We start from the raw sequence: 56,667 nt of genomic DNA, 5'->3' as shown, positions 1-56,667 counted from the left end.
CTGAGGGAGGCGCTTGCCGTGAGTGAGCTGCGGTTCGTCCGCATGGGGTTCGGCGCGGACGCCGTCGATTACCAGGAGGCCTGGGACGAGCAGCGCCGGGTGCACGCGGCGCGCTTCGCCGACGAGGTCCCGGACACGGTGCTCCTCCTGGAACACCCCCCGGTCTACACCGCCGGCCGCCGTACCGAGGACAGCGAGCGTCCGCTGGACGGCACCCCGGTCATCGACGTGGACCGCGGCGGCAAGATCACCTGGCACGGCCCCGGCCAGCTGGTCGGCTACCCGATCCAGAAGCTCCCGCGCCCGGTGGACGTGGTCGCGCACCTGCGCCGGCTGGAGGAGGTCATGATCCGGGTCTGCGCCGAGTTCGGCATCGAGACCTCCCGGGTCGAGGGCCGCGCCGGCGTCTGGGTCCTCGGCGACCCGGTCGAGCAGCGCCCCGCGCTCGGAGGACTCACCCTCGACTTCGACCCGCGCACCACCGACCCCGAGTTCGACCCCCGGCTCAACGGCCCCGAGTACGCCCCCTCCAACGCCGGCCAGCGCCGCGAGGACCGCAAGATCTGCGCCATGGGCATCCGCGTCGCCAAGGGCATCACGATGCACGGCTTCGCCCTGAACGTGAATCCGGACACCTCGAACTTCGACAAGATCATCCCGTGCGGGATCCGCGACGCGGGCGTCACCTCCCTCTCGCACGAGCTCGGCCGCGAGGTCACCCTCGACGAGGTCCTGCCGGTGGCCGAGAAGCACCTGCTGGACGTCCTCGGGAACGCGGACCTGAGGCCGCGGGAGATCGAGAGGGCGAGCGCCTGATCCGCTCGGCCGTCCGGGGGAATGCGCCCTGCGACCGTGAGGTTGATCTCACCGACAGGGCGCAATGAACACGGGCGTACCCTGGTGTACGCCGAAGAATCAAAGCTTAGGGAGCCGGTCGTGTCCGCAGTCGCACCCGACGGACGCAAGATGCTGCGCCTGGAGGTCCGCAACAGCCAGACCCCCATCGAGCGCAAGCCCGAGTGGATCAAGACCCGGGCGAAAATGGGCCCCGAGTACACGAAGATGCAGAACCTCGTGAAGAGCGAGGGCCTGCACACGGTCTGCCAGGAAGCCGGCTGCCCGAACATCTACGAGTGCTGGGAGGACCGCGAGGCGACCTTCCTCATCGGCGGCGACCAGTGCACCCGGCGCTGCGACTTCTGCCAGATCGACACCGGCAAGCCCGAGGCCCTGGACCGCGACGAGCCGCGCCGCGTGGGTGAGTCCGTGGTCACGATGGACCTGAACTACGCCACCATCACCGGCGTCGCCCGCGACGACCTGGAGGACGGCGGCGCCTGGCTGTACGCCGAGACCGTGCGCCAGATCCACGCGCAGACGGCGGAGCGCGAGGGCGGCCGTACGAAGGTCGAGCTGCTGGCCCCCGACTTCAACGCGGTCCCCGAGCAGCTGGCCGAGGTCTTCTCCGCCCGCCCCGAGGTCTTCGCGCACAACGTCGAGACGGTCCCGCGGATCTTCAAGCGGATCCGCCCCGGCTTCCGCTACGAGCGCTCCCTGAAGGTCATCACCGAGGCCCGCGACGTCGGCCTGGTCACCAAGTCCAACCTGATCCTCGGCATGGGCGAGACCCGCGAGGAGGTCAGCGAGGCGCTCAGGCAGCTGCACGAGGCGGGCTGCGAGCTGATCACCATCACCCAGTACCTGCGCCCCTCCGTCCGCCACCACCCGGTCGAGCGCTGGGTGAAGCCGCAGGAGTTCGTGGAGCTGAAGGAGGAGGCCGAGCAGATCGGCTTCTCCGGCGTCATGTCGGGTCCGCTGGTGCGTTCGTCGTACCGCGCCGGGCGGCTGTACCAGATGGCGGTCGAGAAGCGTGGTTCCTACATCGCGTCCCAGGCGGTGTGAGCGCAGCGTGTGAATTCACGCACAAGCACTTACCGGCCAGTAATGGCCGAGTCGACGCGGTCCTGAGCGTCCTCGCTGATGAGGGCGACGTCAGGGCCGCGTCAGCGTTTCAGCGCTCTGTATCAAGGCTTCATTGGCGTTTGACCGGTCGGACACGCCCTGGTAACACCAATCAGTGACTCTGGTATCACGCCTCGTACACCACCCGCTCCGAGGGGGGACCTCGATCATGCAGGCCGCGCCCGTACGCGCCACCGCCATCCCGTCCTTCACCGATGCCCTCCGCGCCGTCGAGTCCCTGCTCATGAGCGGCGGCCAGCGCACCGCCCGGCGTAACGCGTGGACCTCCGTGCTGGAGGACCGACGGCGTGCCAAGGACCGGGTCGAGGCGCAGCGCTTCCTGGAGCAGGCCGCCGACCGCTCCTGATCCCCGCCCCCCGGGCACTGCCGTCGTCCGCACTCCCGGGGACACGTAGACTTCGTGGCATGGCGAGGAAGGAAACCGCGGCGGACGCCGCGAACGCAGGGCGGCTGAAGCAGATCGCTCTCACGTACAAGATGACCCGCAAGGCCGACAAGAAGATCGGTCTTGTACTCGCGGCCGTCGGCATCGGCACCCTCGGTGTCTTCCTCGCGATCGGCTTCTTGCTCGGTCACCCGATCTACCTGGGCATCTTCGGTCTGCTGATCGCTCTGCTGGCGACGGCGATCGTGTTCGGCCGCCGGGCCGAGCGGGCCGCGTTCGGCCAGATGGAGGGCCAGCCGGGCGCCGCGGCCGCCGTGCTGGACAACATCGGCCGGGGCTGGACGACCACTCCGGCGGTGGCGATGAACCGCAGCCAGGACGTGGTGCACCGGGCGGTCGGGAAGGCCGGCATCGTGCTGGTCGCCGAGGGCAACCCGAACCGGGTGAAGAGCCTGCTGGCCGCCGAGAAGAAGAAGATGAACCGCATCGTCGCGGACGTGCCGGTGCACGACGTGATCGTCGGCGGCGGCGAGGGCCAGGTCGAGCTGAAGAAGCTGCGCACGACCATGCTGAAGTTCCCGCGCGTGCTGACCGGCCCCCAGGTGACGGCCACGAACGACCGGCTGCGGGCCATGGGCGACCTGATGAGCAACATGCCGCTGCCCAAGGGGCCCATGCCCAAGGGCATGCGGATGCCCAAGGGTCGCTGACACCCCCTGCCCCGGCCCGGCTGATCAGACGGGCCGGAACTGAGGGCCGTAGGTCCCCGGGGCGCCGGGGATCGGCGTCTCCATCAGCTCCACCGCCGGTTCCTCCATGGCGCGCATGGCGCGTACCGCCGCGCCCAGGCTGCGCCCGTCACCGCCGCCCCACGCCTCGTCGAGCCTGTCCAGCACCGCCGCGTAGGTGGTGTCGAACTGGTCCAGCAGCCGGCCGACCCGGACCGGCGGCCGGTGCCAGCCGCCGGGTGGGACCGGGGCCATGGGGCGTGCGTCGGGGAAGGGCACGGGCGCGCCGGTGAACTGCCAGCCGCGGGCGGTCCTGCGCAGCCGCCGTCCGTGGTAGATCTCCGCGAAGGCGTAGTAGTGCGCCGGGTGGTCGTCCTGGAAGGCGTCGGCCGGCGAGCTCTCGGTGCCCTCGCCCTGCTCCTTGACGATCTCCAGGGCCCGTTCGACGTCGTCGAGGCCGGTGACCGGCTCCAGCACGTCCGAGCCGATGCGGTCCGACAGCTGCCCCTCGGCCGACAGATACGGCTCCGTGCGCCGGAACGCCCTCTGCAGCTCACCGTAGAAGTCGCCGATGGTGGGTGGGCTCGCCGCCGCCCGGGCGAGCGGGGTGTCGGGGGCCTCGATCGCCATCATCACGTCGCGCACGAAGGCCTTGGTGAGGCCCGAGAGGTACACGCGCACTCCGGCGCGCACCCCACCGGGCAGCGGGCAGGGGTAGCGGGGGGCCGCGTCCCTGATCCTCGGCCGCCCGCCCACGGCCACGAGCAGGTTGCAGACGACGCCCAGGTGGTACATCTCGTCGCCGACGATGCGCCGGATCAGCCGCGCGGCCTCGCCGCGGCGGTCCCGGACCGACCACCATCCGCACAGGTACGGCGGGATGGTGGTGAGTTCGAGTTGCACGGCGACCTGCAGGGCCGCCCGCAGCCAGCCGATCCCGCGGTCGCCCTCGGCCACGGCGAGCAGACGCGCCACGGCGCGGTGGCCGGCCGCGGCAGCCGCCTCGTCGGCCGGCCCCGCGGCGGCCGCCCCGTCGGCCGGTTCCGCGGCGGCCGGGGTGGCGGCGAGGGGGGCCGGGGTGGCGGCGAGGGCGGCCGAGGCCAGGAAGCCCCTGCGCCCGACCGGTGTGACCGCCGGACCGTCCGGATGCTCGTTCGTGCCCGTCACGTTGCCTCCGCTCCGCCTTGCCCGCGGCCGCGCACAAGGCTGCCGGGACCTCTCGACAGCTGGCGAAGCTAGCAGCCGGTGCGGCCGTTCCCGGGGCGCCCGGGCGCCGGTGTGGCGCGGACCGGCCCCTGACACGCCGCCGAACGGAGCATCCCGCCGGTAATCGGCTCATGCGCTTCTAGCCTTCCGAATGTGACAAAACGCCATATCCCGTACGTTGTCAGCAGCGCCGTGGTCCTTGGCACGCTCCTCGGCGCCACCCCGGCCTCGGCCGCCCACCCGGTGCACGTCGTGCATCCGGGTGAGTCGATCCAGAAGGCGGTGGACGCCGCGCGGTCCGGCGACACGGTGCTCGTGCAGGCCGGGACGTACCACGAGAGTGTCAAGGTGACCACTTCCGGGATCACGCTGCGCGGCGTGGGCCCGGCCACGGTGCTCGAACCGGCCGCCCCGAAGGCCGCGAGCACGGCGAAGACCGCGAAGACCGCGAGGGCCACGGAGACCGCTCAGGCGCAGAAGAGCTGCGCGGAGCAGGGCAACGGCATCTGCGTGGTCGGCACCAAGACCGAGCCCGTCCGGAACGTCACCCTCGCCGACCTGGCGGTGACCGGTTTCTCCAGGATCGGTGTCGTCGCCGTGGGCGCGGACGGCCTGACCGTGCGCGGAGTGACGGCCGACCGGAACGGCCAGTGGGGCATCGCGGAGGAGCGCTCCACCCGCAGCGTCTACCGGAACGACACCGCCCGGTCCAACGGCGACGCGGGCCTGTTCCTCGCCAACACCATCTCGGCGGAGCAGGGAGCCACCGACACCGGGGGCACCGTCCTCGACCACAACCGCCTGGCGGACAACCGGATCGGCATCACCGTCCGCCGGCTGCGCAACCTCACCGTCAAGCACAACGTCCTCACCGGCAACTGCGCGGGCCTCTTCGTCGTCGGCGACGAGAACAAGCCGAAGGCGGGCGCCCTGACGGTCAGCCACAACCTCATCGAGCAGAACGACAAGTACTGCGCGGCGACCGCGCGGCTGCCCTTCCTGCAGGGCTCCGGCATCATCCTGACCGGCGCCGACGACACCCTGGTGACCCACAACCTGGTCAGCGGCAACTCCGGCGCGTCCCCGCTGTCGGGCGGGATCGTCCTGTTCAAGAGCTTCGTGGGCGCCACGAGCGAGCGGAACCGGATCACGGCCAACTCGCTGGCCGGCAACGGCCCGGCGGACCTCGTCAACCAGGAAGCCACCAAGAGCAGCAACGTCTTCCAGCGCAACCTCTGCCGGGCCTCCAAGCCCGCTGGTCTGTGCTGACCGGACGGCCGTAACCCACCCAGGCAAGGAAGGAAGGCGGCACATGACCGCACCATCCCCCGAGCTCTCGGCTCCCCCCGCGCAGGGGGCACCCCCGTCCCCGCCGCCTTCGATGCGGCTGAGAGAGCTCGTGTTCGGGGCGGCGTGTGCCGCCGCCGTCCGCGCCGCGGCCCGGCTCGGCGTCGCCGACGCGCTCGGGGACGCTCCGACGGCCGTGGAGGACCTCGCGGCCGCGGTGAAGAGCGAGCCGAAGCCGCTGCGCCGGCTGCTGCGCGCCCTGTCCTGCTACGGCGTCTTCACCGAGCATCCGGACGGGACGTTCGGCCACACCGAGATGTCCCGGCTGCTGCGCGAGGACGACCCGCACAGCCTGCGCGACATCTCCCTGTGGTGCACCGAGCCCTGGACGTGGGACGCCTGGCCGAAGCTGGACGAGGCGGTGCGCACCGGCCGGAACGTCGTCGAGGGTCTCTACGGCAAGGAGTTCTTCGTCTACCTGAACGAGGACGCCCCCGAGTCGGCCGATGTGTTCAACCGTGCGATGACCACGTCCAGCGAGCAGTCGGCGCGCGACGTCGCCGCGCTGCTGGACCTGTCCGGCAGCAGGTCGGTGGCGGACCTCGGCGGCGGGCAGGGGCACGTGGTGGCCAGCCTGCTGGACAAGTACCCGGCGATGCAGGGCTGGCTGCTGGACCTGCCCCGGGTGGTGGAGAACGCCCTGCCCCGGCTGCGCGCGGGCGGCGACCTGGCGGAGCGGGCGCGGATCGTGCCGGGCGACATCCGCGAGTCGGTCCCGGTCGAGGCCGACGTCTACGTCATCAAGAACATCCTGGAGTGGGACGACGAGTCCACGGCCAGGCTGCTGCGCAACGTCGTCGAGGCGGGCGGCCCCGGTGCGCGGATCGTGGTCATCGAGAACCTCGTCGACGACACCCCGTCGATGCGCTTCAGCACCGCGATGGACCTGCTGCTGCTCCTGAACGTCGGCGGGGCCAAGCACACCACGAAGAGCATGGTCGGGCGGCTTGAGGCGGCGGGCCTGACCGTCGGCGACATCCGGCCGGTCAACCCCTATCTGCACGCCTTCGACTGCACGGTCCCCGTGTGAGCCGCACCTTCCCGGAGAACACCGGTGCCGGGCCCGCGTCGGACGCGGGCCCGGCACCGGTGTCCGGAAGGGCAGGTCAGGCGCCGGCGTCGCGCTCCCAGAGGTAGAAGCGCTGTGCCATCGCGTCCTTCGGGGACCGCCAGGTCTCCGGGTCGTACGCGCTGACGTACGCCGAAAGCCGCTCGCTGACCTCCTTGAACTCGGGGTGCGAGGCGACCTTGGCGATGGCCGGTCCCGGCTCGCGCTCGGACTCGATGAGGTGCATGTACACATCGCCGAACTGGAAGAGGCTGCGCCGGACGACTCCGACGAGGTGCGGCAGCTCTCCGCGGTCGGACTCCGCGAACACCTTGGCGATGCCGGGGGCGGAACCCGGGGCCATGCGGGCGACGATCAGGGCCTGGTGCACGGTCGTGTCCTCCGTCCGGCTAGTCGGCCAGGGCCGGGGCGGGCCGGTGACCGGCGGCCGCCTTCTCGATCTTGTCGCGGATCAGGGCCATCTGGACCTTGGAGTTCTTGTTGATGTTGTCGGTCATCCAGGCGTCGTCGACGGGGGCGTCCGGCTTCATCGCGAAGTCCTGGGTCCACACCATCCGGGTGCCGGCCGGTACCTCCTCGTACCGCCAGTGGATGTTCATGTGGGCGAAGGGCCCGGTCTCGACCCGGCGGGCCGTGACGGTGAGGCTGTCGCGGTCCGGCTCGCGCTGGGAGACCCAGCTCCAGACGGTGCCGTTGTCGTCCGGGTGCATGGTGAGCCGGAACGTGGTCCTGGCGCCCTCCCGTTCGAGGACCTCCACCGACGCGTACTCGCTGAACAGCTGGGGCCAGCGCTCCAGGTCGTTGGTCATGTCCCAGACCAGGTCCAGCGGGGCGGCGATGGTGATCTCGTTCTGGGTGTGTCCTGCCATCTCAGGCTCCTGCCATCAGAGTGCTGTTGACGAGGTTGAGGAACTGCTGGGGCGTCTTGCAGCGCTCCGCGTCGACCGGCATCGGGGTGCCGTGTGAGTTCTCCAGCTCGCCGACGATGCCGAGCAGGCCCAGCGAGTCGACGCCGAGGACGTCGAAGCCGGTGTCGGGCTTCTCCTGGAGCTGCTCGGGGCTGACGGTGACCCCGGCGGCCTTCTTCATCAGCGCGGCGAGTTCTTCCACGGTGATCTGGGACATGTGTTTTCCTCCTTTGCTGTGCTCACTGCGCGGCGCCGTGCCGCAGCACCAGCGCAGAGTTCGACCCCATGAGTCCGCGGCTGAGCACCAGCGCCGTACGCAGTGCGGCGGGCCGGGCGCGGCCGGTCACGAGGTCGAGGTCATGGCAGACGTCGAAGACGTTCGGCGTCGGCGGGATCAGGCCGTGCTGCATGGCGAGCACGGCCGCCGCGGTGTCCAGCACGGGGGCCGCGCAGTACCCCCGGCCGATTCCGGACTTCGGTGCGGTGACCGGCACCCGGGCGCCGTGCCGGCCGAGGACGTCGGCGATCGCGAGCGCCTCGGCGCGGTCCGCCTCCGGCACCCCGAGGGCGTCGGCGAAGACGACGTCGACCTCCTCGGGGGCGCAGCCGGCCTCCCCCAGGGCCTGCCGGATCGCGTGGGCGAGGCCCTCGCGGGACTCCGCCCAGCGGGAGGCACCGGTGAAGGTGGCCCCGTGCCCGGCGACGACGGCCCGGACGTCGGCGCCGCGGTCCCGCGCCGTGCCCGCCGCCTCCAGCACGAGCATGGCGCCGCCCTCGGCCGGCACGAACCCGCACGCACCCTGGGTGAACGGCCGGTAGGCGCGGGCCGGGTCGGTCTCGCGGCTGAGCTCCTCGTAGCCGAGCTGGCAGACCATCGAGTACGGCGCGAGGGGCGCCTCGGTGGAGCCGGCCACGATCGCGTCGGTGCCGCGCCGCACCGCCCGGGCCGCGTGGGCGAGGGCGTCGAGACCGCCGGCCTCGTCCGAGGCGACGACCGAGCAGGGCCCCTTGAAGCCGCGGCGGATGGAGACCTGGCCGGTGCTCGCGGCGTAGAACCAGGCGATGGACTGGTACGGCCCGACGAACCGGCTGCCCTTGCCCCACAGCTGCTGGAGTTCGCGCTGGCCGAACTCACCGCCGCCGGACCCGGCGGCGGTGACCACGCCGATGGAGTAGGGGGCGTCGGGGGTGCCGGCCTGGCCGAGCCGGGCGTCGTCGAGCGCGAAGTCGGCGGCGGCCATGGCGTAGTGCGTGAACCGGTCGGTCTGGACGAGGAAGCGCTCCTCGATCGTGGCCGCCGGGTCGAAGGCGCGGACCTCACCGGCCACCTTGAGGGGAAGGTGCTCGCAGCCCTCGCGGGTGACCCGGTCGAGGACGCTCAGGCCCTCCTGGGTGGCCTTCCAGAAGGTGTCGGTGCTGGTGCCGTTGGGCGCGACCACCCCGATACCGGTGACGGCCGCCTGCCGATCCTGCGGTTCGCTCATCGTGTCCTCACTCCCTCGGCCGGGTCAGGATCACCGCGGACTGGAAGCCACCGAACCCGCTGCCCACGGACAGCACGCTGGTCAGCCGGCGTTCGCGGGCGACACGCGGGACGTAGTCCAGGTCGCACTCGGGGTCGGGGATCTCGTAGTTGGCGGTCGGGGGTACGACCTGCTTGGCGAGGGCCAGCACGCAGGCGACCAGTTCTATGGCGCCGATCGCCCCGAGGGAGTGCCCCACCATGGACTTGATGGAGCTCATCGGGGTGTCGTAGGCGTGGTGGCCGAGCGCCCGCTTCACGGCCGCCGTCTCGTGGCGGTCGTTCTGCCGGGTGCCGGAGCCGTGCGCGTTGACGTAGTCGATCGCCGTCGGGTCGAGCCGGGCCTGGTCGAGGGCGGTCTTGATGGCCCGCGCCATCTCCAGACCCTCCTTGGTCAGTCCGGTCATGTGGTAGGCGTTGCCGAAGGTGGCGTAGCCGCCGAACTCGCAGTAGACGCGGGCACCGCGGGCCCGGGCGTGCTCCAGTTCCTCCAGGACGAGCACCGCGCCGCCCTCGCCCATGACGAAGCCGTCACGGTTGTTGTCGAAGGGCCGGGAGGCGTGCGCGGGGTCGTCGTTGTTCGGGGAGGTGGCCTTGATCGCGTCGAAGCAGGCCATGGTGATCGGGGAGATCGGCGAGTCCGCGGCCCCCGCGATGCATATGTCGGCCCGGCCCTCCTGGACGGTGTGGAAGGCGTACCCGACGGCGTCGAGTCCGGAGGTGCAGCCGGTGGAGACCGTCTGCACCGGACCCTGTGCGCCGAAACGTTCCGCCACCGCGGAGGCCACGGTGCTCGGCGAGAACGCCCGGTGCAGCTGGGGTTCGGCCTGGTGATGGTCCACGTCCCAGCGCTGCCCGCGGCTGCTCACCAGGACGTAGTCGTGCTCCAGGCGGGTGGTGCCGCCGACGGCGGTACCCAGGGAGACCCCGATCCGCCACGGGTCCTCACGGGCGACGTCGAGTCCGGAGTCCCTGACCGCCTCGTCGCCGGCGACCAGGGCGAACTGTATGTACCGGTCCGCGCGTTCCACCTGCCCGGCGTCCAGACCGTAGGCCGCCGGCTCGAAGTCGCACTCGGCCGCTATCCGCGACCGCAGTCCGGCGGGGTCGAAGAACGTGATGCCGCGCGTCGCGGTACGGCCTTCGGCGAGCAGATCCCAGAACGCCGGCACGCCGATCCCGCCCGGAGCCACGATGCCTATACCGGTGACCGCCACGCGCCGGGTCATGACCGGGCCTGCCCCGCCTCGGCGGCGACGGCCACCGGCTCCGTCTCCTCCGTGTCGACGTGGCCGAGGCTCGGACGCGGGGCCAGCGGGCCCAGGTGGAAGACGATGCGCGCCTCCACCTTGCCGACGTTGCGGAAGCGGTGCCGCATGTTGATGGGGATCATCAGCCCCTGCTCGGGCCGCAGCGGGTGCGGCTCGCCGTCCAGGTCCACCTCCAGCTCGCCGCAGACGACGTACACGAACTCCTCGGAGTACGGGTGGTAGTGCTCAGCGATGCGGTCGCCCGGCTGCACGAGGGCCACGCCCATGAAACCGCTGGTCGAGCCCACCGTGGCCGGGGTGAGCATGGCGCGCAGATCGCCGCCGCGCCGCGTGTTGGGCTCGACCTCGCTGAGGTCCACGATCTTCGGAAGGGGTTTGATCACGACAGTCCTCCGTGGGTGTGATGCGGCCGTGGGTCTCAGGCGTCCGGCGAGCGCCGGTCGGTGACGAGCTGCATCCGGACGGCCGCGCCGTCCAGCAGGGCGGTCAGCGGGGCCGCCGGGGTGAGGTCCACCCGCACGCCGGCACGGTGGTCGACCAGCCGTACGACGACGTCGTCCCGCTGGAAGATCGTGCTGCGCAGGACCGGGCCGCCCGGGTCCTCCGCCGCCGCCTCGTCTCCTTGCGCGAGCAGTTCCGCAAGCTCCATCCCGCGGCCCGGCCGGGCCGGGTAGTACAGCGCGAGCCGCTCGCCCTCGACCAGCTCGTCCGCGGTGACGTGGAACACGGCCGGCAGCGCCGCCCGGGTGAAGAACACCCGCGCGGACTCCTGGTCGTTGAGATCCCGCTCCTGCTCCAGATAGGGGTTGATCGCCTCCTCCACGGCCCGGACCTCCGGCTGCCGGGCGACGTGACGCAGCGCCGCGAGCAGGTCGCCGCGCACCTCGATGGCCCGGACCACCCGGTTGCCGTGCATGAACAGGGAGGTACGGCACAGGCGTGTGGTCTCGTCGACCCGCGCCTGGGGCGAGGCGTAGTCCGCGAGGATCCTCGCGACCTCGGCCTCGCTGCCCGGCTTCACCGTGAAGGTGAGCGCGTGCCGGATCACCCCGTCGCCGATCCGCGGGGAGACCTGCAGCCGGCGCTGGGCCGCGGGGGCGGCCGCCGCCGCGCCACCCGTCTCACGGACGATGTGGAAACGCAGTGACCGGGTGTCCCGGACGCAGCTGTGCAGCGGCTCCACCATGCGGACGTGCTCCTCGCTGTTCACCCAGGCGAGGAACGGCGGGGCACTCTCCCACTCACTGGTGATGAGCCACTGGGAGGGGTTCTCGATCGACTGGCACAGCTGGTCGCTGACGTGGCCGGGCACCGACGCGACCTGGTTGCACAGTTGCTCGTAGGCCTCAAGGAACTGCTGCTGGGCGCCGTCGTGTACGTCCACCAGCAGGACGACCCGGAGGCGGGAGCCGTCGAAGACGGATTGCGAGACCCGTTTCGACACCTGCCGCGCCAGCTGTTCCGAAACCTTTTCCGACGTGGTGGTCATACCGCGCACATCTCCTTCAGGGGAGCAGAGGGTGAACGCCGCCCATGACGCGACGTCAGCGTTCCTTGATCCTGTTCCTGTCCTCCGGAGTGCGCGACTCGTGTGAACCAGGAGGGTGATTGAGCACGCGAAGCCCTCCCGAGAGGGCATGGAAACTCCGAGGTGCCCCACACCCCCGCCCCTGCCTCTGGAGTCGTCGATGCAGCACAAAGCCGATCACCACGTGCCCGTCCTTGTCGTGGGCGGCTCACTGGTGGGCCTGTCCCTGTCCCTGTTCCTGGGCCGTCTCGGCGTGCGGCACATGCTCGTCGAGCGGCACTCCGGGACCTCGGTCCACCCGCGCGGCCGCGGCAACAACGTGCGGACGATGGAGCTGTTCCGGGTGGCCGGCATCGAGCCGGACATCAAGACGGCGGCCGCCCTCCTCGCGGACAACCACGGCATCCTGCAGACCCCGACGCTGGCCGGCGACGCCGGCGAGTGGCTGTTCCGGGAGATCGACCCCGGCGGAGGGCTCGCGCGGTTCAGCCCCACCAGCTGGTGTCTGTGCAGCCAGAACGACCTGGAACCGGTGCTCCTGGACCGGGCCCGCGCCCTCGGCGGCGACCTGCGGTACTTCCACGAGCTGGAGTCCTTCGCCCAGGACTCCGAAGGAGTGACGGGCTACGTCCGGGACCGCGACGGCGACGACCTCTACACCGTCCGCGCGGACTACCTGGTCGCGGCCGACGGCCCGCGCAGCCCCGTCCGGAACCGGCTCGGCATCGGCCAGAGCGGCCCCGGCGACCTCTTCGCCAACGTGAGCGTCACCTTCCGGTCCAAGCTGCTCGCCGACGTCGTCGGCGACCGGCGCTTCATCTGCTGCTACCTCACCGACCCCGAGGCCGACGGCGCGCTGCTGCCCGTCGACAACAAGGAGCGCTGGGTCTTCCACGCCCCCTGGCACCCCGAGCACGGCGAGAGGCTGGAGGAGTTCACCGAGGAGCGGCTCACCCGGCACATCCGCCGTGCCGTCGGCGTCCCCGACCTCGACGTCGAGATCACCGGCAAGGCCTCCTGGCGCGCCGCCGAACGCGTCGCCGAACAGTACCGGGACGACCGGGTCCTGCTCGCCGGTGACTCCGCCCACGAGATGTCCCCGACCGGCGCGTTCGGCTCCAACACCGGCATCCAGGACGCCCACAACCTGGCCTGGAAGCTGGCCGCCGTCCTCGACGGCTGGGCCGGGCCCGGTCTGCTGGACACCTACGACACCGAGCGCCGGCCGGTCGCCCTCGCCACCAGCGCCCGCGCCTCGGCCCGCTCCGTGGAGCACAGCCACCCCGGCTTCGCCCCCACGCCCGGCATCGGCGGCGGCAAGCGCGGCGGCATCCTCAACGTGGTCCTCGGCTACCGCTACCCGCGGGGCGCCGTCGTGGGGGCCGACCCGGAGCAGCCGGTCGTACCCGAAGGGATGCGGCTGACCGGGGAGCCGGGCAGCCGGGCCCCGCACCTGTGGCTGCGCCGGGCGGGCGAGCGGATCTCCACACTCGATCTGTACGAGCGTTCACTGGTGCTGCTCAGCGACGCGTCGACGCCCGCGGGGGCCGCCTGGCGGGCGGCCGGCCGCCGCATCGCCGACACGGACGGGGTACCGCTGGACGCGTACCGCATCGGTACGAGGCCGGAGGCCGACCTGACCTACGACGGCCCCGACGGCGACTGGGCAGCGGCGCACGGTACGACGCCGGAGGGGGCGGTGCTGGTACGCCCGGACGGGTTCGTGGCGTGGCGCTCGGTGGACGCGGCAGCGGCCCCGGAGGCGGAGCTGCGGGAGGCACTGGGGGCGGTGCTGCGGAAAGCGTGAGCCGGAGCTGGGCGGGGGTGGGCCGCTCGCCCCCGCTCGCGGGGTGCCGCTGCGCCCATCCGTGCCGCCCCAGCGGCACGACCGCCCGCAGCTGCGGCGGTGTGGTTTCGCGGGCAAGCGCACTGCGGCTCCCTTGGGGGCGGGGAACCGCGCGACCAGCCACGACGGGCTCACACCCGGCTGACGGCGGGCCGGCCCGGGCTCAGACCCGGACCTCGACCGTCTTCGCGAGGCGATCGTGCAGACCCCTGCCGTCCCGGTCCCAGATCAGCGCGGGAACCGCGAGGCACAGCAGGACCGTGCGCAGGACGGCTCGCAGCGGGTTGACCGTGCCGGTCTCCAGCGCCACCACCCGGATGCCGAAGAGCCGCTTGCCCGGGGTGAAGCCGATCGTGCCGACGGTCAGCACGCTCATGACGCAGAAGACACCCAGCGCCCAGTTGCTCGTAGCGGGGCTGTAGCCATCCGTGACCAGGCCGTATGCGATCAGGACGCTCAGCCCCCAGTCCACGGCCAGCGCGCCGAGCCGTCGGCCGGGCCGGGCGATCGAGTTCGGCCCGTCCGCGGGCAGACCGAGCTGCTCGCCCCGGTGGCCGAAGTCGGCACCGGCCTCTTCCATGGCCGCGCGGGGCCCGGAGAGCCACGATCCGAGTGCTTGCCTGTTGTCCACGCGACCACGGTACTGCGCCCGAAATGACCGGGGTACGGCGGGGTGTCCCGGGGCTAGGGTGGACCCGTGGCCGGTTAACTTCTGCGAAACAAACGGGTCACGCCCGAGAAATCACCCGTCCCTAGGGTCGAGACCAGCGTGTGCCACCGCACTGGCCGCACGAACGATCTACCACCCCGGCGAGGACGGTCGGGAGTAGGAGGAGCTGGATGTTCCAGAACGCCGACGAGGCCAAGAAGTTCATCGCGGACGAGGACGTCAAGTTCATCGACGTCCGCTTCTGCGACCTGCCGGGCGTCATGCAGCACTTCACGGTGCCCGTTGAGGCGTTCGACCCGGACGAGGAGCTGGCCTTCGACGGATCGTCGATCCGTGGTTTCCAGGCCATCCACGAGTCCGACATGGCTCTGCGTGCCGACCTGTCCACCGCGCGTGTCGACGCGTTCCGCCGGGACAAGACCCTCAACATCAACTTCTTCATCCACGACCCGATCACGGGCGAGCAGTACTCCCGTGACCCGCGCAACGTGGCGAAGAAGGCCGAGGCCTACCTCGCTTCGACCGGTATCGCGGACACCGCGTACTTCGGCCCCGAGGCCGAGTTCTACGTCTTCGACTCCGTGCGCTTCGCGACCAGCGCGAACGAGTCCTTCTACCACATCGACTCCGAGGCGGGCGCCTGGAACACCGGTGCGGTGGAGAACAACCGCGGTTACAAGGTCCGCTACAAGGGCGGCTACTTCCCGGTGGCCCCGGTCGACCACTTCGCCGACCTGCGCGCCGAGATCTCCCTGGAGCTGGAGCGGTCCGGCCTCAAGGTCGAGCGCCAGCACCACGAGGTCGGCACCGCCGGCCAGGCGGAGATCAACTACAAGTTCAACACCCTGCTGGCCGCCGCCGACGACCTGCAGCTCTTCAAGTACATCGTGAAGAACGTGGCCTGGCGCAACGGCAAGACCGCGACCTTCATGCCGAAGCCGATCTTCGGTGACAACGGCTCGGGCATGCACGTGCACCAGTCGCTGTGGAGCAACGGCGACCCGCTGTTCTACGACGAGGCCGGTTACGCGGGCCTGTCGGACACCGCCCGCTACTACATCGGCGGCATCCTCAAGCACGCCCCGTCGCTGCTCGCCTTCACCAACCCGACGGTGAACTCCTACCACCGCCTGGTGCCGGGCTTCGAGGCCCCGATCAACCTGGTGTACTCGCAGCGCAACCGCTCCGCCGCGATGCGTATCCCGATCACCGGCTCGAACCCGAAGGCCAAGCGCGTCGAGTTCCGCGCCCCGGACTCCTCCGGCAACCCGTACCTGGCCTTCTCCGCCCTGCTCCTCGCGGGTCTGGACGGCATCAAGAACAAGATCGAGCCGGCCGAGCCGATCGACAAGGACCTGTACGAGCTGGCTCCCGAGGAGCACGCGAACGTCGCCCAGGTCCCGACCTCCCTGCCGGCCGTCCTCGACTCGCTGGAGGCCGACCACGAGTTCCTCCTGCAGGGCGACGTGTTCACGCCGGACCTGATCGAGACCTGGATCGACTTCAAGCGCACCAACGAGATCGCGCCGCTGCAGCTGCGTCCGCACCCGCACGAGTTCGAGCTGTACTTCGACGTGTGACCGGACCGCCCCGCGCGGACCGGTGAGGGCCGGCACCCGGAGACTCTCCGGGTGCCGGCCCTCACCCATGTCCGAGGGGTCCGCCTCCGTCAGGGCACCACGACCACCACGACCGGTGTGTTGTTGAAGCCGTTGCCGTAGAAGCCGTTGCCGTAGAAGCCGTTGTTGAAGAAGCCGTTGCCGTAGCCGTAGCAGTTGCCCCACCAGCCGCCGTAGTAGCAGCCACGGTTGGTGGAGATCTGGTTCGGGGCGGCTGCCGACGCGGTGCCGGCGGTGCCGATCGCCACTCCGCTCGCCATCAGGACGCCGATGGCGGACGCTGCGGCGAGACGCCTCGCACGATGTGCATTCATGGATCCACCTTCCTTCCACCCCTCGTGCGGCTTTCCGGGCACGAGTCGGATGGCCGCGACCTCGGAGTGAAGAGTCCGGCGCGGTCGTAGGTGCCGCACGGGCCAGGGGGAGGCGGGGCAGACGATGGTGGGCACCCCGCGGTGCGGCTCTCAGGTAAATGCTAGCCGTCGGATGACCACCCAGCATCCTGGGCAACCTTTGCCGCTTCCCATGCTTCCTACTCTCGGGGGATCATCCCCCTGGCTCTGTCCGACGAGAGAGGTTGAACGGGGATGACGGAAAACGACGACTGGGAGCGGGAGTTCGATCACCGCTGGGCGAATTCCGCCGAGCACAAGGAGCCCTCGGCCCGGGCCCGGATGCTGGCCGCCCGCTGGAGGGAGAACCCGCCGGACCCGGCCCCCTTCCGGGCCGACCCCGGCCCGGCGCCGCGCCGGGCGTCGTGGGCCTCGACGGCGGTGGTCCTCGGCAGCGTGATCGTGGTCATGGTGCTGATAGGGCTGATGCAGTTCGGCTCGTCGTACTAGCCGTACCCGCCGGTACGTTTTGCTGCTCCTAGGGCCGTTCGGAACCACTTCATGGGAATCGGCAGGTGCACACTGGACAGCGGGACGAGTGCCTGACTGCGGGGTGATGCAAGATGCAGAGCCGCTTCCGGAGCGATCGACGGCTGACCGTGCGCATGGGTCTCACGCTGTTCCTGCTCGGGCTGCTGTACGTGGGCTTCGTGGCCGCGCTGATCGCGCTGCTGAAGTCCTGGGTGCTGGTCGTCCTGGTGGTCGGGGCGATGTTCGTGGCGCAGTTCTGGTTCTCCGACCGGATCGCCATGTTCGCGATGCACGGGCGGGTCGTGGAGCGCGAGGAGTATCCCGAGCTGCACGCGGTGGTCGACCGGCTGTGCGCGATCGCGGACATGCCCAAGCCGGTGGTCGCCGTGTCCGACATGGACATGCCGAACGCGTTCGCGACCGGCCGGAACCCCGACCACGCGGTGGTCTGCGTGACCACCGGGCTGCTGCGGCGGCTGGAGCCGGCGGAGCTGGAGGGCGTGCTGGCGCACGAGCTGTCGCACGTGGCGCACAAGGACGTCGCCGTGATCACGGTGGCGTCCTTCCTCGGTGTGCTGGCGGGCCTGATCGTACGGTTCGCCTTCTACTCGCAGGTCTTCGGCGGGGGCCGCCGGGACCAGAACACCGCCGCCGTCCTCGCCGGCGTACTGGGCGTGTCCGCGGCGGTGTACGCGATCAGCTACCTGCTGATCCGGGCGCTGTCCCGGTACCGGGAGCTGGCGGCCGACCGGGCGGCGGCGCATCTGACCGGGCGGCCCTCGGCGCTGGCGTCGGCGCTCACCAAGGTCTCCGGGGACATCGCCCGGATCCCGACCAAGGACCTGCGCACCGCCCAGGCCTTCAACGCCTTCTACTTCACCCCGGCGACCGGCAAGGAACCGGGCATCGAGCGGTTCTTCTCCACGCACCCCACCCTGGAGCAGCGGCTCGAACAGCTGGGCCGCATCTCCGCGGAGCTGGGTGAGGCCGCCACCCCGGGGAAGGCGGGCTGAGCGTTGGGGCTGCTGGACATCCTGCTGGGCCGTACGAAGCCGGTCGCGCCCGATCTCGACCAGCTCTTCGCGCTGCCCTCAGCGGCCGTGACCCTGCAGGCCGCGGCCGGTTTCACCGCGACGGGGACCGGGGCGGTGTGTTTCGCCACGGTGGAGGGCGCGGCCTTCGAGCAGACCCACCGGGAGGTGCAGGCGCTGCTGGACGCGGACACCGACCGCGAGGGAGGTCCGCCGGTGGAGCTGCGGCGGGACGACTACGGCTACTCCTGGCTGGTCTCGCGGCGCTCGCCCGAGCAGCTGCCGGAGCTGGTCACCGACCTGCACGCGGTGAACAGCGCGATGGAGGTCAACGGTTTCGGCCCCCAGCTGCTGTGCTCGCTGGCGGGCTTCACGGACGACGCGGGCCGCGCGCTGGCGCTGGTCTACCTCTACAAGCGGGGCACGTTCTACCCCTTCGCCCCGCTGCCCGGCGCCGCGCCGCGCCGGGACAGCGCGCTCGAACTCCAGGTGAGGGCGGCGCTCGCGAACGATCTGCGGATCGAGCAGGACCTGAGCCGCTGGTTCCCGGTGTGGGGCGCCCCCGGTCTGTGACCGGGGACGCCCTGGCTCACCTGCTCTTCTCGCGCTCCTGACGGCGGGACTCGAAGGGGCGCTCACGGCGGTAGCGGCGCTCCCAGCGCGCCTGCCGGTCCCGGCGCTCGCGGTAGGTGCGGTAGCTGTCGGGCACGGGCGGAGCGCCCGCACCGGGGGGCGATGGCGTGCCGGGCGACCCGCGTCCGTGCGTCGCGTACAGGTACAGCAGCGCGACGGCGGCGAGCCACCACAGATGGTTTCCGATTCCGAGGACCACCAGGACGACGGTCCCGGACGCGACGATGCCACGCATGACGGACCTCCGTGGGGTGAGGGTGGCGGGGGTGGAGTGTGTCGGCTTCGTGCCGTTTTTTCAGCGTAGGGATGACACCGTCACAGCCGCATCCCGTTTTTCCACCCGCCTGTCGGCCGTGAGCCGACGACCCGCGGGAACCAACTCCCGCCCCTCACCCACGACTTCGGCCCCCCGCGCCGCTGAAGCGCTACGGCCGGGCAGCGCGGCCGTATACGGCGCCGGGTGCCCGGGCGAGGCTCGGGCACCCGGCGCCGGTGTCGGGCGTCAGCGGCTGTAGCGCATGAACGCGCGCACCATGTGGCACGTCGTGTCGGACGGCGGACGCATGCCGATCTCCTCGGCCGTGCCGCGGATCGTCTCGTTGCGGGCCTGGGCCGGCTGGTAGATCCCGGAGTCGAGCAGGGCTATGGCCAGGCGCATGGCCTTCAGGCGGCGGTTGTGGGTGACATACCACTCGCGCGGCCGTCCGGCCGGCAGCGGCCGCTTCACCACCGGCTCGACGGGCGAGTCGAACAGCACGGGTCGCTGGACGGTGGACTGGGTGGGCAACGGCTTGGACTTCAGGGCGGCAGCGGGCACGGGCATCCTCCTGTCGCGGTCAGGGCAGCCCTCCGGGGTTCCGGTGACTGTCTCGAACACTGCGTCCAGTCTACCGGCGGCCACTGACAAGCGAAGGTCCGCGGCGGCCATCAAATGCCCAGGTGGAGAAGCGAATCGGGGGCGCGTGACAGTCGGTCGAGAAGGGACTGCCGAGGCGTCAGAAATTCGAACAGAGCCGACGCCGAGTAGCGTGTGCCGCATGGAAATCTGGATCAACCCGGCCTGCTCCAAGTGCCGCAGCGCCATCAGCCTGCTCGACGCCGAGGGCGCCGAGTACACCGTCCGGCGCTATCTGGAGGACGTGCCGAGCGAGGACGAGATCAGGGCCGTACTCGACCGGCTGAACCTGGAGCCGTGGGACATCACCCGCACCCAGGAGACGGAGGCCAAGGAGCTGGGGCTCAAGGAGTGGGCGCGGGACGCGGATACACGTGAGCGGTGGATCTCCGCGCTCGCCGAGCACCCCCGGCTCATCCAGCGCCCCATCATCACGGCCGACGACGGAACGGCCCTGGTGGCCCGCACCGAGGACGCCGTCCGGGAGGCCATCGAGCACAACAAGGGCTGAACCCGGCACAACTCGGCTGTGACGCAGGCCACTTCACCGACTCCTGAAACCGCTGAGTAACCTCGTTCGGTATCTCGTACATAGCGGCGTACGCTCCCCTACCTCTTCAGGAGGCGCGCATGTCGCGCAGGAGAACTCTCGGCACGAAGAAGAAGATCGCGCTGCTCGTCAGTGCCGCGGCGGTGGCGGGCGGCGGGGCCTTCGCGCTGGCCACCACGTCCAACGCCGCCCAGCCCGCGCACAACGCGAAAACGCTGTCCGCCTCGGACTCGAACGTCTGCCAGGGGCTGGCCACGGCCCACGGCAACAACGACAAGTTCATCGCGGACCAGAAGGCTCATCCGGACGCGCAGTCGGCAGCCCGGATCGCCAACCGCGAGGCGGTCATCAAGCAGATCGAGGTCCAGCAGAAGGCCGCCGGCTGCACCGTTGGGGAGTCGGCTCAGGGCTCCCAGGCGGCGCAGGGCGGCCAGCAGGCCGGCGGTGGCGCCCAGCAGGCCGGCGGTGACCAGCAGCAGGCCGGCGGCGCCCAGCAGTCGGCACAGCCCTCGCAGTCCGCCGCCGGTGGCAACGACACCGGCGCCGCCGCGGCGGGCGCCGGGCAGCAGGTCTGCAAGGGCTCCACGGTCACGCTCTCCGGCGAGGGCGGCGCCCCGGCCGCGTCCAGCAGCCAGTTCCCGGCGGGCACGACCCTGAAGGTCACCAACCTGGACAACAACAAGTCCACGACGGTGAAGGTCACCTCGGTCTCCGGCAGCTGCGTGCTGCTCAACAACGCGGCCTTCGAACAGGTGCGGGAGCCGGGCAAGTTCCTCATCCGCCACGCCGTGATCGAGAAGGTGGGGTGAGGGTCAGCAGCCGGACAGGAAGGCGGTGAGGCGGCGGGCCAGACCGTCCGGTGCCGATTGCGGCAGCGCGTGGTGCGAGACGTCCGGCAGGACGCCGGTCTCCACGCGCGCCAGCACCGCGCCGGCCCGGTCCACCACCGCACGGGCGTCATGGGTCCTGCTGTTCGCGGCCACGAGCAGCAGGACCGGCACGTCCAGGGCCCGCAGCGCGTCCGGTGCCGGGCGCGGACCCGTCACCGGCTTCGTGGACGGGAAGCCCGCCGCCGCCTCCTGCAGGCGGAGCCAGTCCGGGTCCGGTTCCGTTCCCCGGGTCTCCCAGTCCAGGAAGGCGCGGACCCGGCGGGGTGAGGGCCGCAGCAGCATCGGCAGGGCGTGGAGCAGGTACGCCGCCTTGAACCCGGCCAGGCACAGGGTCGGGTCCAGGAGGAACAGGCGGCGCACCCGCGCGGGCGCGCGCAGGGCGTACTGCAGTGCGATCCAGGCGCCGTACGAGTGCCCGCCCACGTCGGCCGAGGTGAGCTCCAGGCCGTCCAGCAGGGCGTCCAGCCAGGCGGCCAGGTCGGCGACCGTACGGGGGTGGCGGTCGCCGGCCGGGGCGCTCAGGCCCGGGGCGCCGATCAGGTCGGCGGCGTAGACCCGGCGGACGCGGGCGAGGTCGGCGGCCTGGGCGTACCAGGACACGGAGGTCGCTCCGTCGCCGCCCGGCAGCAGGAGCAGCGGGGGCGCCTCGCGCGGGCCGCAGGCGTTGACGCGGGTGTCGCCGAAGGGTGTGGCGACCGTCAGCGCCTCGCGGTCCGCCGGCCATTTCGCCAGCACCTTGTCGTATGCGACCCGAAAGGCCTGCCCGTCGTATCCGGCCACGACACCGCCCCCTATTATCTCGTTGAGCAAGATATTCGCTCGGCGAGATAATAGCTTCGGAGGCTCCTCGTGCGGCAAGAAATGGAGATCGTCCACCTCCTGCGTGCGGCCGCCGTCGAACTGGGCCTGCACAGCGCCCGGTTCGCGAACCGCAATGGCATGCACGCGACGGACGTCCGCGCCCTGATCGCACTGATGGACGCGCGGCGGGCGGGCGAGGAGACGACCGCCGGGCGGCTCGGGGCGGCGCTCGGGCTCAACTCGGCGGGCACGACCGCGCTGCTGGACCGGCTGGAACGGGCGGGCCAGGTACGGCGGGTGCGCGGGCGCGGCGACCGGCGCACGGTCGTCGTGGAGGTGACGGACGACGCCGTGGCGCTCGGCCAGGCGTTCTTCGGGCCGCTGATCGAGCGGTCGGTGGAGTTGCTGCGCGGGTACGACGACCAACAGCGGGCCGCCATAAGGGAGTTCCTCGACGGGGTGCGCAAGGCCGCGGCGGAGGGCACGCATACCTCACCCGCTGACACCCCACAAGGTGAGCCGTGACACAAAACCGCCAGGTAACACGGGGTTCACATTCGGGCAATGGCCGGGAAACGGCCTGTTGACAGGCTGCCGGGCAGATCGAGCGGCGCCCCCGTGCCGCAGCGCCGCAGCACCCGCGACGACGAGTGCGCCCGACTTACCCCTAAGGATGTGGCCCCGTGACCTTCAAGGCTGAGTACATCTGGATCGACGGCACCGAGCCGACGGCCAAGCTCCGTTCCAAGACGAAGATCATCACGGGTGCACCGGCCGGTCTCGACGCGCTGCCGATCTGGGGCTTCGACGGCTCCTCCACCAACCAGGCCGAGGGCCACGCCTCGGACCGCGTGCTCAAGCCGGTCTTCACCTGCCCGGACCCGATCCGCGGCGGCGACGACATCCTCGTGCTGTGCGAGGTCCTCGACATCGACATGACCCCGCACCGGTCCAACACCCGGGCCGCGCTGGCCGAGGTCGCCGAGCGGTTCGCCGCCCAGGAGCCGATCTTCGGCATCGAGCAGGAGTACACCTTCTTCGAGGGCTCCCGCCCGCTCGGCTTCCCCGAGAACGGCTTCCCGGCCCCGCAGGGCGGCTACTACTGCGGCGTCGGCGCCGACGAGATCTTCGGCCGCGACATCGTCGAGGCCCACCTGGACAACTGCCTGAAGGCCGGCCTCGCCATCTCCGGCATCAACGCCGAGGTCATGCCCGGCCAGTGGGAGTTCCAGATCGGCCCGGTCTCCCCGCTGGAGGTCTCCGACCACATGTGGGTGGCCCGCTGGCTGCTCTACCGCACCGCCGAGGACTTCGGCGTCTCCGCCACCCTGGACCCGAAGCCGGTCAAGGGCGACTGGAACGGCGCGGGCGCGCACACCAACTTCTCCACCAAGGCGATGCGCGAGGGCTACGACGCGATCATCACCGCGTGCGAGTCGCTCGGCGAGGGCTCCAAGCCGCTGGACCACGTCAAGAACTACGGCGCCGGCATCGACGAGCGGCTGACCGGCCTGCACGAGACCGCCCCGTGGGACAAGTACTCCTACGGCGTCTCCGACCGCGGTGCCTCGGTCCGCATCCCGTGGCAGGTCGAGAAGGACGGCAAGGGCTACATCGAGGACCGCCGCCCGAACGCCAACGTCGACCCGTACGTGGTGACCCGCCTGCTGGTGGACACCTGCTGCTCCGCGCTGGAGAAGGCCGGCCAGGTCTGATCCGTCCGTCCCGCGAAGGGGGCGTCCGCCGTCACGGCGGGCGCCCCCTTCCGCCTATGGTGCGGACCATGGAGACCGCATGGGGGAAGCTGGAGCACGCGTACGGGCCGGCCGACGACATCCCGGAACTGCTGCGGGCGATGGAGTCCGAGGACGCGGACGTACGCGAGGAGGCCTCGCACGAGCTGTTCTCCGCGCTGTGCCACCAGGGGAGCGTCTACGACGCCTCCGCCCACGCCGTCCCCCGCCTCGCCCGGCTCGCCCTCCACGGCCCCGGCCACCGGCGTGAGCTGCTCTGGCTGATCGCCGGCATCGCGGACGGGAACGGCAAGCCCGCCGAACGCGCCGCCGCACGGCGGGCCGTGGCCGAGGCCCTGCCCTCCCTGCTGCACCTCGCGCACGACCGGGACCCTGAGATCCGGGACGCCATGGTCCTGCTGACCGCGAGCCTCGGCCATCCGTACGCGCTGCCGCTGCTCCCGCTGCTGCGCGCCCGGCTCGAAGCGGAGCCCGACGCGGGGGTGCGCGGGCGGGTGGTGACCGCGCTCGCGCTGCTGGAGGCCGGCGACGGCACCTGGCGGCACGGCCTGCTGGCCGACCCCGAGCCCGGGGTACGGCTCGCCGCCGCCGAGGACCTGCTGCGCACCGCCGGCCTGCCGCTGCCCGGCGAGCTGGTGGACGTCTGCGCGCGGGCGTACGCGGCCGAGCCGCACGAGCGGGACACCGGGTACTGGCCGCACCCCTACCGCCCCTTCACCGGCCGGCTCCTGGAGGACGACCCGGACGCGGCCCTGCGTGCCCTGGCCGGGGGCGTGCCGATCGCCCACGACATCACCGAGCGCTGGCGGGACCGCGAGGCAGACGTACTGCCCTGGGCGCTGGCGGAACTCGGCGGGCAGCCCTGGGAGTTGTACCGGCTGGCCCGGCTGGCCTGCGCGCTGCCGGCGCGGGCCCGTCCACGGGTGCGCGAGCGGGTGCTGCCGTACCGGGAGGCGGCCGACCCCGCCGTACGGGCTGCCGCGCTCACCGTGCTGGCCCGCACCGGTGCGGCCGAGGTGGTGCCGGAGGTGGTACGGCTGGTCGAGGAGGCGCCCGGCCTGGACGGCACCGTCCGCGCCGCGACCGCGGTGGCCGACGTGTTCGGTGCGTCGGCTCAGGAGGTGGCCCGGGCGGTGGCCGGGCGGCTCGACGTGGCCGCGCCGCGGCTGGTCGCCCTGCTGGCCCGCTGTCCCGAGGTGGCCGGGCAGGCCGTGGCCGCGCTCGCCGCGCTGGTGCCGGCGCACACCGGCCCGAACCCCGCGGTCACCGTGCTCGGCGCACTCGGCCCGGCCGCCGGTGGCGTCGGGGCGGCGGCGCTGCGGGCGGCGGCCATCGGTGACACCACCTCCCCGCCGTCGACGGCCGCCGCGCTGGCCTACCACCGCGTGACCGGCCATCCGGGCCCCGCGCTCGCCCTGGTCGATGCCGAACGCGCCGACGGAGCCTCCGGATGGACGCGGGCGGCGGCCGAACTGGGCGCCGCCGCCGCGCCGTTGCTGCCGCACGTCGAGCACCGGCTGGCGCGGGCGGGCACGGCGGCCGGCCGGGGTGTGGCGGCGCTGGCCGTGTGGCGGATCACGGGCCGCACCGAGGACACGGTGGAACCACTGGCCCGCTGGCTGGCCGGCGACGGTTCGTGGACCGCCCCCGAACCGCCCGACGCGCTGGCCGCGCTCACCGCGATCGGCCTGCTGCCCCGGTTCGCCGTGGACCCGCTGCGGCGGGTCGCCGAGTCGGCCCGGCGGGCCGGCCACGACCTGTTCGTGGAGGGCGGCCCGCACCCGGACTACGTCCTGCGGTCGGCCGTACGCGGGCTGCTGGCGACGGCGAGAGTGGTCGGCTGAGGAGGTCGCGTCCGCATGCCGAGACGGCGTTTCGGACGCGTGAACCGGCGACAAGCTCCTGATCAGGGCCTTGAGGGCGGTCCAGGGGCCCACGCAACGTCAACTTCACGCCAAGGACGCGTCCAAGCAGTGAGAGGAGGGTCCTGCCCGGCGCCGGTGTCTGCTTCAATGGGCGCATGGCCAGCTTCCAGAAGTACACCGCGACGGGTCGCCATGACCTTGAGCCCTTCTGGCCTTCCCGTCAGCACCATGACTTCGACCGGGTGTGTTGCCGCGCGACGAACGCGCGGGCCCTCTAAAGCCGTAACCCCCGGCCTTCGGCCCAGCGCGAAGCGACGTACGTCCCCCGGCGCGCCCCGACCACGAATCGCGGCCGTCGCATCAACCGACGAACTTCTCGCGCGAAAGAGCTGACCTCTCATGGCGACCACTGGTTCCCTCTCCTCCGCCTCCACCCTCACCGCCCCGGCCCGGCACCGGCTGCGCGCCGTCGACCGGGACGAGGTGGTCGACGTCGCGGACTTCCTGCCGCCGGGCGCCACCTGGCTGCCCGCCCCGCAGCACACCCTGCCCGCCCTCCCCGGCCAGCCGCCGATGGTCGGCTACCTGGTGCTGGTACCGGCCGACCAGCGACCGCCGTTCCTGCCGGTCGCGGTGCCGGACCAGCCGGATCCGGATCTGGACACGGACGCCGAGCCGCTGGTGCGGATCGACCCGGTGCGGCGCACCGCCAGCGTCGGCGGTCTCGAACTCGACCTGACCTACCTGGAGTTCGAGCTGCTGGCCCACCTGGTGGCCCATCCGCACCGGGTGCACACCCGCGACCAGCTGGTCACCACGGTGTGGGGCTACGGCCATGTCGGGGACGGCCGTACCGTCGACGTGCACATCGCCCGGCTGCGCCGCAAGCTCGGGGCCGAGCACCGCCAGTCCATCCAGACGGTGCGCCGGGTCGGCTACAAGTACACGCCGCCGACCGCGCGCTGACCTTCCCCGCTCTGCCCTCGGCAGAGTCCCGTGCCGCGTGCTCCCGGGGCGGGCATGATCGCCGGCATGAGGCTTCTGGTGCTGGGCGGTACGGAGTTCGTGGGCCGGGCGGTCGCGGAGGCGGCGCGCGAGCGCGGCTGGGAGGTGACCGTCTTCCATCGGGGACGACACCAACCCCCGTCCGGGGTACGGCAGTTGCTCGGCGACCGCACCACCCCGGACGGACTGGCCGCGCTCGCGGCCGACGCGGGCGCCTGGGACGCCGTGGTCGACACCTGGTCGGCCGAGCCCCGCGCCGTGCTCGCGGCGGCCCGGCTGCTGCGGGGCCGGGCCGCGCGGTACGTGTACGTCTCCAGCCGGTCGGTGTACGCCTGGCCCTGGCCCAGCCTGGACGGGGCCGCCGGGGCCGGGGAGTTGGTCGGGGGTGCCGCCGCCGACGCCGGTCCCACCGACTACGCGCGGGACAAGCGGGGCGGCGAACTGGCCGCCGTCGAGGCATTCGGCGCGCAGGACTCGCTGCTGGTACGGGCCGGGCTGATCCTCGGCCCTCACGAGAACGTCGGCCGGCTGCCGTGGTGGCTGACCCGGATCGCCCGGGGCGGGCCGGTGCTCGCCCCGGGGCCGCGCGGGCTCCCGGTGCAGTTCATCGACGCCCGGGACCTGGCCGGCTGGCTCCTCGGCGCGGTGGCCCAGGGGCTGAGCGGGCCCTACGACCTGATCGGCCCGCCGGGTCACAGCACCATGGGCGAGCTGCTCGACCAGTGCGTCAGGGTGACCGGCGCGGACGCCGAGCTGCGCTGGACGGACCCGGCGGTGATCCTGGCCGCCGGGATCGAGCCGTGGACCGGGCTTCCGGTGTGGGTGCCGCCGGACAGCGAGCTGTACGCCTGCGTCCACCGCACCGACGTGTCCCGCGCGCTGGACACCGGACTCGTGTGCCGGCCGGCCGCGCGGACCGTCGCGGACACCTGGCGGTGGCTGACGCGGATCGGCGGGGTGGCGCCGATGCGGCCGGACCGGACGGTCAAGGGTGTCGATCCGCAGGTGGAGGCCAGGCTGCTGGCCGGCGGTGTACCTGGCACCACCCCCGGGAAGGGGGCCTCGCACGACTGACCCCGCGCGCGCCCGTGGGCGAGACTGACGCCATGAAGACCGACACGCAGAGAGACGACTTCCGCACCCGGGCCCGGGGGGTGGTCCTGGACGCCGTGCGGGGGCTCGTCCTGGCCGTGGCGATGCTGCCCGTGGCGGTGCTGTGCTTCGCACTGACCGCCGTCTCCCTCGTGCTCGTCCCGCTCGGCATCGGCCTCTTCACGACCCCCCTGGTCCTCGACGCGCTGCGGCAGTACACGAGCACCCGGCGCAGACTCGCCTACGAATGGCGGGGGGTGCGGATCCCGGCCGCCTACCGGCCGCCGCCCGAGGGCGCCACCCCCTGGACGCGGACCTTCGCCCTGCTCCGGGACCCGCAGACCTGGCGGGACGTGCGCTGGCTGCCCGTCGACATGACCGCGGGGTTCCTCACCGCGCTGCTCCCGGCCCTGCTGCTGTACTTCCCCGTCGAGGGGTTCCTGCTGGGCGCCGGGCTGTGGCGGGCGCACCTGCACCACAGCGGCGACACGTACTGGTACGCCTTCGTGCCGGTCTCCGGCCAGGGCACCGCCTTCCTCGCGGCCCTGCTCGGCGCCGTGGTCCTCGCCGTCGCCTGGCGCCTCGCCCCGCGCCTGCTGACCGCGCACTTCCGGCTCACCCGGGCCGTGCTCGGGGGCGACGCGGAACTCGCCGAACGGGTCAGGGTGCTGACCGAGACCCGGCAGGACGCCGTGGACACCTCCGCCGCCGAACTGCGGCGCATCGAGCGGGACCTGCACGACGGGGCGCAGGCCCGGCTCGTCGCCATGGGCATGGACCTCGGCACCATCGAGATGCTGGTGGAACACGACCCCGCGCAGGCCAAGCGGCTGCTCGCCCAGGCCCGCCGGAACTCCGCCGAGGCCCTGGAGGAGCTGCGCGACCTGGTGCGCGGCATCCACCCGCCGGTCCTGGCCGAGCGCGGACTGGGCGATGCCGTGCGGGCGTTGGCGCTGCGGCTGCCGCTGCCCACGGAGGTGACCGTGGAGCTGTCCGGGCGGGCGGACGCCCCCGTGGAGTCGGCGGCCTACTTCGCGGTCAGCGAGGTGCTCACCAACGCCGTCAAGCACTCCGGTGCCGGCCGGGTCCGGGCCGACCTGCACCACCGCGAGGGCCGGCTGCGGATCACGGTCACCGACGACGGCAGGGGCGGTGCGGTGATCGGCGCCGGGTCCGGGCTCGCCGGGGTCGAGCGCCGGCTCGGTACATTCGACGGCGTCCTGGCCGTCGACAGCCCCGTCGGCGGCCCCACCCTGGTGACCATGGAGATCCCGTGCGCGTTGTCCTAGCCGAAGACCTCTTCCTGCTGCGTGACGGGCTGGTCCGGATGCTGCAGGCCTTCGGCTTCGAGATCGCCGCCGCCGTCGAGTCCGGCCCCGAACTGTCCAAGGCGCTGGCCGAGCTGGACCCGGACGTCGCCGTGGTCGACGTGCGCCTGCCGCCCACGCGCACCGACGAGGGCCTGCAGTGCGCGCTCGCGGCCCGCCGGGCCCGGCCCGGGCTGCCGGTCCTGGTGCTCTCCCAGCACGTGGAGCAGCTGTACGCGCGCGAGCTGCTCGCCGACGGAGCCGGCGGGATCGGCTACCTCCTGAAGGACCGGGTGTTCGACGCCGAGCAGTTCGTCGACGCCGTACGACGGGTGGCGGCGGGCGGTACGGCGATGGACCCGCAGGTGATCCAGCAGCTGCTGTCCCGGCGCACCGCCGAGGACCAGCCGCTCGGCCGCCTCACCCCGCGCGAGCTGGAGGTGCTGGAGCTGATGGCGCAGGGCCGCTCGAACGCGGGCATCGCGGCGCAGCTCGTGGTGACGGAACGGGCCATCGCGAAGCACACCTCCAACATCTTCGGCAAACTGGGACTGGAGGTGTCGGACGACGACAACCGGCGCGTTCTGGCCGTCCTCGCCCATCTCGACCGGGACAGCCGCTGACCTGCCAACTCCCCTGTTTCCGCGAGGAATTTGTGAGACCGGTGAACACCACTGGGGCGGCGTCCGTATGGAAGGACGCCGCTTCACTCCTGTCGGGCGCCTCGATGCTGCCCCGCAAGGAAGTCAGAGGAGTTCCATGGGACGCAACACACGAAAACGCCGTACGCCGCTGGCCACCAAGGCCATAGCCGCATCGGCGGCCCTAGCGCTCGGTGGGGGCGGGCTGATCTGGGCGAACTTCTACGCCTCGGCGCACGAGTCGAACAACCAGACGTGGGGAGGCAACCAGACGAAGGCCGCGACGGCGCAGGTCGCGACGATCTCCTGCCCGGACGTCCAGCAGAAGCTGACGAGCGTGCCCTACCGCGCGCGGCAGGGCGTGGCGACGGAGCTGGCCAACCTCGACCGGCAGGTCACCGAGGCCTACAACCGGCTCGCCTCCACACGCGACGCGCAGGCCAAGGACCCGAGCTTCGTACAGAACGCGATCGTCGGCCCCCTCAAGGAGAAGCGGTCGGCGACGATCGACCGGATCCGGATGGACATCCAGCGCGTCGGCGGTACGTTCAACAGCGCGCTGTCCCAGCTCGCCGCCTGCACCACGCAGACCGCCAACCAGACCACCGCTGGGGGGAACACCGGTGGCCAGCAGCAGAACAACGGCGGTCAGCAGCAGAACACCGGCGGCCAACAGCAGAACAACGGTGGCCAGCAGCAGGGCAACACCGGCCAGCAGGGCAACGCCGGGCAGAACATCGGCGGGCAGGCCGGCAACGGCCCGGTCGCGGCCGACTTCGTCGACATCACCAAGGTCGCGCCGAACGTCCAGGGCAAGCCGCGCCGGCAGCAGTCCGCCTCGACCGGTACGTTCACCACGCGCTGCGGTGTCAACGCCAACAAGAACCACAACACCGACAACGTGATCGTGGCGCCCGGCGTGACCAACGGCGCGCACCACCTGCACGACTACGTCGGCAACCAGAAGGTCAACGCCTTCTCCAGCAACCAGACGTTCCTGCAGGGCGGCACCAGCTGCCAGAACAGGAACGACCTGTCGGCGTACTACTGGCCGGTGGTCCGCGTCCAGGACGGCAGCCAGGACTTCGACCAGAACGCGGACGGCGGTGGCAAGGAAGGCAACGTCGGCAAGATCCTGACCCCGGTGCAGGCCCAGATCAAGTACGTGGGCAGCCCGGCGAGCAAGGTCGTCGCGATGCCGCAGTTCCTGCGCATCATCACCGGTGACGCCAAGACCACCACCAACGGTCTGGCGAACGCCAACGCGCACTGGAGCTGCACCGGCTTCGAGAACAAGGTCCAGCTGACGCAGCAGTACCCGATCTGCCCGCAGGGCAGCAACGTGGTGCGTACGTTCGCCTTCCAGAGCTGCTGGGACGGGCAGAACATCGACAGCGCCAACCACCGCACGCACGTGGCCTTCGCGGACCCCGCGAGCGGCGTCTGCCCGAACGGCTTCAAGGCGATTCCGCAGCTGACGATGCGTCTGGTGTACCAGATCAACCCGCCCACCATCCAGAACGGGCAGGTGAAGAACGCCTACGCGGTGGACGGCTTCCCGGAGCAGTTGCACAAGCCGGCCACCGACCACGACGACTTCATCAGCGTCACGACCGGCGGCCTGGCCAACCGGATCGCCAACTGTGTCAACAACGGCCAGAACTGCGCCTGATCACGCCGTGATCGGCTGATCCGGGCCACGAACGAGGCCGGTGACGGACCCCCCTCCCGTCACCGGCCTTCGCCGTGCCCGCGCCCGGTGCTCACCCGTGGTGCGCGTGGTGGTCGGTGCCGATCTCCACGTCCCCGCCGAGTGTGCCGCGCAGCGCCTTGACGACCCCGTCGTCGCCGACGGCGACCCACTTGCGGCCGACGAGGTAGAAGCCGCCGTAGTCCTTCGCGTCGTTGATCCACTCGCGCTGGCCGCGGTCGGTGGCGAAGGTGGCGAGAATGAACTTCCCGTCGCCGTTCCTGCAGATCGCCTGGCGGATCTCGTCGGCGTCGGTCTGCATGTTCGGCTTGCACTTCACCTCGGCGGCCAGGCTCTCCAGACTGCCGGTCGCGGTGGGCGGGACGCTCTTGGCGTCCCCGCCCGAGCCGCACCCCGCCAGCGCGAGTACGGCGGCGGCGGCCGGCAGCAGTCGTGTCACCCTCATCTGTTCCTCCGGTCCCGGTGGGCCAAGCATGCCTCAGCCCCTTCGGATACGGCTGTGGGCCGCCGCGCGCTCAAACCGGGTGCCACACCGTCCGGCCGACCCGGAAGGGTGAATCACCCGTCCGGGGGTGACCAACCTCCGGCTCGTTCGTTCTCCCGGACGTGCAGTCACAGGATGTAGCCCAGCGTCACGCACCCGCCTCCGCCGAAGGAACCGCCCCGGTCGACCTGGAACAGGCCGAGGCCGCGCTCGTCGAGCACTATCCACGGCTGGTCCGGATCGCCTACCTGGTGCTGCCACCGGGCCTCGGCCGCAGCCGCAGGGTGCTGACCGCACACGCCCTCGTCCAGCGCTCCCTGCCCCGGGGCCGCGGGCGGCAGTCCGCGATTCCGGCCCAGGCCTCGGGCGGCGAGGGCGACCCCGGGTACACCTTCCTGCGGGAGCGGATCCTGTGCGCGGCCCTGGAGGCGGCCCGCCCCCGCAAAGGCCTGTCCCGGCTCGCCCAGCTGCCGCCGCCGCTGCCCCAGGTGTGGGGCCTGAAGCTGTTCCCGCGCTCGGGGGGCGCCGACGAACTGGCCCTGGACCAGCGGCTGTCCGCCCTGTCCGGCCCGGCCCGCGCCGCCTATGTGCTGCGCGGGCTGGAGCAGCTGCCGGACGCCGGTATCCGCACGCTCCTCAGCGCCGCCGGGGTGGACGACCCGGGCGGCGCCCTGGCCGCCGCGAACAGCGTGCCCACGCAGCCCGAGCTGCTCTCCTCCCCCGAGTTCGACCCCTGTCTGCTCCAGGCCCGGCCCACCGACCTGATGCGCCGCCGCCAGCACACCAAGGCCGCGCTCGCCGCCGCCGCGGCGCTCGCGGTGTGCGGGGCGCTGGTCGCCGTGCCCCGCGGCGGCTGGGGCCCGGACGGCGCCGCCGCCCCCGCCTACGCCGGGAATCCGGCCGCCGAGGCCGCCCTCGATCCCGGCCGGCTGATCCAGGTCGCCCCCACGGCCTGGGAGTCCGCCGCGCGCACCGACTTCTCCGTGTGGCCCGCGCGCGGTCCGCTCACCGGCGACACGGACCTGCTGCGCCGCGCCCTGGCGGTGTGGGCCCGGCCCGGCGGGACGGTCCACGTCTCGGCGACACCCGGCACCGACACCGGCGGCCCGGCCGGCCCGCCCCAGCTCCTGTACGCGGGCCAGGTCGACAACGCCCGCGTGGTGATGCTGTACGACGGCCTGCGCCTGGCCCGGTACGCCGAGCCGGTCGACGGCACCCAGGGCGCGGCCCTCGACCTCGCCCGCGCCGACGGCGCGAGCGGCGCGGAGGCGAGCGCGCTGGTGCTGGGCCGCTCGGACGGCAACGTCCAGTACCTGACCGCGCCCTGGGTGAAGCGGGCGGCCTCGCGGGACCTGATGAAGCCGGACTCGCCCGCGGCCCCGCTGAGGATCACCGACGGCGTCACCGCCCCGCTGGCCAGCCCCGCGCTGCGCCCCGGCAACTGCACCTCCTGGACGGTGCTCCAGCTGACCGGCGCCACCGGTACCACGCTCGGCACCGACCTGGGCGAGCTGGTCCCCGCCCACCTCACCGCCGGCGGGCCCACGTCGCCCGGCGAGGCCTCCGGGGCGGCCGGGCTGCGGACCTGGGCGCCGTTCGCCTGCTCACTGTCGGTGGAGCGCTCCGCCGGGGTGCGCCGGGTCAACGCGTGGGCGTTCGCCGGCCAGCCGCTGCCCGACGGCAGCGGGACGGCCGACTGGGTGTGCACCAGGGCCGAGACCTGGCGCGGTGACGGCACGGGCGCGCTGGCCCAGTTCCACCCGCCGGGCGGGCGGGGCGGGGCGGTGGTCGCCAAGGGCACGGACGCCCGGTCCTGCGGGCCGCGCGAGCCCCATGTGCTGGCCGGGGTGCTGTGGAAGTCCGCGGCCGGGCACTGGTATCTGCTGGCGGCGGGCGACAGGGACACGGCGACGATCCAGGCCGGGGGCGGGGTCACCGCCGCCGGGCAGGGCCCGTTCCTGGTGGCCAGGGCCAAGCAGGGCGCCCGGGCCGGCCTGAAGGGCACCCTGCAGGACGGGCGGTCCGTCACCGGGCTGCAGTGAGAGTGGCCCGGGTTTGCTGACACCGGCGTAAACAAGGTCTGCCGCAAGGGGTTCTCAGCACCCCTACCCGCCAGTACATTGACGCCATGTCTAACACGCAGGCCCGGGTGCCGCTCAAGGCACGCAAGGTGTCCTTCTCCTGGGACGACACGCCGTTGCACTGGGTGCCGGGGGATCCGTTCACCACGCACACCATCAACGTGCTGCACCTGCTGCTGCCCGCCGGTGAGCGCTGGTTCGTGCATGTGTACAAGCAGGTGCTGCCACTGATCCGGGACGACCGGCTCCGTGCGGACGTCGTCGGGTTCATCGGCCAGGAGGCGATGCACTCCCAGGCCCATGACGAGGTGCTGCCGCACCTGCGCGAGCAGGGGCTGGACCCGACGCCGTACACCGCGCAGGTCGACTGGTTCTTCGAGAAGCTGCTCGGCGACCGCACGCTGCCGCCCGGCAGGGCCCGCCGCTGGTGGCTGCTGGAGCGGGTGGCGCTCATCGCGGCCATCGAGCACTACACCGCGTTCCTCGGCAACTGGGTGCTCAACGCCGGGGAACTGGACCGGCGCGGCGCCGATCCGACCATGCTGGACCTGCTGCGCTGGCACGGCGCGGAGGAGGTGGAGCACCGCTCCGTCGCCTTCGAGCTGTTCCTGCACATCGACGGCAGCTACGGCCGGCGGGTACGGACCTGGGCCACGGCCTTCTCGGCGCTGGTCTTCCTGTGGCAGCGCGGGGCGCGGTTCTTCATGGAGAACGACCCGACCCTCGTCGACGGCAAGGCCTCCTTCAGGGACTTCTACGTCCGCGGCCGGCGGGGCCTGCTCCCCGGGACCGGGGACATGCTCAGGTCCATACCCCGCTATCTCAGCCGTGGGTACCACCCCGCGCAGGAGGGCGACACCGAGCAGGCCGTCGCCTATCTGGCCGCCTCGCCGGCGGCCACGGCGGCGGAAAGGCGGGTCTCCTGATGCCGAAGCTGCGTACCGCCGCGCTCGTAGCGGGCGCCGCCCTGCTGGCCCGGCGGTCCCTGCGCCGCCGGGTGCAGGCCTCCCCGCTGTGGCCGATGCCCGCCCTGGACCCGCCGGTCTCCGGCCGGCCTCGCTCCCGGGCCCTGCGGCTGCTGCTCACCGCGCACGAGACGGTCGCCGACGGCGTCGTACGGCTGCGCCTGGAGGGAGGCCGGCTGCCGGCCTGGGAGCCGGGCGCGCATCTCGACCTCGTGCTGCCCTCGGGGCTGGTACGGCAGTACTCGCTGTGCGGGGACCCCGCGGACACGTCCTCCTACACCGTCGCCGCCCGGCTGGTCACGGACGGGCGGGGCGGCTCGCGCGAGGTGCACGAACAGCTCTCCGAGGGCATGGAGCTCCAGGTGCGCGGGCCGAGGAATCGTTTCCCCCTCGTCGAGGCGCCCGCATACGTGTTCGTCGCCGGCGGCATCGGCATCACCCCGATCCTGCCCATGCTGCGGGCCCTGCCGGACGGTACCGAGTGGCGGCTGCTGTACGCCGGGCGGACGCGGGCCTCGATGCCGTTCCTGGAGGAGGTGCGGGGGCTCGCCGGGAACCGGCTGACCGTCGCGGCCGGGGACGAGGACGGGCGCCCGGACCTGGACGCCCTCCTGGCGGACCTGCCGGAGCGGACGGCCGTGTACTGCTGTGGCCCCCAGGGGCTGACGGCCGCCGTGGAGGAACGACTGCCGGAGGGTGCCACGCTGCACCTGGAGCGGTTCGCCCCGCGCGCCGACGCCGTCGGCACCACCGCGTTCGAGGTCGAACTCCGGCGCAGCGGGCGGACGTTGACGGTCCCGGCCGGCTCGACGGTGCTGGCCGCGGTGCGCCGGGAGCTGCCGGACACCGCCTACTCCTGCGAGCAGGGGTTCTGCGGAACCTGCCAACAGCGGGTGCTGGAGGGGGAGATCGACCACCGGGACGAGCTGCTGACGGCCGAGGAACGGGCCGGCTCGATGCTGATCTGTGTGTCCCGCTGCAGGAGCGATCGTTTGGTGCTCGATATGTGATCACCTTCGATCGAATACGATCGGTAAGGTGTGCGCATGAGTATCGGGGTTCGCCGCAGGATGGGCGTCGAGGAGCGGCGGCAGCAGCTGATCGGTGTCGCCCTCGACCTGTTCAGCCGACGCTCGCCCGACGAGGTCTCCATCGACGAGATAGCGTCGGCCGCGGGCATCTCACGTCCGCTGGTCTACCACTACTTCCCCGGTAAACTCAGTCTGTACGAGGCCGCGTTGAAGCGCGCCTCGGAGGATCTCGCGGGCCGTTTCGCCGAGCCCCACGAAGGGCCGCTCGGCACCCGGCTGCTGCGCGTGATGCGCCGCTTCTTCGACTTCGTGGACGAGCACGGGCCCGGTTTCTCGGCGCTGATGCGCGGCGGCCCGGCGGTCGGCTCGTCGGCCACCAACGCCCTCATCGACTCCGTACGGCAGGCCGCCTATGAGCAGATGCTCGCGCATCTGGGCGTCACCGAGGCCTCCGCACGACTGGAACTGGTCGTCCGCTCCTGGATCTCGCTCGCCGAGTCGACGGCCCTGATCTGGCTGGACGGCCGGCGCGTCCCGCGCGCGGAGCTGGAACTGCAGCTGGTGCACGACTTCGCCGCGCTGGCCGCGGTCAGCGCCGCCCACGACGAGGACATGGCGCTCCTGCTGCGCACCATGGTCAAGGACGAACCGGCCGACGGCCCCTTCGCGGAGCTGGTCGGCCGGCTGCTGTCCCTGGCGCCCTGAGCTACCGGTCGGACTTCCGGTACGACGGATCCAGATCGCGGACCTCGGCGGAGGCGTGCAGCGCGGCGCCCGTGTCCGCCACGTGCTCGCGCAGCAGCTCCAGGGCCGCCTGCGTGAGCCTCGCCTTCGTCTCGTCGCTGCGTCCGGCGAGGAGCCCGATCGCCACGTGCACGATGGCGTGCCCGCGCGCCCCGGGGTCCTCGTACCCGAACGCCGTGTACGCGCTCGGCCGGAACTGCGTCTTGCAGGCCTCCGGCTTCGCCGCCGCGATCTCCACGGTCGCCTCGTGCAGCGCCCGGGCGAAGCCCTCGCGGTCGAAGGCGTCCTCCACGATGTCCGAGTAGTCGATGGTGATCTGCGGCATGCGCACTCCTGTTCTACGGGACCTGTCCCGACCCTACTTCCCGGCCCGCCGGAACACCGCCACGGTCCGCGCCGGGACGGTGAACGTGCCCGTGCCGGCCGCGTAGGCGGAGGTCTTCACCACCGGATCGGAACCCGAGGCCTGCACCGGGTGCAGCCGGTACGGCGTCCCGGCGAGGGCGCCGACCTGCTGCCGCTGCCGCTCGGGCGTGGCGTTGAAGACCACGACCAGGTCACCGAGGCGCATGGTGATGACACCCGGCGTCTCGTCCGTGCCGGACAGCGGGAAGGACAGCTCGTCCTGCACCCGGCCGGCCGTGCCCAGCGAGAACGCCTTCTCCGTCGTACGGATCCTCAGCAGGTCCTGGTAGGCGGCGGAGGCCCCGGTGATCTGCTCGCAGCCGACCCTGACCGTGCCCAGCAGCGGCCGGGCGTAGTCCCACTTGGACTGGTTGTCGGCCGCCATGGGCAGCCCGCGCCCGAAGCCGTTGCCGTCGGCGCAGTTCCAGTGGATCGCGTTGAACCAGTCCCCGCTGTCGAAGGAGTTGCGGTCCAGCGACTTCGAGCGCAGCAGGTCGGTGCCCGCCTGGGAGAGGGCCGGTCCCTGCGAGAGGCCGGCCGTGGCCATCGCGAGGACCTGCATCCGGGCCCGGTCGGACGCGGAGGTGTCCTTCGGCAGCTTGTAGGCGAGCGCGTCGAACAGCGACTCGTTGTCGTGCGCGTCCACGTAGGCGAGGGCGTCGCCGGGCGCGTCCGCGTAGCCGGCGGGCGAGCCGTTGTAGTCGATCTCGGCGCCGGTGACCTCCTTGCCGGCGGTGTCGGTGAAGCGGTACCCGGCGAGGTTGCCGCTCAGTCCGACCTTGATCAGGTCCTGGTAGTGCAGCAGCCGGGCCTTCTGCTCCTCCTTCGTGCCGTTGGCGGCGGAGGAGTTGGGGTCGGTGTACAGCCCGGACGCGAAGCCCTGGACGCCAGGGTCGGAGTCGAAGGGGCTGCCGCCGCGCACGGCGTCACGGGCGCGGTCGGAGAAGGTGGCGATGCCGGTGCCGGCCATGTTCTTCTGGGTGGCCTGGACGAACCGGGCGTCGTTCGCGACCTCGCCGAAGTTCCAGCCCTCGCCGTACAGGATGATCTTCTTGCCGTCGACGCCGTCCTTCTCGACGGTCAGCGCGTCCAGGGCCTTCCTGACCGCCAGGATGTTGGCCTTCGGGTGGTGGCCCATGAGGTCGAAGCGGAACCCGTCGACCTTGTACTCCTTCGCCCAGGTGACGATCGAGTCGACGACCAGCTTGCCCATCATCGCGTTCTCCGGCGCGGTGTTGGAGCAGCAGGTGCTGTTCGCCACCGAGCCGTCGGCGAGCAGCCGCTGGTAGTAGCCGGGCACGATCTTGTCGAGCACGGAGGTGTCGGCCTGGCCGCTGGCCGCCGTGTGGTTGTAGACGACGTCCATCACGACCCGCAGGCCGTCCTCGTTGAGCCCCTGGACCATCCTGCGGAACTCGACCGTACGGGCGGTGCCGTCCGGGTCGGTGGCGTACGAGCCCTCGGGGACCGTGTAGTGGTACGGGTCGTAGCCCCAGTTGAAGGCGTCCTTCGCGGCCGTCTTCGCCACGCACTCCTGCTGCTTGTCGGAGTCGGCCGGGTAGGAGGCCAGGTCGCAGTCGGTGCGCGCCTGGTCGGCCTTCTTCTCCGGGACGGTGGCGAAGTCGAAGGCGGGCAGGAGGTGGACGTACGACGTGCCGGACTGCGCCAGCCGGCGCAGGTGCCGGGAGCCGTCGCTGTTCCTGTCGGTGAAGGCCAGGTAGGTGCCCGGGTGCTTCGCGGTGCGGTCCTCGACGGAGAAGTCCCGGATGTGCAGCTCCTGGATCTGCGCGTCCTTCAGCGGTACGGCCTTGGGCTTGCGCAGTCCCGACCAGCCGCTCGGTGCCAGGGACCGGTCGTCCAGGTCGACGACGAGGCTGCGCTCGGAGTTCGCCGTGAGGGCGACCGAGTAGGGGTCGGTGACCTTGTTGGTGACCATCCTGCGGACGCTGGGCGCCCACACCTTCACGACGTACCGGTAGGGCTTGCCCTTCCAGGAGGCGGGGCCGGTGACGGACCAGACGCCGGTCGCGGCGTCGTGGTGCATGGCCTTGAGCGAGCCGTCCAGCTCCAGGGAGACGCTCTGCGCGGTCGGCGCCCAGACGGAGAGCGTGGGCTTGCCGTCGTGGAACACGGGACCGAGCTCCGCCTTGGTCGCTCCCGGGTAGAGGTCGTCCAGCGCGCCCGCGATCTGCACGCCGGTCGCGGCCAGCACGGCACCGTTCGCGGCCCGCTGCGAGGCGACGAGCTGGCTCTTGAGCGCCCCGCGCACCCGGCCCCGGTCGCGCGGGTCCACGGACCAGGCGGTGTAGTCCTTCACCTGCGGGAACTTCGTCTTCTGGGCGTCGCTCAGCGTGGTCTTCTCCAGCCGCAGCCAGCGCTCGTCGTCGCTGGTCAGCGTCCCGTCCTTGGCGGTGATCGAGCCGTCGCGGGAGTACAGCAACTGGGTGGAGGCGGCGCCGTCGGCGCCGTTCCAGGCGAGGGTGTCCCGGTCGATCCAGATCGCCTTGGAGGTGCTCAGGTCGAGCGCGGCGGCGCTGCCCGCCGGCTGCGGAAGCAGGTACTTCTCCTGGCCGTTCAACAGCCACACCTCGTGGCCGTCGGCCTTGAGGTCCAGGGACTGGTCGGCCGGGAGATCCTTGTCGTCGCCCTTGTGGATGATGTAGCTGAGGCTGGTGGCACCCTCGGTGAGCGGCACCTCGAAGACCGCGCCATAGGTATCAGTCTTCACCGGCTTCAGCGGGTCCGACCAGTCGGTGGGGTGCGCCGCACCCGTCCAGACGTGCAGGCCCCAGCCGTCGTAGTTCCCGTCGGCGCGGTGGTAGTGGAGGACGGCCTTGGCCGTGTCCTGGGCGGGATAGCCGGGCCGCCGCGTCAGGACGTCGGGCTTGCCCTGCTCGATCCACACCTCACCCGTCCTGGTGACGTCGATGGACCGGTCGGCGGAGACGTCCTTGTCGCCGTTCTTGTCGATGACCAGGAAGCCGACGTTCGAGGCGCCGGGCCTGAGCTTGACGTAGGCGAAGGCGCCGTAGGCGTCCCGGCCGGTGAACGGGTGGCTGGCCGGCCAGTTGGTGGCCTCGCCGTCGGCGAGGTCGCCCCACGCGTACAGGCCCCAGTCGGCGTAGTCGCCGTCGGTGCGCTTGTAGTGGACGACCGCGTAGTCCCGGGAGGAGGCCGTCGGCGTCTCGGGCGCGGGCGGGGTGCCGGTGGTGCTGCTCGCCGTGGCGCTCGCGGTGTGCCCGGCGGAGTCGGTCACGACAGCCTTGTAGCGCAGCGCGGTCCCGGCGGGGATGTCCCTGCCGAGGGTCTGGGTGACCTTGTACGGCGCGTGGTCGGCGGAGCCGAGGACCTGCCACTTGGCGTTTCCCACCTGCGCGGCGAAGACGACCCGGTTCAGCTGTCCGCCGTCGACCCCGGCGGTGAGGTCCACGGCCCCGGTGGCTCCGGCGGCCGGGGCCGTCAGGGTGAGGGTCGGCGCGGTGGCGGGACGGGCGAGGGGGCCGGCGGCCTTGTAGACGACGGCGGACCCGGCCGGCACGGTGACGGTGACCTCGCGGCCGGCGTCGGACCTCAGGGAGTCCTCGGCGCCGTAGACGCCCCGGTACGACATGCCGGGCGAGCCGGTCGTGAAGGTGGCCGTCTTCGCCTCGCCCGCGTTGTTGAGGGCGACGACGTACTCCTGGCCGGACGCGGCGTCGGTGCGGGTGAAGGCGTAGATCCCGGCGCCGTCGGCCGCGTAGCGCTCGGTCTGGACGCCGTCGGTCAGGGCCGGGTTGGCCTTGCGGAGCTCGGCGAGCGCGGCGATCTGCCGGTAGAGCGGGGCGCGCGGGTCGTAGGAGTCGCTCGCGTGGGTGCGGTCGGTGCCGATCTCGTCGTCGTCCAGGTAGTCGGCGACCTTGGAGGCGAACATGGTCTGGCGGGCGTCCTTGTCGCCGCCGGAGCCGGCGAAGCCCTGTTCGTCGCCGTAGTAGACGACCGGGTTGCCACGGCTGAGGAACATCAGCTCGTTGGCCAGCTCGTCCTTCTTCAGGATCTCGGCGTCGGTGGCCTTCGGGTTGTCCTGCTTGAGGAAGTACCCGATGCGGCCCATGTCGTGGTTGCCGAGGAAGGTGACCTGTTCGTAGGCGTTGGCCTTGTCGGTCGTGTACTTGTAGTCGTCACCGAAGACGCTCGCCAGCTTCTGCGCGCTGCCGCCCTGGGAGGCGTAGGAGCGGGCCGCGTCCTGGAACGGGAAGTCGAGGGTGGCGTCGAGGCGGCCCTGGGTGACGTACGGGGAGGTGACGTTCGTGTCCGTGGCGTAGGTCTCGCCGAACATGAAGAAGTTCTTCCGGCCGTGCGCCGCCGCGTACGCGTCGAGCGCGGTCGCCCACTGCGTCCAGAACCCCATGCCGACGTTCTTGACGGTGTCGATCCGGAAGCCGTCGACGGCGAAGTCCTTCACCCACCGCTCGTAGATCTTCTCCATGCCGTGCACGACCTCGGGACGCTCGGTCCACAGGTCGTCCAGGCCCGAGAAGTCGCCGTAGGTCGCGGACTCGCCGGCGAAGGTCGAGTCGCCCCGGTTGTGGTACATCGTCGGGTCGTTGAGCCAGCCCGGGACCTTGGACCGGCTCGTGACCTGCGGGGTGTACGGGAAGGAGGAGGGGGAGACGGCCGGGAACCCCTTGCCGCCGTCCGCGTGGTCGGCGTCGTCGAAGGGCCTGCCGTCCTTGGTCAGGTAGGGGAAGGCGCCCTTGGAGAGGTAGCCGGCGGACTTCTCCCGGTAGTCCACGACGTCGGCGGTGTGGTTGGTGATGACGTCGAAGAAGACCTTCATGCCCTTGGCGTGTGCCTTGGAGATGAGGTTCTTGAGGTCCTGGTTGCTGCCGAAGTGCGGGTCGACCTGGGTGAAGTCGGTGATCCAGTAGCCGTGGTAGCCGGCGGAGGCGTTGGTCCCCGTGCCCTGCACCGGGCGGTTCTTGAAGATCGGCGCCATCCAGATGGCGGTCGTGCCGAGCCCCTTGATGTAGTCCAGCCGCCTGGTCAGGCCCTTGAGGTCGCCGCCCTGGTAGAAGCCCTTGTCGGCGGGATCGTACCCGGTACTGAGGCGTGAGCCGGTGAGTCCGCCCTTGTCGTTGGCCGTGTCCCCGTTGGCGAAACGGTCCGGCAGGACGAAGTAGAACTGCTCGCGGGTGTCGTCGTGCCGCGCGGGCTGGGCGGCGAGCGCCGCGTCCGAGGGGGGCGCGGGCGGGGTGGCCGCGTGGGCGGCCAGTGGCTGGATCAGTGCGGCGGCGAGGGCTGTTGCGGTGACGGCCGCGGCCCGTCTCGCTCTCGGTATCACAGGCGGTAACTCCTAGCGAATGCGGCTCTCTTGGGTCCGACCCGGCGCGACCGTATCGCCGACGAAAGCCTTGCAGCAAGAGGCTTGAAACTCATAGCAAGTTGTTTCAACGTCAATCTTGACGTGTCCTTCTGGAAGCAGGGCCGCCTCAGCAGCTGGACTTCCCCGCATAGATCGCCAGCGCCGTGTTGGCGCCCAGGGTGGCGGTGAACTGTCCGCCGGAGTTCACCGCCACCGTCGTGTTGTTCTGCACATTGCAGTACGTGCCCGCGGGCAGGGAGGTCTGGTACGTACGGGTCTGGGACGAGGACTCGTGGTTGATCGCCACATATCCCTTGGTGCCGCGGCCGAAGGCGATCCAGTTGTTGCCGTTGTCCCACCAGCCGGTGACCGCCTGGCCCCGTGTCGCGTTGCGGAAGGCGACCATGGACCTGATCTCCGGCCAGGCGTGCTGGCACTTCCAGCCGTCCTGCCAGCAGGCGTTGACCTTGCCGCCGTTGGGCGGGCCGGCGTCCGCGTCCGACCACTCGTAGCCGGAGTTGATGTCGGGGGCGCCGTAGGGCCAGGCGAGCATGAACACGTTGGCCAGGGTGTAGTTGGCGCCGTCCTTGTAGTTCAGGGTGGAGCCGTTGCGCTCGGTGTCGTGGTTGTCGACGAAGACCCCGGCGTCCGAGCTCTTCAGGTAGCCCCAGCCCTCGCCGAAGTTGGTCAGGTAGGCCAGCTTCTCGTTGTTGAGGACGCGCTTGAGGTCGTAGGCGTAGCGGAACTCCTGGACGTCCCCGTTGCCGGTGTACTCGGAGGGCTGGACGGCCTCGTTCGCGCCGTAGATGACCTCCTGTTTCCAGTAGACGGACGGGTTGGTCAGGCGGGACTTGACGTTCGCCAGGTCCTCGGCGGGGATGTGCTTGGCCGCGTCGATGCGGAAGCCGTCGGCGCCGAGGGAGAGCAGGTCGTTCATGTATCCGGCGATCGTCTTGCGGACGTACTCCTCGCCGGTGTCCAGGTCGGCCAGGCCCACGAGCTCGCAGTGCTGGACGTTCCAGCGGTCCTGGTAGTTGGTGACCTGGGAGGTGCAGTCGTCGAAGTCGGGGGACGAGTACAGCCCCGGGTAGTCGTACTTCGTGTACGACGAGCCGCCGGTGCCGGTGCCGCTGCCCGCCGCCATGTGGTTGACGACGGTGTCGACGACGACCTTCAGGCCGGCCGCGTGACAGGTGTCGATCATGTTCTTGAACGCGGTGCGGTCGCCGAGCCGCCCCGCGATCCGGTACGACACCGGCTGGTACGAGGTCCACCACTGCGAGCCCTGTATGTGCTCGGCGGGCGGGGAGACCTGGACGTAGCCGTAGCCGGCGGGGCCGAGGGTGCTGGTGCACTCCTTGGCGACCGAGGCGTAGTTCCACTCGAAGAGGACGGCGGTGACGTCCTTGGTGCCGGGCGGGGAGGCCTCGGCGGTGGTCGGGTTCATGCCAACCAGAGCGGCGGCCGTGAGGGCGGCCGCCACGGGGAGGGTTCTGCGTGCCATGTGCGCTCCTGCACTTCGTTGTGCGTGGGGGGGGAGTTTGAGTGATCAACCACCAACAGGTGGCGTGAACCTAACCGTTACGCCAACGTTTCAGCAAGATGCAGAAAGGAATTCCAACGGGTGTCTTGACGAGGCCAGTTCGCCCGTCACAGGCTCCACAGCAGCAACGCTCGCCCGTGCGTGCGGGCGGGAAGAGGGGGACTTCCATGGCCGAAGGGTTTCGCATACGGGGTCGCGTGCGGGTGGGCGGGGAGCCGGCCGGGGTCCGGGGCCTGAAGCCGCGAGCCCTGCTGGTGACCCTGCTGCTGCACGCGGGACGCCGTGTCCCGCTGGATGTGATCCAGGAGGCGCTGTGGGACGGCGGACCCCCGCGTTCCGCCGTGGCCGACATCCGTACGCACGCCAGTGCCCTGCGCGCGGCGCCGGCCGGCACCGCCACGCCGGCCGCCGGCGACGGCGGCTACGCGCTGGAGGTGTCCGCCGAGGCCTGTGACCACCTGCGCTTCCGCGACCTGTCCGGGGCGGGGCGGGCGGCGCTGCTCGCGGGGGGACGCCGACCGGGCGACGCGGCTGCTCGCGGCGGCGCTGCTGCTGTGGGACGGCGACCGCGCGGCCGTCGGTGTGCCACGCGTCGGCCCGCTTCTCGGAGCGCTCGGGCATCTGGACGAGGAGCGGATGCGGGCGGTGGAGGACCTGGCCGAGGCCCAGCTGCGGGTCGGCGAGCCCCGGGCGGCCCTGCGCGATCTGACCGGCCTGCTCTCCGCGGCGCCGCTGCGCGGCAGGGGCTGGGCCCTGCGCATGCGGGCCCATCACCGGCTGGGCGAGGCGGGCGGCGTCCTGGAGGCCTACCGCAGCGAGTGCGCGGTCTATCAGGCGGAGCTGGGCATCACTCCGGGGCGTGAACTGGGTGAGGCCTACGCCGAGTTGATGGGCCGGCGGCCGCCCAGGAGCGCGTGACGCCCCGCTCCCCCCGGGCGGGAGCGGGGCGCGGCCCGGTGCCGTTCCGTCACGAGCTGCAGCACTTGCCGGTGTTGGTCCAGCTGGTGCAGCTGCCGGTGCTGTCCCAGCACTGACGGGTGTACTTCGCCTGGTAGGGGAGTCGTTCCAGGCGCATCTGCTGGGCAGTGTGGAGGCGGCGAAGGAGATCCGGCTGTTCGGCACCGGCGCGCTGCTGCGGGAGCGGATGCGCCGGGACCGTACGGCGATCAACGCGACCCGGCGCCGGATGGAACTGCGCACGGCGGCGGCGCAGGGCCTGCCCGCGGCCGTGTCGGCGGGGATCGCGGCGGCGGGTCTGCTCTGGGCGGTGCGGGCGGCCGCCCGGGGCGAGCGGACCGCCGGCGACCTGGCCGTGCTCACCTCGGCGATCGCCGCCGTGCAGGGCGGGCTGAGCGGCATCGCCGCCTCCGCCACCGTGGCGCGTCAGCATCTGCTGCCGTTCGAGCACTACCTCGACCTGACGAGCGCGCCGCCCGACCTGCCCGTACCCCGGCCGGCCCGCCCCGTGGGCGAGCTGACCCGCGGCATCGAGCTGCGGGACGTCTGGTTCCGTTACTCCGAGCAGCACGACTGGGTGCTGCGCGGGGTGAACCTGACCCTTCCCCGCGGCCGCACGCTCGCGCTCGTCGGCGCCAACGGCGCGGGCAAGAGCACCCTGGTGAAGCTGCTGTGCCGGCTCTACGACCCGAGCCGGGGCAGCATCCTGTGGGACGGCACCGACATCCGTGAGCTGGACCCGGCCGAGCTGCGCCGTCGTGTCGGAGCGGTGAGGTGGTCCGGGCGGCGCGGGCGGCCGGTGTCCACGACACGCTCGCCGCGCTCCCCCGCGGCTACGACACGCTGCTGTCGCGGTCCTACGGGGACGGCGAGGAGGTCGGCGTGGAGCTGTCCGGCGGGCAGCGGCAGCGGGTGGCGCCGGCCCGGGCCTTCCTGCGGGAGGATCCCGATCTGCTGATCCTGGACGAGCCCGCCTCCGGACCGGACCCGGAGGCGGAGCACGAGATCCAGGAGGCGCTCCGGCTGCACCGGCGGGGCCGCACGAGCCTGCTGATCTCGCACCGGCTGGGCACGGCTCGCGACGCGGACCTGATCGTCGTGCTGCGGGACGGGACGGTCGTGGAGTCGGGCGGGCACACCGAGCTGGTGGGGGCGGACGGCCGGTACGCGGCGCTGTTCCGGCGGCAGGCCGAGGGGTATGTGCGGTGATCGTGCTGCTGTTGCCGGCCGCCGGGGCGGCCGGGGGCGTGCTGTGGATCCGGCGCCGGATGGTGGTGAGCACCGTCAAGGGGGTGAGCGTGCGGCCGACGCTGCGGGCCGGGGACGTGCTGATCGGGCGCCGGACGGGGGCGGGCCGGCTGCGGTCGGGGCAGATCGTGGTGGTCGAGATGCCGGACCCGGGCGCCGACTGGAAGAGCTGGAGCTGGCCGGACCGGGCCTCGCACTTCATGATCAAGCGGCTCGCGGCCGTGCCCGGCGAGCCCGTGCCGGCCGCCGCCCGCGACCGGCTCGGCCCGGGCACCGTGCCGGCCGGATCCGTGGTGGTGCTGGGAGACAACCTGCAAGAGAGCGTCGACTCGCGGGAGATCGGTTACTTCCCGGTGCGGCGGGTGGTGGGGGTGGCGGTGCGCACGTATCGCCGCAGTCCGGAGGACATGCCGGGGTAACGGGGACGTCACGCTTGCGGGCTCTTGCGGAAATTTCCTTGCAACATCTTTCGCAAGGACTTGCAGCCTTGCTACGTTCCTCCCGCGCCCGGCGGCCGTCGATTGGGACAGACGGCACCCGCGGTCTTCCCAAGGGATGATCCGGGCAACCCTCTTCTAGGAGTTCATATGCGACGTGGCATATCGATCGCCGCCGCGGTCACCGTGGTCGCCCTGGCCGCCACCGCCTGCGGCGGCTCGGACGACAAGGCCGACGGCAAGCCGAAGGACCCCAAGGACGTCTCAGGCACGATCACCTACTGGGACACCTCCGACGCGGCGACCGAGGCCCCGACGTACAAGGCCCTGATCAAGCAGTTCGAGGCCAAGTACCCGAAGATCAAGGTGAACTACCAGAGCGTCCCCTTCACCGACGTCGAGCAGAAGTTCAAGTCGGCCGCCAAGAGCGGCAAGGGCGCGCCGGACGTGGTGCGCACCGACGTGGGTCTGATGGCCGAGTACGCCTCGCTGGGCTACATCGCCCCGCTCGACGGCACCGCCGCGCTGAAGAACACCTCCGACTTCAGCACGGGCGCGATGAACACCGCCAAGTTCAACGGCAAGACCTACGGCGTCCCGTCGGTCACCGACACCCTCGGCCTGCTGTACAACAAGGACCTGCTCAAGAAGGCCGGCCTCGCCAAGCCGCCGGCCACCTGGGACGAGTTCATCGCCGACGCCAAGACGATCAAGAAGAAGACCGGCGCCTACGGTACCTACGTCAACCCGGACTCCTACTTCCTGCTGCCGCTGCTGTACAGCAACGGCGCCGACATGGCCGACCCCTCGGCGAAGAAGATCACCGTCAGCGACAGCAGCGCCGTCACCGCGCTGACCACCGCGAAGAAGATCTACGACGAGGCGTCGATGAAGGTCGACTTCGCGAACGCCTACCAGAACATGCAGACCGCCTTCAAGAACGGCAAGGTGGCCATGCTGATCCAGGGTCCCTGGTCCGTCAGCGACGACCTGACCGGCTCGGCGTTCAAGGGCAAGGAGGCCAACCTCGGCTACGCGCCCGTCCCGGCCGGCGCCGGCGGCAAGGCCCAGGCCCCGACCGGCGGTCACAACCTCGCCGTCTACCAGGGTTCGGGCAACCTGGACGCCAGCTACCTGTTCACGCAGTTCATGACGTCCACCGAGAGCCAGATCACCATCGCGGAGAAGACCGGCACCCTGCCGACCCGCACCTCGGCCTACACCACCGCGGTCACCTCCAACGCCAAGATCGCCGGCTTCAAGCCGATCCTGGAGAAGACCGCCCGGCCGCGCGTCGCGCTCCCCCAGGTCGGCTCGCTCTTCACGCCGCTGCAGCAGAACTACGTGAAGATCCTGCAGGGCGACTCGTCGGTCAAGTCCGGCCTGGACGCCACCGCCAAGCAGTTCCAGACGCTGCTTCCCGGCTACTCCATCGGCTGACCTGAACGGTCGGTAGCCGGACCGTAACCGAAGGACACGCAGCCCCGGGGAACGTTCTTTCCCCGCTGCCGCCCCGACCGGGGCTCCCCGGGGCTGCGGAACCACCCACCCTCCGCCGCGAACGAGCCGATAAAGAGTCGATGAGGATGACCACCGCAGCGAGCACGGCACAGACCGACAAGACAGCGCGGGACGACGGGTCCCCGCGCCCCGCACGCGTTTCGCGCCTCAGGCGGTCCTGGGACAAGTACTGGTACGCCTGGGCGATGGTGACCCCGGTCGCCGTCGTGATCGCCGTGCTGGTCCTGTATCCGCTGGGGTACGGCTTCTACCAGTCGCTGACCAACGCCAACGAGTCGAACGTCGCCGCCACCATCGGCGCCTTCCACCGGCCCGCGACCTACGACTTCGTCGGCCTCGACAACTACTGGCACGTCCTGTCGGGCGCGGACGGCGACTTCTACCCGCGCCTGGTGTGGACGGTCGTGTGGACGGTCTGCTGCGTCGCGCTGCACGTCGCCATCGGCATGGGCCTCGCCGTGCTGCTCAACCGCAAGATGCGGCTGCGCGGCTTCTACCGGGCGATGCTGATCCTGCCCTGGGCGGTCCCGTCGTTCATCGGCGTCTTCGCCTGGCGGCTGATGCTGAACTCCCAGTTCGGCGTGTTCAACGAGATCATCACCGCGGTCGGTCTGCCCGAGCAGAACTGGCTGGGCACCCCGCTCGCCCAGAAGGTCGCCGTGATCATGGTGAACGTCTGGATCGGCGTCCCCTTCAACATGGTCGCCCTGCTCGGCGGCCTGCAGTCGATCCCCAAGGAGCTGTACGAGGCCGCCGAGATGGACGGCGCCTCGCCCTGGCAGCGGTTCGTCAACGTCACGCTGCCCGGTCTGCGCCCGGTGTCCAACACGGTGATCCTGCTGGGCTGCATCTGGACGTTCAACATGTTCAACGTCATCTACCTGCTGCTGGGCAACAACACCACCGGCGACACCGACATCCTCGTCACCTTCGCCTTCCGCAAGGCCTTCACCGGCATCTCGGACTACGCGGGAGCGGCGACCTACGGGATCATCATCCTCGCCCTCCTGCTGGCCTTCTCGACCTTCTACCGCCGCAACACCCTGAAGTCCGAGCAGGCGTAAGGAGCACCCGCCATGACCGCAGCGACCCACGAGACCCCCGCGACCGCTCCCGCCGCCACCCGCTCCCCCGCCGCCCCCTCCCGCAAGGTACGCGGGCGTGAGGAGCGCAGCCCCGCGGCGTCGATCGCCCTGCACGCCACCCTGATCCTGGCCACGGTGATCGCGGCCTTCCCGGTGGTGTGGATCCTGTTCATCTCGCTCGGCCCGAAGAACGCCTGGCAGCAGCCGAGCGAGGTGCTCAAGGACCTCAGCTTCCACAACTACGCCGACGTACTGGCCCATTCGGACCTGCCGCAGTGGTTCCTGAACACCGTCGTCGTGGCCGGTGGCACCACCGTCCTCGGCGTCTTCCTCGCGGCGACCGCCGGGTACGCGGTGTCCCGGATGAAGTTCCCGGGCAGCCGGCAGCTGATGTGGACGTTCCTGGTCACCCAGATGTTTCCCAGTATCGTGCTGATCGTGCCGCTGTACCTGCTTCTGTCCGAGTTGGACCTGCTCGACAACTACCTCGGCCTGATCCTGGCGTACGCGACCACGGCGGTGCCGTTCTGCGCCTGGATGATGAAGGGCTACTTCGACACCATCCCCAAGGAGATAGACGAGGCGGGCCGGGTGGACGGCCTCACCCCGATCGGCACGTTCTGGCGGCTGATCGTGCCGCTGGCCAAGCCGGGCCTGGCGGTGACCGCGTTCTACAGCTTCCTCACCGCCTGGGGCGAGGTCGCGTACGCCACGCAGTTCATGCAGTCCGACCACTACACGCTCGCCGTCGGCATCCGCACCTTCGCCCAGGACCAGCGGCCCGACTGGGCGTGGACCTCGGCCACCGCGATCATCATCACCGTCCCGGCGGCCCTCGTGTTCATGCTCGTGCAGCGCAGCCTGGTCTCCGGACTGACCGCCGGCGGCACCAAGTCGTGACCGCCGCCGCGCACGCCCGCGGACCCACGTACCTCGCAAGCGCCTCTGTCGTTCCCCCCGCATCCTTAAGGGAATCCATGACCCAGCACGTCACCGACGCAGTCCCCACCGACGCCTCCTCCGCCGCCGCCGAGCGCCGGGAGTGGTGGCGCGAGGCGGTCATCTACCAGGTCTACCCGCGCAGCTTCGCCGACGGCAACGGCGACGGGATGGGCGACCTGCCCGGCATCCGCTCCCGGCTGCCGTACCTGAAGCGGCTGGGCGTGGACGCCGTGTGGCTGTCGCCCTTCTACGCCTCCCCGCAGGCCGACGCGGGCTACGACGTCGCCGACTACCGGGCCGTCGACCCGATGTTCGGCACCCTGACCGACGCCGACGACCTGGTGCGCGACGCCCACGCGCTGGGTCTGAAGGTGATCGTCGACGTGGTCCCCAACCACTGCTCCGACCAGCACGAGTGGTTCAAGCAGGCGCTGCGCGAGGGCCCCGGTTCGCCGCTGCGCGAGCGCTTCCACTTCCGCCCCGGCAAGGGCGCGGACGGCGAACTGCCGCCGAACGACTGGGAGTCCATCTTCGGCGGCCCGGCCTGGACCCGGGTCGCGGACGGCGAGTGGTACCTGCACCTGTTCGCGCCGGAGCAGCCCGACTTCAACTGGGACCACCCGGCCGTGCACGACGAGTTCCGCTCCATCCTGCGGTTCTGGCTGGACCTCGGCGTCGACGGCTTCCGCATCGACGTGGCGCACGGGCTGGTCAAGGCGGCCGGGCTGCCGGACATCGGCCGGGACGAGCAGGTCAAGCTGCTCGGCACCGAGGCCGTGCCGTACTTCGACCAGGACGGCGTGCACGAGATCTACCGGGGCTGGCGGCGCATCCTCGACGAGTACCAGGGCGAGCGCGTCGCGGTCGCCGAGGCGTGGACGCCGACCGTGGAGCGCAGCGCCCTGTACATCCGGCCCGACGAGCTCCACCAGGCCTTCAACTTCTCCTACCTGACCACCGACTGGAACGCGGCGGACCTGCGCGACGTCATCGACCGCTCGCTCGGCGCCATGAGCGCCGTGCACGCGCCCGCGACCTGGGTGCTGTCCAACCACGACGTGGTACGGCACTCCACGCGCCTCGCGGAAGGGGACGCGGCGCGTGGTCTGCGCCGGGCCCGGGCGGCGACCCTGCTGATGCTGGCGCTGCCCGGCTCGGCATACCTCTACCAGGGCGAGGAGCTGGGCCTGCCCGAGGTCGTCGACCTGCCCGACGAGGTGCGCCAGGACCCGGCGTTCTTCCGCAGCTCGGGCCAGGACGGCACGCGCGACGGCTGCCGGGTGCCGATCCCGTGGTCGGGCCAGGTGCCGCCGTTCGGCTTCGGACCCGTCGACGGCGGCCCGAGCTGGCTGCCGCAGCCGGCCGACTGGAAGGACCTCACCGTCGCGGCGCAGGACGGTGACCCGACCTCCACCCTGGAGTTCTACCGCAGCGCGCTGGCCGTGCGCCGCGAGCACCCGGCCCTCGGCGCCGGCCGCCAGGTGACCTGGCTGGACAGCCCCGAGGGCGTGCTGGCCTTCCGCCGTGACACCGCCGACGGCTCCTTCGTCTGCACGGTCAACCTCACGGCCGCTCCGGTCACCGTGAACACCCCCGGCACGCTGCTGCTGGCCAGCACCGACGTCGAGCCGGGCGGCGCGCGCACCCGGATCCCCGCGGATTGCGCCATCTGGTGGGCAGTCTGAGATGCGACCGGTACAGTCCAATCCTGTGACCACACGGCTTGCCGACATCGCTGCGCAGGCGGGGGTGAGCGAAGCGACCGTCAGCCGGGTCCTCAACGGGAAGCCGGGCGTCGCCGCCACCACCCGCCAGTCCGTGCTCGCCGCGCTGGACGTGCTGGGCTACGAGCGCCCGGTGCGGCTGCGGCAGCGCAGCGAGGGGCTGGTCGGGCTGATCACACCGGAGCTGGAGAACCCGATATTCCCGGCCCTGGCCCAGGTCATCGGCCAGGCGCTGACCCGCCAGGGCTACACACCGGTACTCGCCACCCAGACCCCGGGCGGGTCGACCGAGGACGAGCTGACCGAGATGCTCGTGGACCGCGGGGTCGCCGGCATCATCTATGTCTCCGGGCTGCACGCGGACACCACCGCCGACATGCAGCGCTATGAGCGGCTCCGCGCGCAGGGCGTGCCGTTCGTCCTGGTGGACGGCTTCTCGCCGAAGGTGCAGGCGCCGTTCATCTCGCCCGACGACCGGGCCGCGATGACGCTCGCCGTGACGCACCTGGCGTCGCTGGGGCACACCCGGATCGGGCTGGCCCTCGGGCCGAAGCGGTTCGTGCCGGTGCAGCGCAAGATCGAGGGCTTCGTGCGGGCCATGCAGGACCAGCTGGGGCTCGCCGCCGAGGTGATCGAGACCGAGCTGATCCAGCACTCCCTGTACACCCTGGAGGGTGGTCAGGCGGCGGCCACGTCGCTGATCGAGCGGGACTGCACGGCCGTGGTGTGCGCCAGCGACATGATGGCGCTCGGTGCCATACGGGCGGCCCGGCAGCGGGGCCTGGAGGTGCCCCGGGACGTGTCGGTGGTGGGCTTCGACGACTCCCCGCTGATCGCCTTCACCGATCCGCCGCTGACCACGGTCCGCAAGCCGGTCCCGGCGATGGGGCAGGCCGCGGTGCGCACGCTGCTGGAGGAGATCGGCGGGACGCCCGCGCCGCACAGCGAGTTCGTGTTCATGCCGGAGCTGGTGGTGCGCGGTTCCACCGCGTCGGCGCCGCACGCCGTCCGTATGCCGTAGAAGGTGCGCCCCGGACCCGTCCTTGGGATGATCGGCCGAGGAAGCCTTTTCTGGCAGACTTGATGGCTATGAGTGACTCGACCGTGACGCAGTCGGAAGGTCGCGAGGAGGTGGCCGTTCCGCAGGCCGTCACGGGCGAGGGCAGACGGGGCGCCCGGGCTTTCGCGGCCCGGCTGCGGCATCCGCGGCGGCCCCGCCTCTGGTTCGAGATCCTTCTGATCGCGGTGAGTTACTGGACGTACTCCCTGATCCGCAACGCCGTCCCGGAGCAGAAGGCCGAGGCGCTGCGCAACGCCGACTGGATCTGGCGCGCCGAGCACACGATGGGCATCGCCGCCGAGCAGTCCGTCAACCGTGCCGTGAACTCGGTGCATTGGCTGATCGTCGGCATGAACTACTACTACGCCACCCTGCACTTCCTCATCACGATCGGTGTGCTGGTGTGGCTGTACCGGTGGCATCCCGGCCGGTACGCGGCGACCCGGACGGTGCTCTTCGCGACCACGGGCGTGGCCCTGCTCGGTTACTACCTGTTCCCGCTCGCCCCGCCCCGGCTGATGCGCGGGGGGCGTTTCGTGGACACCGTGATGGTCCACCACACCTGGGGCTCGATGGCCTCCGGCGATCTGAAGCACATGTCGAACCAGTACGCGGCGATGCCGTCCATGCACATCGGCTGGTCGCTGTGGTGCGGGCTGACGGTCTTCGCGCTGACGTCCGTCCCGTGGGTGCGGGTGCTGGGGCTGCTCTACCCGACGCTCACCCTGCTGGTCATCGTTGCCACCGCCAACCATTTCTGGCTGGACGCGGTCGGCGGTGTGCTGTGCCTGAGCTTCGGCTTCGCGGCGGCACGGGTGTGGTACGGCGCGCTGCCGTACCGGCTGCCACGGGTGGCGCCGGCCGGGGCCCTGCGGCCGGCCCCGGCGACCTCGCCGTAGCCGGGCCGCGGGTGCCGGCTCAGCCGCCGTCGCCGTAGAACAGCTCCTCCACCACCGCGCGCGCCCTGCGGGTCGTACGGCGGTACGCGTCCAGCATGTCCCCGGCGTGCCCGGCGCCGTAGCCCAGATAGCGGCCCACGGCGGCCAGCTCGCGCGGCTCGGTCGGAAAGGTGTCCCCGGCCCGGCCGCGCACCAGCATCACCGCGTTGCGCACCCGGGTGGCCAGCACCCACGCCTCGTCCAGGATCTCCGCCTCCTCGGCGGGCAGCAGCCCGGCCTGCCGGGCGGCGGCCAGCGCCTCACGGGTGCGGGTGGTGCGCAGCCCGGGCTGGTCCCAGCCGTGCCGGAGCTGGAGCAGCTGGACGGTCCACTCCACGTCGGACAGGCCGCCCGGCCCGAGCTTGGTGTGCAGCCTGGGATCGGCGCCGCGCGGCAGGCGCTCGGCCTCCATGCGGGCCTTCAGCCGGCGGATCTCGCGCACGGCGTCGTCGCCGAGCCCGTGGACCGGGTAGCGCAGGGGGTCGATCAGCTCGGTGAAGCGGCGGCCCAGCTCCTCGTCCCCGGCGACCGGCTCGGCCCGCAGCAGCGCCTGGGACTCCCAGACGAGCGACCAGCGGCGGTAGTACGCCTCGTACGACTTCAGCGTGCGCACCAGCGGGCCGGACTTGCCCTCCGGGCGCAGGCCCGCGTCGATCAGCAGCGGCGGGTCGGCGCTGGGCAGCTGCAGCAGCCGGCGCATCTCGGCGACGACCTTGTTCGCCGCCGCGGCCGCCTCGTGCTCGTCGACGCCCTCCTGGGGTTCGTGCACGAAGACGACGTCCGCGTCGGAGCCGTAACCCAGCTCGTGACCGCCGAAGCGGCCCATCCCTATGATCGCGAAGCGGGTGGGCAGCGTGTCGCCCCAGCCGTCCCGGACCACCGCGCGCAAGGTGCCGGCGAGCGTGGCGGCGGTGAGGTCGGAGACCGCGGCGCCGACCCGGTCCACCAGGGCGCCCTGGTCGGCCTCGGCCGGACTGGTCTCGGTGCCGTAGGAGCCGACGATGTCCCCGGCGGCCGTACGGAACAGCTCGCGGCGGCGCACGCCGCGGGCCGCCGTGACGCCCTGCTCGGCGTTCTCCGCGCGGCCCACCGCCGCCAGGATCTCCTGTTCGAGCGGGCTTCGCTCGCGTGCCGCCAGCCCGCCGCCGTCACCGTCGCCGAGCAGCGCCACCGCTTCCGGTGCGCGCATGAGGAGGTCGGGGGCGAGGCGGCCCGCCGACAGGACGCGGGCCAGGTTCTCGGCCGCCGCGCCCTCGTCACGCAGCAGGCGCAGGTACCAGGGTGTCTTGCCGAGCGCGTCGGAGACCTTGCGGAAGTTCAGCAGGCCCGCGTCCGGGTCGGCGGAGTCGGCGAACCAGCCGAGGAGGACGGGGAGCAGGGTGCGCTGGATGGCCGCCTTGCGGGTCACGCCGGAGGCCAGGGCCTCCAGGTGGCGCAGGGCGGCGGCCGGGTCGGCGTAGCCGAGGGCGACCAGGCGCTCGCGGGCCGCCTCGGCGCTCAGGCGGGCCTCGCCGGGGGCGAGTTGGGCGACCGCGTCGAGCAGCGGGCGGTAGAAGAGCTTCTCGTGCAGCCGCCGTACGACGCCGGTGTGCCGCTTCCACTCGCGGTTCAGGTCGGCGACCGGGTCGGTGCGCAGGCCGAGGGAGCGGCCGAGGCGGCGCTGGTCCGCTTCCGCGGTGGGCACGAGGTGGGTGCGGCGCAGGCGGTAGAGCTGGATGCGGTGCTCCATCGAGCGCAGGAAACGGTACGCCTCGTCCAGGCGGGCGGCGTCCTCGCGGCCTACGTAGCCGCCGGCTGCCAGGGCCTGCAGGGCGTCCAGGGTGGTGCCGCTGCGCAGGGCGGGGTCGGTGCGGCCGTGGACCAGCTGCAGGAGCTGGACGGCGAACTCGACGTCCCGCAGGCCGCCCGGGCCGAGCTTGAGCTCGCGTTCGATCTCGGACGCGGGGATGTTCTCGACCACGCGGCGGCGCATCTTCTGCACGTCGGCGACGAAGTTGTCGCGCTCGGCCGCCTTCCAGACCAGGGGTTCGAGCGCGTCGACGTAGGCGTGGCCCAGGTCGGCGTCGCCCGCCACCGGGCGGGCCTTGAGCAGGGCCTGGAACTCCCAGGTCTTCGCCCAGCGTTGGTAGTAGGCGACGTGGGAGGAGAGGGTGCGCACGAGGGGGCCGTTGCGGCCCTCGGGGCGGAGGTTGGCGTCGACCGGCCAGATGGAGCCCTCGACCGTGGTCTCGGAGCAGATCCGCATGAGGTGCGAGGCGAGGCGGGTGGCGCAGGCGAGGGCGTGGGCCTCCGTGGTGCCGTCGGCCGCCTCCGCCACGAAGATCACGTCCACGTCGGAGACGTAGTTCAGTTCGTGGCCGCCGCACTTGCCCATCGCGATCACCGCGAGACGGCAGGCTGCGGCGTCCTCCGGAGCGTTCGTCCGCGCCAGGGCCAGGGCCGCGCGGAGGGTGGCGGTGGCGAGGTCGGCGAGTTCGGCGGCCGTCTCGGCGACGTCGGTGGTGCCGCAGACGTCGCGGGCGGCGATGGAGAGCAGGCAGCGGCGGTAGGCGACGCGGAGGGAGACGGGGTCGGTGGCCTCGGCCAGGCCGCGTGCGAACTCCTCGACGCCGGGGTGCAGGTCCTGGGGCTCGTAGGTGACCAGGGCGTACCAGTCGCTGGGGTGGCGGGCCAGGTGGTCGGCCAGGGCGGCGGAGGCGCCGAGGACGCCGAGGAGGCGGTCGCGCAGCGGCTTGGCCGCGATGAGGGTGTCGAGCAGTTCGCGGTGGGACGTGGGGCCGTCCTGGGCCTCCAGGAGGCGGACCAGGCCGTGCAGGGCCAGGTCGGGGTCGGCGGTGGCGCCGAGGGCTTCCAGGAGGACGGGGTCGTCGCGGACGGGGGCGAGTTCCGGGCCGTCCAGGAGGCGCTCCGCGGCGGAGGGGTCGGTGAAGCCGTGTCGGAGCAGGCGGGTGAAGGTGCTGCTTCTGCGCCCCGGCGTCATCTCCGTGGCCTCCCTCGGGTGCGGTCGTCCTGGCCAGAGCCTATCCGGCGAAGCGGGGGCG

General features: G+C 71.7%; 53 protein-coding genes. 35 read left to right on the top strand and 18 right to left on the bottom strand.

Annotated elements, in window-relative coordinates:
- Positions 1-18: 18 nt before the first annotated feature.
- The 4 genes from lipB (at position 19) to IE244_RS04345 (ending at position 3,078) form a co-directional block, all read left to right on the top strand.
- Entirely contained in the window at positions 19-816 is a 798-nt protein-coding gene (gene lipB, locus IE244_RS04360; protein WP_191871247.1) for a lipoyl(octanoyl) transferase LipB, read from the top strand.
- A 120-nt stretch (positions 817-936) separates the two neighbouring features.
- On the top strand, positions 937-1,902 hold the full coding sequence (lipA, locus tag IE244_RS04355; RefSeq protein ID WP_191871246.1) for a lipoyl synthase: 966 nt from the start codon (positions 937-939) through the stop codon (positions 1,900-1,902).
- Between the two features lie 229 nt (positions 1,903-2,131).
- Positions 2,132-2,329, top strand: coding sequence for an SCO2195 family GlnR-regulated protein (locus IE244_RS04350; RefSeq protein WP_031173128.1), 198 nt, complete (start codon positions 2,132-2,134; stop codon positions 2,327-2,329).
- 59 nt (positions 2,330-2,388) lie between these two features.
- Positions 2,389-3,078: a DUF4191 domain-containing protein gene (locus IE244_RS04345; protein WP_191871245.1), complete on the top strand. Its 690-nt coding sequence runs from the start codon at positions 2,389-2,391 to the stop codon at positions 3,076-3,078.
- Positions 3,079-3,102: 24 nt separating this feature from the next.
- On the opposite strand, the gene IE244_RS04340 is transcribed toward IE244_RS04345, so the two are convergent.
- Entirely contained in the window at positions 3,103-4,263 is a 1,161-nt protein-coding gene (locus tag IE244_RS04340) for a ferritin-like domain-containing protein (RefSeq protein ID WP_229853941.1), read from the bottom strand.
- 192 nt (positions 4,264-4,455) lie between these two features.
- On the opposite strand from IE244_RS04340, the gene IE244_RS04335 reads away from it, so the two are divergent.
- Positions 4,456-5,571, top strand: coding sequence for a right-handed parallel beta-helix repeat-containing protein (locus IE244_RS04335; protein WP_191871244.1), 1,116 nt, complete (start codon positions 4,456-4,458; stop codon positions 5,569-5,571).
- A 43-nt stretch (positions 5,572-5,614) separates the two neighbouring features.
- The gene (locus IE244_RS04330; protein ID WP_229853940.1) at positions 5,615-6,679 is read left to right on the top strand and encodes a methyltransferase; all 1,065 of its coding nucleotides are present in this window, start codon (positions 5,615-5,617) and stop codon (positions 6,677-6,679) included.
- A gap of 76 nt (positions 6,680-6,755) precedes the next feature.
- Here the strand turns inward: IE244_RS04330 and IE244_RS04325 are convergent, their stop codons facing one another.
- From IE244_RS04325 to IE244_RS04295, 7 genes are read right to left on the bottom strand one after another with little or no spacing between them, the layout of a single operon-like run.
- Complete coding sequence (locus tag IE244_RS04325) at positions 6,756-7,088, bottom strand: TcmI family type II polyketide cyclase (RefSeq protein ID WP_191871243.1); 333 nt, start codon at positions 7,086-7,088, stop codon at positions 6,756-6,758.
- A gap of 19 nt (positions 7,089-7,107) precedes the next feature.
- Complete coding sequence (locus tag IE244_RS04320; protein WP_191871242.1) at positions 7,108-7,587, bottom strand: SRPBCC family protein; 480 nt, start codon at positions 7,585-7,587, stop codon at positions 7,108-7,110.
- A 1-nt stretch (position 7,588) separates the two neighbouring features.
- A complete protein-coding gene (locus IE244_RS04315) occupies positions 7,589-7,843 on the bottom strand; it encodes an acyl carrier protein (RefSeq protein ID WP_191871241.1) in 255 nt (84 codons plus the stop codon).
- 22 nt (positions 7,844-7,865) lie between these two features.
- Positions 7,866-9,110: a ketosynthase chain-length factor gene (locus tag IE244_RS04310; RefSeq protein WP_191871240.1), complete on the bottom strand. Its 1,245-nt coding sequence runs from the start codon at positions 9,108-9,110 to the stop codon at positions 7,866-7,868.
- 7 nt (positions 9,111-9,117) lie between these two features.
- Positions 9,118-10,377, bottom strand: a complete 1,260-nt coding sequence (locus IE244_RS04305) for a beta-ketoacyl-[acyl-carrier-protein] synthase family protein (protein ID WP_191871239.1) — start codon at positions 10,375-10,377, stop codon at positions 9,118-9,120.
- Positions 10,374-10,802 carry a cupin domain-containing protein gene (locus IE244_RS04300; RefSeq protein WP_229853939.1) on the bottom strand — a complete coding sequence of 143 codons (429 nt, stop codon included), beginning with the start codon at positions 10,800-10,802 and terminating at the stop codon, positions 10,374-10,376. Before IE244_RS04300 ends, IE244_RS04305 begins: the two co-directional genes overlap by 4 nt.
- 35 nt (positions 10,803-10,837) lie before the next feature.
- Positions 10,838-11,908, bottom strand: coding sequence for a SchA/CurD-like domain-containing protein (locus tag IE244_RS04295; RefSeq protein ID WP_031173146.1), 1,071 nt, complete (start codon positions 11,906-11,908; stop codon positions 10,838-10,840).
- Positions 11,909-12,107: 199 nt separating this feature from the next.
- Here IE244_RS04295 and IE244_RS04290 point away from each other — a divergent pair, with 199 nt between their 5' ends.
- Positions 12,108-13,754, top strand: a complete 1,647-nt coding sequence (locus IE244_RS04290; RefSeq protein WP_191871238.1) for an FAD-dependent oxidoreductase — start codon at positions 12,108-12,110, stop codon at positions 13,752-13,754.
- Positions 13,755-13,956: 202 nt separating this feature from the next.
- Here the strand turns inward: IE244_RS04290 and IE244_RS04285 are convergent, their stop codons facing one another.
- Positions 13,957-14,424 (bottom strand): RDD family protein, encoded by a 468-nt coding sequence (locus tag IE244_RS04285; protein ID WP_031173150.1) that lies wholly within the window; start codon positions 14,422-14,424, stop codon positions 13,957-13,959.
- A 209-nt stretch (positions 14,425-14,633) separates the two neighbouring features.
- On the opposite strand from IE244_RS04285, the gene glnA reads away from it, so the two are divergent.
- On the top strand, positions 14,634-16,043 hold the full coding sequence (glnA, locus tag IE244_RS04280; protein ID WP_191871237.1) for a type I glutamate--ammonia ligase: 1,410 nt from the start codon (positions 14,634-14,636) through the stop codon (positions 16,041-16,043).
- Positions 16,044-16,132: 89 nt separating this feature from the next.
- Here the strand turns inward: glnA and IE244_RS04275 are convergent, their stop codons facing one another.
- Positions 16,133-16,396, bottom strand: a complete 264-nt coding sequence (locus tag IE244_RS04275) for a hypothetical protein (RefSeq protein ID WP_191871236.1) — start codon at positions 16,394-16,396, stop codon at positions 16,133-16,135.
- Between the two features lie 273 nt (positions 16,397-16,669).
- Here IE244_RS04275 and IE244_RS04270 point away from each other — a divergent pair, with 273 nt between their 5' ends.
- The 3 genes from IE244_RS04270 (at position 16,670) to pspAB (ending at position 18,549) form a co-directional block, all read left to right on the top strand.
- Positions 16,670-16,924, top strand: a complete 255-nt coding sequence (locus IE244_RS04270) for an SCO2583/SCO2584 N-terminal domain-containing protein (RefSeq protein WP_191871235.1) — start codon at positions 16,670-16,672, stop codon at positions 16,922-16,924.
- 113 nt (positions 16,925-17,037) lie between these two features.
- Positions 17,038-17,958 carry a zinc metalloprotease HtpX gene (gene htpX, locus IE244_RS04265; protein ID WP_191871234.1) on the top strand — a complete coding sequence of 307 codons (921 nt, stop codon included), beginning with the start codon at positions 17,038-17,040 and terminating at the stop codon, positions 17,956-17,958.
- Positions 17,959-17,961: 3 nt separating this feature from the next.
- Positions 17,962-18,549: a PspA-associated protein PspAB gene (gene pspAB / locus IE244_RS04260; protein ID WP_191871233.1), complete on the top strand. Its 588-nt coding sequence runs from the start codon at positions 17,962-17,964 to the stop codon at positions 18,547-18,549.
- A gap of 16 nt (positions 18,550-18,565) precedes the next feature.
- Here pspAB and IE244_RS04255 read toward each other — a convergent pair whose 3' ends face one another.
- Both IE244_RS04255 and IE244_RS04250 read right to left on the bottom strand, forming a co-directional pair.
- On the bottom strand, positions 18,566-18,844 hold the full coding sequence (locus IE244_RS04255; protein ID WP_031173165.1) for a hypothetical protein: 279 nt from the start codon (positions 18,842-18,844) through the stop codon (positions 18,566-18,568).
- 267 nt (positions 18,845-19,111) lie between these two features.
- The gene (locus IE244_RS04250; RefSeq protein ID WP_191871232.1) at positions 19,112-19,426 is read right to left on the bottom strand and encodes a hypothetical protein; all 315 of its coding nucleotides are present in this window, start codon (positions 19,424-19,426) and stop codon (positions 19,112-19,114) included.
- Positions 19,427-19,646: 220 nt separating this feature from the next.
- On the opposite strand from IE244_RS04250, the gene IE244_RS04245 reads away from it, so the two are divergent.
- Positions 19,647-20,015, top strand: coding sequence for an arsenate reductase family protein (locus IE244_RS04245; protein ID WP_191871231.1), 369 nt, complete (start codon positions 19,647-19,649; stop codon positions 20,013-20,015).
- A gap of 119 nt (positions 20,016-20,134) precedes the next feature.
- On the top strand, positions 20,135-20,863 hold the full coding sequence (locus tag IE244_RS04240; RefSeq protein WP_191871230.1) for an SCO2207 family protein: 729 nt from the start codon (positions 20,135-20,137) through the stop codon (positions 20,861-20,863).
- A gap of 3 nt (positions 20,864-20,866) precedes the next feature.
- On the opposite strand, the gene IE244_RS04235 is transcribed toward IE244_RS04240, so the two are convergent.
- Positions 20,867-21,724, bottom strand: a complete 858-nt coding sequence (locus IE244_RS04235; RefSeq protein ID WP_191871425.1) for an alpha/beta fold hydrolase — start codon at positions 21,722-21,724, stop codon at positions 20,867-20,869.
- 81 nt (positions 21,725-21,805) lie between these two features.
- Here IE244_RS04235 and IE244_RS04230 point away from each other — a divergent pair, with 81 nt between their 5' ends.
- The 8 genes from IE244_RS04230 (at position 21,806) to IE244_RS04195 (ending at position 31,081) form a co-directional block, all read left to right on the top strand.
- Positions 21,806-22,270, top strand: coding sequence for a MarR family winged helix-turn-helix transcriptional regulator (locus IE244_RS04230; RefSeq protein ID WP_191871424.1), 465 nt, complete (start codon positions 21,806-21,808; stop codon positions 22,268-22,270).
- Between the two features lie 158 nt (positions 22,271-22,428).
- Positions 22,429-23,460, top strand: a complete 1,032-nt coding sequence (glnII, locus tag IE244_RS04225) for a glutamine synthetase (RefSeq protein ID WP_191871229.1) — start codon at positions 22,429-22,431, stop codon at positions 23,458-23,460.
- A 68-nt stretch (positions 23,461-23,528) separates the two neighbouring features.
- Entirely contained in the window at positions 23,529-25,343 is a 1,815-nt protein-coding gene (locus IE244_RS04220) for a hypothetical protein (protein WP_191871228.1), read from the top strand.
- 420 nt (positions 25,344-25,763) lie between these two features.
- Positions 25,764-26,330, top strand: a complete 567-nt coding sequence (locus IE244_RS04215; protein ID WP_191871227.1) for a winged helix-turn-helix domain-containing protein — start codon at positions 25,764-25,766, stop codon at positions 26,328-26,330.
- 66 nt (positions 26,331-26,396) lie between these two features.
- Positions 26,397-27,443 carry an NAD-dependent epimerase/dehydratase family protein gene (locus IE244_RS04210; RefSeq protein ID WP_191871226.1) on the top strand — a complete coding sequence of 349 codons (1,047 nt, stop codon included), beginning with the start codon at positions 26,397-26,399 and terminating at the stop codon, positions 27,441-27,443.
- A gap of 32 nt (positions 27,444-27,475) precedes the next feature.
- Positions 27,476-28,750, top strand: a complete 1,275-nt coding sequence (locus IE244_RS04205; RefSeq protein WP_191871225.1) for a sensor histidine kinase — start codon at positions 27,476-27,478, stop codon at positions 28,748-28,750.
- Positions 28,735-29,391: a LuxR C-terminal-related transcriptional regulator gene (locus tag IE244_RS04200; RefSeq protein ID WP_191871224.1), complete on the top strand. Its 657-nt coding sequence runs from the start codon at positions 28,735-28,737 to the stop codon at positions 29,389-29,391. Before IE244_RS04205 ends, IE244_RS04200 begins: the two co-directional genes overlap by 16 nt.
- 136 nt (positions 29,392-29,527) lie before the next feature.
- Positions 29,528-31,081, top strand: a complete 1,554-nt coding sequence (locus IE244_RS04195) for a DUF1996 domain-containing protein (RefSeq protein ID WP_191871223.1) — start codon at positions 29,528-29,530, stop codon at positions 31,079-31,081.
- A gap of 91 nt (positions 31,082-31,172) precedes the next feature.
- On the opposite strand, the gene IE244_RS04190 is transcribed toward IE244_RS04195, so the two are convergent.
- Positions 31,173-31,565, bottom strand: coding sequence for a hypothetical protein (locus IE244_RS04190; protein ID WP_191871222.1), 393 nt, complete (start codon positions 31,563-31,565; stop codon positions 31,173-31,175).
- Positions 31,566-31,726: 161 nt separating this feature from the next.
- Between IE244_RS04190 and IE244_RS04185 the strand changes: the two genes are divergently transcribed.
- From IE244_RS04185 to IE244_RS04170, 4 genes are all read left to right on the top strand, one after another.
- On the top strand, positions 31,727-33,646 hold the full coding sequence (locus tag IE244_RS04185; protein ID WP_191871221.1) for a hypothetical protein: 1,920 nt from the start codon (positions 31,727-31,729) through the stop codon (positions 33,644-33,646).
- Positions 33,647-33,732: 86 nt separating this feature from the next.
- Complete coding sequence (locus IE244_RS04180) at positions 33,733-34,611, top strand: metal-dependent hydrolase (RefSeq protein WP_191871220.1); 879 nt, start codon at positions 33,733-33,735, stop codon at positions 34,609-34,611.
- Complete coding sequence (locus IE244_RS04175) at positions 34,611-35,660, top strand: PDR/VanB family oxidoreductase (protein ID WP_191871219.1); 1,050 nt, start codon at positions 34,611-34,613, stop codon at positions 35,658-35,660. Before IE244_RS04180 ends, IE244_RS04175 begins: the two co-directional genes overlap by 1 nt.
- A 36-nt stretch (positions 35,661-35,696) precedes the next feature.
- Positions 35,697-36,386 (top strand): TetR/AcrR family transcriptional regulator, encoded by a 690-nt coding sequence (locus IE244_RS04170; RefSeq protein ID WP_229853938.1) that lies wholly within the window; start codon positions 35,697-35,699, stop codon positions 36,384-36,386.
- 1 nt (position 36,387) lies between these two features.
- On the opposite strand, the gene IE244_RS04165 is transcribed toward IE244_RS04170, so the two are convergent.
- From IE244_RS04165 to IE244_RS04155, 3 genes are all read right to left on the bottom strand, one after another.
- On the bottom strand, positions 36,388-36,750 hold the full coding sequence (locus IE244_RS04165; protein WP_191871218.1) for a 5-carboxymethyl-2-hydroxymuconate Delta-isomerase: 363 nt from the start codon (positions 36,748-36,750) through the stop codon (positions 36,388-36,390).
- A 33-nt stretch (positions 36,751-36,783) separates the two neighbouring features.
- Positions 36,784-42,150, bottom strand: coding sequence for a pullulanase-type alpha-1,6-glucosidase (gene pulA / locus IE244_RS04160; protein ID WP_191871217.1), 5,367 nt, complete (start codon positions 42,148-42,150; stop codon positions 36,784-36,786).
- A gap of 148 nt (positions 42,151-42,298) precedes the next feature.
- The gene (locus IE244_RS04155; RefSeq protein WP_191871216.1) at positions 42,299-43,675 is read right to left on the bottom strand and encodes an alpha-amylase; all 1,377 of its coding nucleotides are present in this window, start codon (positions 43,673-43,675) and stop codon (positions 42,299-42,301) included.
- 489 nt (positions 43,676-44,164) lie between these two features.
- On the opposite strand from IE244_RS04155, the gene IE244_RS04150 reads away from it, so the two are divergent.
- The 10 genes from IE244_RS04150 (at position 44,165) to IE244_RS04105 (ending at position 53,587) form a co-directional block, all read left to right on the top strand.
- Positions 44,165-44,632: an AfsR/SARP family transcriptional regulator gene (locus IE244_RS04150; protein ID WP_191871215.1), complete on the top strand. Its 468-nt coding sequence runs from the start codon at positions 44,165-44,167 to the stop codon at positions 44,630-44,632.
- 169 nt (positions 44,633-44,801) lie between these two features.
- A complete protein-coding gene (locus IE244_RS04145) occupies positions 44,802-45,629 on the top strand; it encodes an ATP-binding cassette domain-containing protein (RefSeq protein WP_191871214.1) in 828 nt (275 codons plus the stop codon).
- A complete protein-coding gene (locus IE244_RS42710; RefSeq protein WP_191871213.1) occupies positions 45,554-45,880 on the top strand; it encodes an ATP-binding cassette domain-containing protein in 327 nt (108 codons plus the stop codon). Before IE244_RS04145 ends, IE244_RS42710 begins: the two co-directional genes overlap by 76 nt.
- Positions 45,877-46,338, top strand: a complete 462-nt coding sequence (locus IE244_RS04135) for a S26 family signal peptidase (RefSeq protein ID WP_191871212.1) — start codon at positions 45,877-45,879, stop codon at positions 46,336-46,338. Before IE244_RS42710 ends, IE244_RS04135 begins: the two co-directional genes overlap by 4 nt.
- Before the next feature lie 168 nt (positions 46,339-46,506).
- Positions 46,507-47,796 carry an extracellular solute-binding protein gene (locus IE244_RS04130; protein WP_191871211.1) on the top strand — a complete coding sequence of 430 codons (1,290 nt, stop codon included), beginning with the start codon at positions 46,507-46,509 and terminating at the stop codon, positions 47,794-47,796.
- Positions 47,797-47,936: 140 nt separating this feature from the next.
- Positions 47,937-48,941, top strand: coding sequence for a carbohydrate ABC transporter permease (locus IE244_RS04125; protein WP_191871210.1), 1,005 nt, complete (start codon positions 47,937-47,939; stop codon positions 48,939-48,941).
- A gap of 12 nt (positions 48,942-48,953) precedes the next feature.
- Complete coding sequence (locus IE244_RS04120; RefSeq protein ID WP_191871209.1) at positions 48,954-49,862, top strand: sugar ABC transporter permease; 909 nt, start codon at positions 48,954-48,956, stop codon at positions 49,860-49,862.
- Between the two features lie 77 nt (positions 49,863-49,939).
- Positions 49,940-51,589: a glycoside hydrolase family 13 protein gene (locus IE244_RS04115; protein WP_191871208.1), complete on the top strand. Its 1,650-nt coding sequence runs from the start codon at positions 49,940-49,942 to the stop codon at positions 51,587-51,589.
- 25 nt (positions 51,590-51,614) lie between these two features.
- On the top strand, positions 51,615-52,649 hold the full coding sequence (locus IE244_RS04110) for a LacI family DNA-binding transcriptional regulator (RefSeq protein WP_268252846.1): 1,035 nt from the start codon (positions 51,615-51,617) through the stop codon (positions 52,647-52,649).
- A 68-nt stretch (positions 52,650-52,717) separates the two neighbouring features.
- Entirely contained in the window at positions 52,718-53,587 is an 870-nt protein-coding gene (locus tag IE244_RS04105; protein ID WP_191871206.1) for a phosphatase PAP2 family protein, read from the top strand.
- A 19-nt stretch (positions 53,588-53,606) separates the two neighbouring features.
- On the opposite strand, the gene IE244_RS04100 is transcribed toward IE244_RS04105, so the two are convergent.
- Positions 53,607-56,606 (bottom strand): bifunctional [glutamine synthetase] adenylyltransferase/[glutamine synthetase]-adenylyl-L-tyrosine phosphorylase, encoded by a 3,000-nt coding sequence (locus IE244_RS04100; RefSeq protein WP_191871205.1) that lies wholly within the window; start codon positions 56,604-56,606, stop codon positions 53,607-53,609.
- Positions 56,607-56,667 lie beyond the last annotated feature (61 nt).

The organism is Streptomyces filipinensis (assembly GCF_014649495.1).
In the GTDB taxonomy this organism is placed as follows: Bacteria; Actinomycetota; Actinomycetes; order Streptomycetales; family Streptomycetaceae; genus Streptomyces; species Streptomyces filipinensis.
This window is presented reverse-complemented; position numbering and strand designations above follow the sequence as displayed.

Excerpts from the sequence above, each read along its gene's own strand:
- IE244_RS04350 (WP_031173128.1), top strand. The coding sequence starts at position 2,132 with ATGCAGGCCGCGCCCGTACGCGCCACCGCCATCCCGTCCTTCACCGAT.
- IE244_RS04345 (WP_191871245.1), top strand. The coding sequence starts at position 2,389 with ATGGCGAGGAAGGAAACCGCGGCGGACGCCGCGAACGCAGGGCGGCTG.
- IE244_RS04330 (WP_229853940.1), top strand. The coding sequence starts at position 5,615 with ATGACCGCACCATCCCCCGAGCTCTCGGCTCCCCCCGCGCAGGGGGCA.
- IE244_RS04320 (WP_191871242.1), bottom strand. The coding sequence starts at position 7,587 with ATGGCAGGACACACCCAGAACGAGATCACCATCGCCGCCCCGCTGGAC.
- IE244_RS04315 (WP_191871241.1), bottom strand. The coding sequence starts at position 7,843 with ATGTCCCAGATCACCGTGGAAGAACTCGCCGCGCTGATGAAGAAGGCC.
- IE244_RS04310 (WP_191871240.1), bottom strand. The coding sequence starts at position 9,110 with ATGAGCGAACCGCAGGATCGGCAGGCGGCCGTCACCGGTATCGGGGTG.
- IE244_RS04305 (WP_191871239.1), bottom strand. The coding sequence starts at position 10,377 with ATGACCCGGCGCGTGGCGGTCACCGGTATAGGCATCGTGGCTCCGGGC.
- IE244_RS04295 (WP_031173146.1), bottom strand. The coding sequence starts at position 11,908 with ATGACCACCACGTCGGAAAAGGTTTCGGAACAGCTGGCGCGGCAGGTG.
- IE244_RS04290 (WP_191871238.1), top strand. The coding sequence starts at position 12,108 with ATGCAGCACAAAGCCGATCACCACGTGCCCGTCCTTGTCGTGGGCGGC.
- glnA (WP_191871237.1), top strand. The coding sequence starts at position 14,634 with ATGTTCCAGAACGCCGACGAGGCCAAGAAGTTCATCGCGGACGAGGAC.
- IE244_RS04275 (WP_191871236.1), bottom strand. The coding sequence starts at position 16,396 with ATGAATGCACATCGTGCGAGGCGTCTCGCCGCAGCGTCCGCCATCGGC.
- IE244_RS04270 (WP_191871235.1), top strand. The coding sequence starts at position 16,670 with ATGACGGAAAACGACGACTGGGAGCGGGAGTTCGATCACCGCTGGGCG.
- htpX (WP_191871234.1), top strand. The coding sequence starts at position 17,038 with ATGCAGAGCCGCTTCCGGAGCGATCGACGGCTGACCGTGCGCATGGGT.
- IE244_RS04255 (WP_031173165.1), bottom strand. The coding sequence starts at position 18,844 with ATGCGTGGCATCGTCGCGTCCGGGACCGTCGTCCTGGTGGTCCTCGGA.
- IE244_RS04245 (WP_191871231.1), top strand. The coding sequence starts at position 19,647 with ATGGAAATCTGGATCAACCCGGCCTGCTCCAAGTGCCGCAGCGCCATC.
- IE244_RS04240 (WP_191871230.1), top strand. The coding sequence starts at position 20,135 with ATGTCGCGCAGGAGAACTCTCGGCACGAAGAAGAAGATCGCGCTGCTC.
- IE244_RS04230 (WP_191871424.1), top strand. The coding sequence starts at position 21,806 with ATGGAGATCGTCCACCTCCTGCGTGCGGCCGCCGTCGAACTGGGCCTG.
- IE244_RS04220 (WP_191871228.1), top strand. The coding sequence starts at position 23,529 with ATGGAGACCGCATGGGGGAAGCTGGAGCACGCGTACGGGCCGGCCGAC.
- IE244_RS04215 (WP_191871227.1), top strand. The coding sequence starts at position 25,764 with ATGGCGACCACTGGTTCCCTCTCCTCCGCCTCCACCCTCACCGCCCCG.
- IE244_RS04210 (WP_191871226.1), top strand. The coding sequence starts at position 26,397 with ATGAGGCTTCTGGTGCTGGGCGGTACGGAGTTCGTGGGCCGGGCGGTC.
- IE244_RS04205 (WP_191871225.1), top strand. The coding sequence starts at position 27,476 with ATGAAGACCGACACGCAGAGAGACGACTTCCGCACCCGGGCCCGGGGG.
- IE244_RS04195 (WP_191871223.1), top strand. The coding sequence starts at position 29,528 with ATGGGACGCAACACACGAAAACGCCGTACGCCGCTGGCCACCAAGGCC.
- IE244_RS04190 (WP_191871222.1), bottom strand. The coding sequence starts at position 31,565 with ATGAGGGTGACACGACTGCTGCCGGCCGCCGCCGCCGTACTCGCGCTG.
- IE244_RS04180 (WP_191871220.1), top strand. The coding sequence starts at position 33,733 with ATGTCTAACACGCAGGCCCGGGTGCCGCTCAAGGCACGCAAGGTGTCC.
- IE244_RS04175 (WP_191871219.1), top strand. The coding sequence starts at position 34,611 with ATGCCGAAGCTGCGTACCGCCGCGCTCGTAGCGGGCGCCGCCCTGCTG.
- IE244_RS04170 (WP_229853938.1), top strand. The coding sequence starts at position 35,697 with ATGAGTATCGGGGTTCGCCGCAGGATGGGCGTCGAGGAGCGGCGGCAG.
- IE244_RS04165 (WP_191871218.1), bottom strand. The coding sequence starts at position 36,750 with ATGCCGCAGATCACCATCGACTACTCGGACATCGTGGAGGACGCCTTC.
- IE244_RS04155 (WP_191871216.1), bottom strand. The coding sequence starts at position 43,675 with ATGGCACGCAGAACCCTCCCCGTGGCGGCCGCCCTCACGGCCGCCGCT.
- IE244_RS04130 (WP_191871211.1), top strand. The coding sequence starts at position 46,507 with ATGCGACGTGGCATATCGATCGCCGCCGCGGTCACCGTGGTCGCCCTG.
- IE244_RS04125 (WP_191871210.1), top strand. The coding sequence starts at position 47,937 with ATGAGGATGACCACCGCAGCGAGCACGGCACAGACCGACAAGACAGCG.
- IE244_RS04120 (WP_191871209.1), top strand. The coding sequence starts at position 48,954 with ATGACCGCAGCGACCCACGAGACCCCCGCGACCGCTCCCGCCGCCACC.
- IE244_RS04115 (WP_191871208.1), top strand. The coding sequence starts at position 49,940 with ATGACCCAGCACGTCACCGACGCAGTCCCCACCGACGCCTCCTCCGCC.
- IE244_RS04105 (WP_191871206.1), top strand. The coding sequence starts at position 52,718 with ATGAGTGACTCGACCGTGACGCAGTCGGAAGGTCGCGAGGAGGTGGCC.
- IE244_RS04100 (WP_191871205.1), bottom strand. The coding sequence starts at position 56,606 with ATGACGCCGGGGCGCAGAAGCAGCACCTTCACCCGCCTGCTCCGACAC.